The organism is Nocardia colli (genome assembly GCF_008704205.1).
Taxonomy (GTDB): domain Bacteria; phylum Actinomycetota; class Actinomycetes; order Mycobacteriales; family Mycobacteriaceae; genus Nocardia; species Nocardia colli.
Map to the genome: position 1 here is coordinate 1 of NZ_VXLC01000023.1, position 57,396 is coordinate 57,396.

The 57,396-nt window shown below is 67.6% G+C and carries 52 protein-coding genes (1 of these 52 only partly in view); 18 read left to right on the forward strand and 34 right to left on the reverse strand.

What is annotated here, in order from left to right:
• The first annotated feature begins 138 nt into the window (after window positions 1-138).
• From F3087_RS35365 to F3087_RS35375, 3 genes are all read left to right on the forward strand, one after another.
• Window positions 139-426: a hypothetical protein gene (locus tag F3087_RS35365; RefSeq protein WP_191094308.1), complete on the forward strand. Its 288-nt coding sequence runs from the start codon at window positions 139-141 to the stop codon at window positions 424-426.
• Complete coding sequence (locus F3087_RS35370; protein ID WP_223885587.1) at window positions 408-848, forward strand: DNA-binding protein; 441 nt, start codon at window positions 408-410, stop codon at window positions 846-848. The genes F3087_RS35365 and F3087_RS35370 overlap by 19 nt, the downstream gene beginning before the upstream one ends.
• Window positions 849-1,081: 233 nt before the next feature.
• On the forward strand, window positions 1,082-1,924 hold the full coding sequence (locus F3087_RS35375; RefSeq protein ID WP_223885588.1) for a tyrosine-protein phosphatase: 843 nt from the start codon (window positions 1,082-1,084) through the stop codon (window positions 1,922-1,924).
• Window positions 1,925-1,985: 61 nt separating this feature from the next.
• Here F3087_RS35375 and F3087_RS35380 read toward each other — a convergent pair whose 3' ends face one another.
• Both F3087_RS35380 and F3087_RS35385 read right to left on the reverse strand, forming a co-directional pair.
• Window positions 1,986-4,178: an elongation factor G-like protein EF-G2 gene (locus F3087_RS35380; RefSeq protein ID WP_150406484.1), complete on the reverse strand. Its 2,193-nt coding sequence runs from the start codon at window positions 4,176-4,178 to the stop codon at window positions 1,986-1,988.
• A gap of 152 nt (window positions 4,179-4,330) precedes the next feature.
• The gene (locus tag F3087_RS35385; protein ID WP_150406485.1) at window positions 4,331-4,741 is read right to left on the reverse strand and encodes a RidA family protein; all 411 of its coding nucleotides are present in this window, start codon (window positions 4,739-4,741) and stop codon (window positions 4,331-4,333) included.
• Window positions 4,742-4,925: 184 nt separating this feature from the next.
• Between F3087_RS35385 and F3087_RS35390 the strand changes: the two genes are divergently transcribed.
• On the forward strand, window positions 4,926-6,266 hold the full coding sequence (locus F3087_RS35390) for an MFS transporter (protein ID WP_150406486.1): 1,341 nt from the start codon (window positions 4,926-4,928) through the stop codon (window positions 6,264-6,266).
• A 102-nt stretch (window positions 6,267-6,368) separates the two neighbouring features.
• Here the strand turns inward: F3087_RS35390 and lipA are convergent, their stop codons facing one another.
• From lipA to sucB, 5 genes are all read right to left on the reverse strand, one after another.
• Window positions 6,369-7,385 (reverse strand): lipoyl synthase, encoded by a 1,017-nt coding sequence (lipA, locus tag F3087_RS35395; protein ID WP_150406487.1) that lies wholly within the window; start codon window positions 7,383-7,385, stop codon window positions 6,369-6,371.
• A 24-nt stretch (window positions 7,386-7,409) separates the two neighbouring features.
• Window positions 7,410-8,141, reverse strand: coding sequence for a lipoyl(octanoyl) transferase LipB (gene lipB / locus F3087_RS35400; protein WP_150406488.1), 732 nt, complete (start codon window positions 8,139-8,141; stop codon window positions 7,410-7,412).
• A 234-nt stretch (window positions 8,142-8,375) separates the two neighbouring features.
• Complete coding sequence (locus F3087_RS35405) at window positions 8,376-8,912, reverse strand: GNAT family N-acetyltransferase (RefSeq protein ID WP_150406489.1); 537 nt, start codon at window positions 8,910-8,912, stop codon at window positions 8,376-8,378.
• Window positions 8,909-9,817 (reverse strand): TIGR01777 family oxidoreductase, encoded by a 909-nt coding sequence (locus tag F3087_RS35410; RefSeq protein WP_150406490.1) that lies wholly within the window; start codon window positions 9,815-9,817, stop codon window positions 8,909-8,911. The genes F3087_RS35405 and F3087_RS35410 overlap by 4 nt, the downstream gene beginning before the upstream one ends.
• Before the next feature lie 13 nt (window positions 9,818-9,830).
• On the reverse strand, window positions 9,831-11,597 hold the full coding sequence (sucB, locus tag F3087_RS35415) for a 2-oxoglutarate dehydrogenase, E2 component, dihydrolipoamide succinyltransferase (RefSeq protein ID WP_150406491.1): 1,767 nt from the start codon (window positions 11,595-11,597) through the stop codon (window positions 9,831-9,833).
• 261 nt (window positions 11,598-11,858) lie between these two features.
• Here sucB and F3087_RS35420 point away from each other — a divergent pair, with 261 nt between their 5' ends.
• The gene (locus F3087_RS35420; protein ID WP_150406492.1) at window positions 11,859-12,221 is read left to right on the forward strand and encodes an oxidoreductase; all 363 of its coding nucleotides are present in this window, start codon (window positions 11,859-11,861) and stop codon (window positions 12,219-12,221) included.
• Window positions 12,222-12,374: 153 nt separating this feature from the next.
• Here F3087_RS35420 and F3087_RS35425 read toward each other — a convergent pair whose 3' ends face one another.
• Window positions 12,375-13,886 (reverse strand): leucyl aminopeptidase, encoded by a 1,512-nt coding sequence (locus tag F3087_RS35425; protein ID WP_150406493.1) that lies wholly within the window; start codon window positions 13,884-13,886, stop codon window positions 12,375-12,377.
• Window positions 13,883-14,680 (reverse strand): TetR family transcriptional regulator, encoded by a 798-nt coding sequence (locus F3087_RS35430; protein ID WP_150406494.1) that lies wholly within the window; start codon window positions 14,678-14,680, stop codon window positions 13,883-13,885. The genes F3087_RS35425 and F3087_RS35430 overlap by 4 nt, the downstream gene beginning before the upstream one ends.
• Window positions 14,681-14,790: 110 nt before the next feature.
• On the opposite strand from F3087_RS35430, the gene F3087_RS35435 reads away from it, so the two are divergent.
• From F3087_RS35435 to F3087_RS35445, 3 genes are all read left to right on the forward strand, one after another.
• Entirely contained in the window at window positions 14,791-15,396 is a 606-nt protein-coding gene (locus F3087_RS35435) for a GNAT family N-acetyltransferase (protein ID WP_150406495.1), read from the forward strand.
• Between the two features lie 1,132 nt (window positions 15,397-16,528).
• Entirely contained in the window at window positions 16,529-17,629 is a 1,101-nt protein-coding gene (gene gcvT, locus F3087_RS35440) for a glycine cleavage system aminomethyltransferase GcvT (RefSeq protein WP_150406496.1), read from the forward strand.
• A 234-nt stretch (window positions 17,630-17,863) separates the two neighbouring features.
• Window positions 17,864-18,961, forward strand: a complete 1,098-nt coding sequence (locus tag F3087_RS35445; RefSeq protein WP_150406497.1) for a branched-chain amino acid aminotransferase — start codon at window positions 17,864-17,866, stop codon at window positions 18,959-18,961.
• 236 nt (window positions 18,962-19,197) lie between these two features.
• Here F3087_RS35445 and F3087_RS35450 read toward each other — a convergent pair whose 3' ends face one another.
• The 6 genes from F3087_RS35450 to F3087_RS35475 form a co-directional block, all read right to left on the reverse strand.
• Window positions 19,198-19,911 (reverse strand): MBL fold metallo-hydrolase, encoded by a 714-nt coding sequence (locus F3087_RS35450; RefSeq protein WP_040733343.1) that lies wholly within the window; start codon window positions 19,909-19,911, stop codon window positions 19,198-19,200.
• A gap of 828 nt (window positions 19,912-20,739) precedes the next feature.
• Window positions 20,740-21,486 (reverse strand): adenosylcobinamide-GDP ribazoletransferase, encoded by a 747-nt coding sequence (locus F3087_RS35455; protein ID WP_150406498.1) that lies wholly within the window; start codon window positions 21,484-21,486, stop codon window positions 20,740-20,742.
• The gene (locus tag F3087_RS35460) at window positions 21,483-22,160 is read right to left on the reverse strand and encodes a hypothetical protein (RefSeq protein ID WP_150406499.1); all 678 of its coding nucleotides are present in this window, start codon (window positions 22,158-22,160) and stop codon (window positions 21,483-21,485) included. The genes F3087_RS35455 and F3087_RS35460 overlap by 4 nt, the downstream gene beginning before the upstream one ends.
• The gene (gene cobT, locus F3087_RS35465; protein ID WP_150406500.1) at window positions 22,157-23,260 is read right to left on the reverse strand and encodes a nicotinate-nucleotide--dimethylbenzimidazole phosphoribosyltransferase; all 1,104 of its coding nucleotides are present in this window, start codon (window positions 23,258-23,260) and stop codon (window positions 22,157-22,159) included. The genes F3087_RS35460 and cobT overlap by 4 nt, the downstream gene beginning before the upstream one ends.
• A 115-nt stretch (window positions 23,261-23,375) precedes the next feature.
• On the reverse strand, window positions 23,376-23,921 hold the full coding sequence (locus F3087_RS35470) for a bifunctional adenosylcobinamide kinase/adenosylcobinamide-phosphate guanylyltransferase (protein ID WP_150406501.1): 546 nt from the start codon (window positions 23,919-23,921) through the stop codon (window positions 23,376-23,378).
• Between the two features lie 231 nt (window positions 23,922-24,152).
• Window positions 24,153-25,130: a helix-turn-helix domain-containing protein gene (locus F3087_RS35475; protein ID WP_150406502.1), complete on the reverse strand. Its 978-nt coding sequence runs from the start codon at window positions 25,128-25,130 to the stop codon at window positions 24,153-24,155.
• Between the two features lie 85 nt (window positions 25,131-25,215).
• Here F3087_RS35475 and F3087_RS46210 point away from each other — a divergent pair, with 85 nt between their 5' ends.
• Window positions 25,216-25,374 carry a hypothetical protein gene (locus F3087_RS46210; RefSeq protein ID WP_191094309.1) on the forward strand — a complete coding sequence of 53 codons (159 nt, stop codon included), beginning with the start codon at window positions 25,216-25,218 and terminating at the stop codon, window positions 25,372-25,374.
• Between the two features lie 139 nt (window positions 25,375-25,513).
• Here F3087_RS46210 and F3087_RS35480 read toward each other — a convergent pair whose 3' ends face one another.
• Window positions 25,514-26,122 carry a DUF3043 domain-containing protein gene (locus tag F3087_RS35480; protein ID WP_223885608.1) on the reverse strand — a complete coding sequence of 203 codons (609 nt, stop codon included), beginning with the start codon at window positions 26,120-26,122 and terminating at the stop codon, window positions 25,514-25,516.
• A 258-nt stretch (window positions 26,123-26,380) separates the two neighbouring features.
• Here F3087_RS35480 and F3087_RS35485 point away from each other — a divergent pair, with 258 nt between their 5' ends.
• Together F3087_RS35485 and F3087_RS35490 are read left to right on the forward strand one after the other, a co-directional pair.
• The gene (locus F3087_RS35485) at window positions 26,381-26,737 is read left to right on the forward strand and encodes a HesB/IscA family protein (protein WP_069165132.1); all 357 of its coding nucleotides are present in this window, start codon (window positions 26,381-26,383) and stop codon (window positions 26,735-26,737) included.
• A gap of 343 nt (window positions 26,738-27,080) precedes the next feature.
• Window positions 27,081-28,049 (forward strand): carbohydrate kinase family protein, encoded by a 969-nt coding sequence (locus F3087_RS35490; RefSeq protein ID WP_150406504.1) that lies wholly within the window; start codon window positions 27,081-27,083, stop codon window positions 28,047-28,049.
• 373 nt (window positions 28,050-28,422) lie between these two features.
• On the opposite strand, the gene asnB is transcribed toward F3087_RS35490, so the two are convergent.
• Entirely contained in the window at window positions 28,423-30,366 is a 1,944-nt protein-coding gene (asnB, locus tag F3087_RS35495; RefSeq protein WP_150406505.1) for an asparagine synthase (glutamine-hydrolyzing), read from the reverse strand.
• A 409-nt stretch (window positions 30,367-30,775) separates the two neighbouring features.
• Between asnB and ctaC the strand changes: the two genes are divergently transcribed.
• Window positions 30,776-31,879: an aa3-type cytochrome oxidase subunit II gene (ctaC, locus tag F3087_RS35500; protein WP_375917751.1), complete on the forward strand. Its 1,104-nt coding sequence runs from the start codon at window positions 30,776-30,778 to the stop codon at window positions 31,877-31,879.
• A 14-nt stretch (window positions 31,880-31,893) separates the two neighbouring features.
• Window positions 31,894-32,310, forward strand: a complete 417-nt coding sequence (locus tag F3087_RS35505) for a cytochrome c oxidase subunit 4 (protein WP_150406507.1) — start codon at window positions 31,894-31,896, stop codon at window positions 32,308-32,310.
• A 450-nt stretch (window positions 32,311-32,760) separates the two neighbouring features.
• On the opposite strand, the gene F3087_RS35510 is transcribed toward F3087_RS35505, so the two are convergent.
• Entirely contained in the window at window positions 32,761-33,561 is an 801-nt protein-coding gene (locus tag F3087_RS35510) for an SDR family NAD(P)-dependent oxidoreductase (RefSeq protein ID WP_191094310.1), read from the reverse strand.
• Between the two features lie 912 nt (window positions 33,562-34,473).
• Window positions 34,474-35,001 (reverse strand): CAP domain-containing protein, encoded by a 528-nt coding sequence (locus tag F3087_RS35515; RefSeq protein WP_150406509.1) that lies wholly within the window; start codon window positions 34,999-35,001, stop codon window positions 34,474-34,476.
• 399 nt (window positions 35,002-35,400) lie between these two features.
• On the opposite strand from F3087_RS35515, the gene F3087_RS35520 reads away from it, so the two are divergent.
• Window positions 35,401-36,240 (forward strand): hypothetical protein, encoded by an 840-nt coding sequence (locus F3087_RS35520; RefSeq protein ID WP_150406510.1) that lies wholly within the window; start codon window positions 35,401-35,403, stop codon window positions 36,238-36,240.
• A gap of 320 nt (window positions 36,241-36,560) precedes the next feature.
• Window positions 36,561-36,725 (forward strand): hypothetical protein, encoded by a 165-nt coding sequence (locus tag F3087_RS46215; RefSeq protein WP_191094311.1) that lies wholly within the window; start codon window positions 36,561-36,563, stop codon window positions 36,723-36,725.
• 1,050 nt (window positions 36,726-37,775) lie between these two features.
• Here F3087_RS46215 and F3087_RS35530 read toward each other — a convergent pair.
• Together F3087_RS35530 and F3087_RS35535 are read right to left on the reverse strand one after the other, a co-directional pair.
• Window positions 37,776-39,053 (reverse strand): FAD-binding oxidoreductase, encoded by a 1,278-nt coding sequence (locus tag F3087_RS35530; RefSeq protein ID WP_150406511.1) that lies wholly within the window; start codon window positions 39,051-39,053, stop codon window positions 37,776-37,778.
• Between the two features lie 51 nt (window positions 39,054-39,104).
• Complete coding sequence (locus F3087_RS35535) at window positions 39,105-40,661, reverse strand: alkaline phosphatase D family protein (RefSeq protein ID WP_150406512.1); 1,557 nt, start codon at window positions 40,659-40,661, stop codon at window positions 39,105-39,107.
• A gap of 317 nt (window positions 40,662-40,978) precedes the next feature.
• On the opposite strand from F3087_RS35535, the gene F3087_RS35540 reads away from it, so the two are divergent.
• Window positions 40,979-41,929 carry an Lrp/AsnC family transcriptional regulator gene (locus tag F3087_RS35540; protein ID WP_150406513.1) on the forward strand — a complete coding sequence of 317 codons (951 nt, stop codon included), beginning with the start codon at window positions 40,979-40,981 and terminating at the stop codon, window positions 41,927-41,929.
• Window positions 41,930-42,693: 764 nt separating this feature from the next.
• Here the strand turns inward: F3087_RS35540 and F3087_RS35545 are convergent.
• From F3087_RS35545 to F3087_RS35590, 10 genes are all read right to left on the reverse strand, one after another.
• The gene (locus F3087_RS35545; RefSeq protein ID WP_150406514.1) at window positions 42,694-43,419 is read right to left on the reverse strand and encodes a lysophospholipid acyltransferase family protein; all 726 of its coding nucleotides are present in this window, start codon (window positions 43,417-43,419) and stop codon (window positions 42,694-42,696) included.
• A 574-nt stretch (window positions 43,420-43,993) separates the two neighbouring features.
• Window positions 43,994-45,001 carry an ROK family glucokinase gene (locus tag F3087_RS35550; protein WP_150406515.1) on the reverse strand — a complete coding sequence of 336 codons (1,008 nt, stop codon included), beginning with the start codon at window positions 44,999-45,001 and terminating at the stop codon, window positions 43,994-43,996.
• The gene (locus F3087_RS46220) at window positions 44,998-45,825 is read right to left on the reverse strand and encodes a hypothetical protein (RefSeq protein ID WP_191094312.1); all 828 of its coding nucleotides are present in this window, start codon (window positions 45,823-45,825) and stop codon (window positions 44,998-45,000) included. The genes F3087_RS35550 and F3087_RS46220 overlap by 4 nt, the downstream gene beginning before the upstream one ends.
• Window positions 45,815-47,104 carry an ArsA family ATPase gene (locus tag F3087_RS35560; RefSeq protein ID WP_317983951.1) on the reverse strand — a complete coding sequence of 430 codons (1,290 nt, stop codon included), beginning with the start codon at window positions 47,102-47,104 and terminating at the stop codon, window positions 45,815-45,817. The genes F3087_RS46220 and F3087_RS35560 overlap by 11 nt, the downstream gene beginning before the upstream one ends.
• Window positions 47,101-47,538, reverse strand: a complete 438-nt coding sequence (locus F3087_RS35565; protein WP_150406517.1) for an SRPBCC family protein — start codon at window positions 47,536-47,538, stop codon at window positions 47,101-47,103. The genes F3087_RS35560 and F3087_RS35565 overlap by 4 nt, the downstream gene beginning before the upstream one ends.
• 42 nt (window positions 47,539-47,580) lie before the next feature.
• The gene (locus F3087_RS35570; protein ID WP_150406518.1) at window positions 47,581-47,964 is read right to left on the reverse strand and encodes an SRPBCC family protein; all 384 of its coding nucleotides are present in this window, start codon (window positions 47,962-47,964) and stop codon (window positions 47,581-47,583) included.
• A gap of 43 nt (window positions 47,965-48,007) precedes the next feature.
• Window positions 48,008-49,135: a glycosyltransferase family 4 protein gene (locus F3087_RS35575; protein WP_150406519.1), complete on the reverse strand. Its 1,128-nt coding sequence runs from the start codon at window positions 49,133-49,135 to the stop codon at window positions 48,008-48,010.
• Window positions 49,136-49,467: 332 nt separating this feature from the next.
• Entirely contained in the window at window positions 49,468-50,463 is a 996-nt protein-coding gene (locus tag F3087_RS35580) for a hypothetical protein (RefSeq protein ID WP_150406520.1), read from the reverse strand.
• Between the two features lie 53 nt (window positions 50,464-50,516).
• Entirely contained in the window at window positions 50,517-51,533 is a 1,017-nt protein-coding gene (locus F3087_RS35585; protein ID WP_396897601.1) for an NlpC/P60 family protein, read from the reverse strand.
• Between the two features lie 275 nt (window positions 51,534-51,808).
• Window positions 51,809-52,381: a C40 family peptidase gene (locus F3087_RS35590; protein ID WP_150406522.1), complete on the reverse strand. Its 573-nt coding sequence runs from the start codon at window positions 52,379-52,381 to the stop codon at window positions 51,809-51,811.
• Window positions 52,382-53,000: 619 nt separating this feature from the next.
• On the opposite strand from F3087_RS35590, the gene F3087_RS35595 reads away from it, so the two are divergent.
• Both F3087_RS35595 and F3087_RS35600 read left to right on the forward strand, forming a co-directional pair.
• On the forward strand, window positions 53,001-55,151 hold the full coding sequence (locus tag F3087_RS35595) for a DEDD exonuclease domain-containing protein (protein WP_150406523.1): 2,151 nt from the start codon (window positions 53,001-53,003) through the stop codon (window positions 55,149-55,151).
• Window positions 55,152-55,155: 4 nt separating this feature from the next.
• On the forward strand, window positions 55,156-55,431 hold the full coding sequence (locus tag F3087_RS35600) for an Lrp/AsnC family transcriptional regulator (RefSeq protein ID WP_150406524.1): 276 nt from the start codon (window positions 55,156-55,158) through the stop codon (window positions 55,429-55,431).
• A gap of 4 nt (window positions 55,432-55,435) precedes the next feature.
• On the opposite strand, the gene F3087_RS35605 is transcribed toward F3087_RS35600, so the two are convergent.
• From F3087_RS35605 to trpD, 3 genes are all read right to left on the reverse strand, one after another.
• A complete protein-coding gene (locus tag F3087_RS35605; RefSeq protein WP_150406525.1) occupies window positions 55,436-55,720 on the reverse strand; it encodes a hypothetical protein in 285 nt (94 codons plus the stop codon).
• Between the two features lie 51 nt (window positions 55,721-55,771).
• Entirely contained in the window at window positions 55,772-56,059 is a 288-nt protein-coding gene (locus tag F3087_RS35610; protein WP_150406526.1) for a hypothetical protein, read from the reverse strand.
• Window positions 56,060-56,759: 700 nt separating this feature from the next.
• Window positions 56,760-57,396: the 3' portion of an anthranilate phosphoribosyltransferase gene (trpD, locus tag F3087_RS35615; protein WP_150406527.1), read on the reverse strand. It continues 425 nt past the right edge of the window; the window shows 637 of its 1,062 coding nt (coding positions 426-1,062); its start codon lies beyond the right edge, outside the window; the stop codon is at window positions 56,760-56,762.

Genomic DNA, 57,396 nt, shown 5'->3' on the forward strand with positions numbered 1-57,396 from the left:
AGTTCGAGCTGTACTACGACGTGTAAGTCGTTCGTACACCGAGTCGTTCGGCAACGGCCCATCCGCGTCCGCGGGTGGGCCGTTGCCCGTTTCCGGCGTAGCGTTGATGTTTCCTACTTCGATTGATAATCTCGTGACGTGAGCGACGAACCCGAGCATCGGATCGGCGAAGGCCCCGCGACGCGGGTGAGTCTGTCGTTGCCGGAAGGCACCGCCGAGGCGATTCGCCGACGGGTGGGTAAGCGTGAGTTCTCGTCGTTCGTCACGTCGGCGGTCGAGCGGGAATTGCGGGGAATGCTGCTCGACGAGTACATCGCCGATCATGAGCGGCGCAATGGGCCGCTGCCCGAGGCGGAACGGCAGCGGGCCAGGGACATGTTCGATCATGCTCTCGGTGAGTCGGGCCAGTGGCACGAGGCAAGCTGAAATCTGGGCGCGACAATCCGACGTCTGGGCAGCACGGAACGTTGGTACTGGACTGCGATGGATTGTCCCGCCTAATAGACGATTCCGTGGCAGTCGTCGCGATCGTCGCCGAAGCCCGTTCTCGCGGCATGGAAGTCGTGATCAGCGCGCTCACCATCGTCGAGGCAACCCATCGCAAGACCGACAAGGCCAGACTCGCCTGGTTGTTGTCCGCGTTGCGTGTCGAGCAGGTCGACGATGCGGCCGCAAAGGCTGCCTCGGCACTGCTGCTCGACGCCGGATTACACGGCCACAAATACGCGATCGATGCTGTTATCGCGGAAATGGCGCTGCGGCAGCAGGTTCCGGTGGTCATGCTCACCAGTGATCTCGATGACATGCGCAAGTTGTGCGGCGCGTCCGTGCGTTTGATCGCGACATAGTTCGATCACGTAATCCGGCGGAATTCGCGCCGGTATTTCCGCTGCGACGGGCAGGTTACGGGGATTGGATCCGGTGTCCAGGGGGAATCTCGTTGACTGCTGGGTATGTTCCGGTGAGTGGGGTGGATGGGGCGAACGCCGATACCTGACTGGAACAGGTTCTACTGTCCGGCGTCATGAAGATTTCGTTAATTTCATTGATAACTGCGGCTTTGGCGATATTCGCCGTGACGATGACTACCGCTCCACCCCTTGCGACCGCGCAGCCGGAGGCCGAGTTGGCGGCGGCGAGCGGGAAGATCGATTTGCAGGGGGCGGTGAATACCCGGGATATCGGGGGGTATCGGACCTATGACGGGGAGAAGACGAAGTCGGGCAAGGCGATTCGGTCGGATTCGCTGGAGAAGTTGACCGACGCGGATGTGCAGAAGCTGGCGGGGCTGAAGGTGAAGACGGTGATCGATCTGCGCACGCCGGGGGAGGTGCAGTTCGCCGGTGCGGACAAGCCGATCCCGGGAGCGCAGGCGGTGGCGCGGCCGATCGACGACACGGGACTGTTCCAGCAGATGCTGGCGGTGATCCAGACGCGCGATCCGCAGAAGCAGGAGGCGGCGCTCGGCGGCGGTAAGGCCGAGCAGATCATGCTGAACATGTACACGACGTTCATCAGCCGCCCGGAGTCGCGCACCGCGTTCGGGCAGACGCTGAAGGATCTCGCGAACACCGACAAGGCGACGCTGTACCACTGCACCGCGGGCAAGGATCGCACCGGCTGGCTGACCTACGTGCTGCTGCGCGCGGTCGGCGTGCCGGAAGGCACTGCGCGGCAGGACTATCTGCTGTCCAACCAGTACCGCGCCGCCGCGGACGCCGCCCTGCGCCAGCAGGTGCAGCAGGCGGGGCTGATGCAGAACCCGGATCTGCTGATCCCGTTGCAGGAGGTCCGGACCGAATACCTGGACGCCGCGGTGAACAAGATGGAGCAGGATTACGGCGATCTCGGCAAGTTCCTGACCAAGGGACTCGGCCTGGACGCGGGCACCATCTTGAAGCTGCGCAAGAACCTGGTCACCTAGGAACGAAAGATATTCGGGCCCATCCACTTACCCGTGGGTGGGCCCGATGTCGTTGTCAGGACTACTTTTTCGCCCGCAATGTGGCGGCGAGCTGACCGGGCATCGATTCGTGCCGGGTGTAGGAGCGAGTGAAATCGCCGGTCCCGTGCGAGAGCGAACGCAGATCGATGGCGTACCGGCTGAGTTCGAGTTCCGGCACCTCGGCGTGGATTCGGGTACGCCCGACCCCGTGCGGCTCGGTGCCGAGAACGCGCCCGCGCCGACTGGACAGGTCGCTCAGCACCGGTCCGACATAGTCGTCGGAAACCACCACCCACACTTCGGCGATCGGTTCCAACAGCGAAACACCGGCGTTGGCCGCGGCTTCCCGCAACGCGAGCGCCCCGGCAGTCTGGAACGCGGCATCGGAGGAGTCGACCGAATGCGCCTTCCCGTCGAACAGCGTCACCCGCACATCCACGAGCGGATATCCGGCGGCGACCCCGCGCGTCGCCTGCGCGCGCACCCCCTTCTCTACCGACGGAATGAACTGGCGCGGAACAACTCCGCCGACCACCCGGTCCACGAACTCGATCCCCGACCCACCGGGCAACGGCTCGACCTCGATCTCACACACCGCGTACTGCCCGTGCCCGCCGGACTGCTTCACATGCCGGCCGCGACCATTCGCCTTGCCCGCGAACGTCTCTCGCAACGCGACCTGATGCTCGACCACATCCACCTGCACCCCGAACCGGGTCCGCAACCGCTCCAGCGCGACATCACGATGCGCCTCACCGAGACACCACAGCACCAGCTGATGAGTGTGCGCGTTGTGTTCGAGCCGCACGGCCGGATCCTCGGTCGCCAGCCGGGCCAGGCTCTGCGAGAGCTTGTCCTCGTCGGCCTTGCTGTGCGCGGTGATCGCGATGGGCAGCAACGGATCCGGCATCTGCCACGGCTCGATCAGCAGCGGTTTGTCGGTGCCGGAGAGGGTGTCGCCGGTTTCCGCACGACTGAGCTTGGTGACGTAAGCGATGTCGCCGGCGATGGCCTGGCCGAGCGGGCGCTGCCCCTTGCCGAACGGCGAGGAGACCGCGCCGACCCGCTCGTCGACATCGTGACTCTCGTGGCCGCGTTCCTCCAGCCCGTGCCCGCAGACGTGCACCGTGTCGTCGGGGCGCAGCGTGCCGGAGAACACCCGCACCAGCGACACCCGGCCGACGTACGGATCCGACGCGGTGCGAATAACTTCCGCGGCGAGCGCGCCGTCCGGATCGCAGTCGAGATTGCGCCGGGTGTTGCCGCCCGCGGCGGTGACGGCGGAAACCACGTGCTCCGACGGCGTCGGGAAGCCGCCGGTGATCAGGTCGAGCAGCTCGACGGTGCCCAAGCCCTGCTTGGCGCCCTCCGGCGCGGGCGCACCGAACAGGACCGGATGGAAGCTACCCCTGGCCACGGCCCGTTCGAGATCGGTGACGAGGGTGGCGAGGTCGATCTCTTCACCGCCGAGATAGCGGTCCATCAGGGTTTCGTCTTCGGATTCGGCGATGATGCCCTCGATGAGCCGGTTGCGCGCCTCCTCCAGCAGCGGCTGCTGTTCGGCGGTCGGCGCGGTCTCCACCCGCTCCCCGGAGGAGTAGTCGACCACGCAGTTCGGCAGCAGCTCGATCAGCCCGGTGACCGGGCGATGACCGTCCGCGCTTTTCGGGCCGTACACTGGAAGATGCAGCGGCAGAACGTTTTCCGACACTCCGCCGCCGAGCACGGTGCGGCAGGTCTCGGTCATCTCCTCGAAGTCGGCCCGCGCGGTGTCCAGGTGCGAGAGCACGATCGCCCGCGGCATGCCGACCGCCGCGCATTCCTCCCACAGCGCCCGGGTCGCGCCGCTGACGCCTTCCGCGCCCTCGGCCGCCGAGATGACGAACAGCGCCGCGTCCGCCGCGCGCAAGCCGGCCCGCAATTCGCCGACGAAGTCCGCGTACCCGGGAGTGTCCAGCAGATTGATCTTCATCCCCGACCAGGCCAGGGGCACCACGGACAACTGCACAGATCTGTGCTGTCGATGTTCGATCTCGTCGTAGTCCGAGAGTGAGGTTCCGTCCTCGACCCGCCCCGCCCGATTCACCGTCCCCGTGGTCAGCGCCATCGCCTCGACCAGTGTCGTCTTCCCCGACCCGCTGTGCCCGACCAGCACCACATTTCGTATCTGTTCCGGCCGCTCGGCCGCAAACACTCTGCCGTTGCCCCCTACGGTTCCACTCGTCTTGTCCACTGTGCGTCTCGCTTCCTCGCGCCCCGACACCTGCGGTCCTTCGAGCTTCCCACCGGCGGTCGCCGCGCGTGCCCGGATCGGGAGATCCGATATGACGGACTGCCCGGTCCGTACCTGGTCGGACGCGCGGTGTCGTGAGAGGAGCGCGGGGCTCAGCCGATCGCGACCACAGCCTCTACCTCGACCAGGAACTCGGGGCGGAACAATCCGGCCACCTGGATGAGCGAGCTGGCGGGGTTGGGCAGGTCGCCGAGGGCGGGGCGGAGGAACTCGTCGCGGACGTCGCGGAGTTCTTGCAGGTTGCTGGTGTCGGTCACGAACCAGGTGAACTTGACCAGGCCGGTCCAGTCGGTGCCGAGGGCGTGCAGGATGTTCTGCAGGTTGGTCAGCGCCTGCCTGGTCTGTGCGGCCAGGTCGTTCGCGCCGACCAGGTTGCCGTCGGCGTCCACCGCGATCTGGCCGGACACGTGGGCGAGCCCGTTGGAGGTGGTGACCGCCTGGGCGTATCCGAAGCCGGGAGCGACGCCGGGGATGTCGGTGAGCCGTTCGTTGATCTTCGCCATGCGCACAGCGTAGACGGCCCGATCCGGAGGCGGTGTGAGTCTGAATCTTGCAGTCCTGCTATGACTTACGTGCATCCGGAGCGCGCGCGAACTCGGCTTCGCGGCGGCGAACCGGTCGATTCGAGACATGGGGACCCCCGGTTGGGGGCTTGACCGGCGGGTGCTCGCGGGGTGAGAGTGCGGCATGGTTGTCACACAGGACGTGCCGCGCGCGACGCTGCGCAAAGTCACGCTTCGCCTGGTGCCGTTTCTCGGGCTGCTCTATTTCGTCAATTACCTCGACCGGGTCAATATCGGGTTCGCCGGGCCCAGCGGGATGAAGGCCGACCTAGGGCTCACCGAGACGGCGTTCGGGTTCGCCTCGGGGATTTTCTTCCTCGGCTATCTGGTGCTGGAGGTGCCGAGCAATCTGGCGTTGCACAAGTTCGGTGCGCGCCGCTGGATCGCCCGGATCCTGGCCAGCTGGGGCGTGATCGCGACCGGCATGGCGTTCGTGCCCAACGAAACCGTCCTGTACATCCTGCGATTCGCGCTGGGTGTGGCGGAGGCGGGGTTCTTCCCCGGCATCCTGCTGTACCTCACGTACTGGTTCCCGCAGAAGCAGCGGGCGAAGTTCGTCGCGCTGTTCATGGTCGCCGTGCCGATCTCCACCGCGCTCGGTTCGACCATGTCCAGCTTGATCATTCAGTACGGGCACGGTGTATTCGGGCTCAGCGGCTGGCGATTCATGTTCCTCGTCGAGGGTGTGCCGGCGCTGCTGCTCGCCGTGGTGACCTGGTTCTATCTCACCGACAGTCCCGCCCAGGCGAAGTGGCTGACTAGCACCGAACGGCAGTGGCTCAGTACCGAACTCGCCGCCGAGCAGGCGGCCGTGGAGAAGGGCGAGCACTGGACGTTGCGCAAGGCGCTCACCGATACCCGGATCATCGGGCTGGCCCTCGTCTACGGCGGAATCGTCTACGGGCTCTACGCGCTCGGCTTCTTCCTGCCGACGATCATCAACGGCTTCCAGCAGCAGTACGGGACGCACTATTCGGTGGTGCAGCGCGGTCTGATCAACGCGGTGCCGTATGTCATCGGCGCCGTCGTGATGGTGTGGTGGAGCAGGCACGGTGACCGGACCGGTGAACGTCCCTGGCACGTAGCGCTTCCCGCGCTGCTCGGCGGATTGGCCATCCCGGTGGCGCTCTACCTCGGGAATCCGATCGCGGCCATGACCGCCGTAACCGTCTGCGCCGTCGGTGTTCTCGCCGCGCTGCCCACCTTCTGGGCGCTGCCCAGCGCCTTCCTCACCGGTGCCGCCGCCGCGGGCGGCATCGCCCTGATCAACTCGATCGGCAACATCAGTGGTTTCGCCGCGCCGTACATCACTGGTGGGCTGAAGGATTGGACCGGAACGCAGCGTGCAGGACTGTGGGTGGTCGGATTCGCCATGATCGGCTCCGCCATCGGCGCGCTGGTGCTGTGGAAGCGGACCAGCGTTGGTGCGCAGGAGGATTCGGTCTCGCTGAACAAGCGGGAGTAGGCCTGGAGCCGAGGCGCTCGACTGAAGGAACCCGGTCGAGCGAGATCGGTGAAGTGTCGCACACGGAACCACCCGAGGGTAGGTCCGTGTGCGACACCGCGATCAGTTGCCGAAGCGAGCCAGGACGGACGACGCTTCCTGGGACGCCGCGCCGCCTTCGGCGAGATGCGCCATGGCGGGTGCGATTTCGCGGCCGTGGTGGGCCATCGCCTGGCTGTAGAGGCGACCGGCGCGGTAGGACGAGCGGACCAGCGGCCCGGCCATCACACCGGCGAAACCGATCTCTTCGGCCATCTTCGAGTGGTTGACGAACTCCTGCGGCTTGACCCAGCGGTCCACCGGGTGGTGGCGCGGGGAGGGGCGCAGGTACTGGGTGATGGTGAGGATGTCGCAGCCTGCCTCGTGCAGGTCGCGCATCGCCTGGGTGACCTCTTCGGGGGTCTCGCCCATGCCGAGGATCAGGTTGGACTTGGTGACCAGGCCGGCCTCGCGCGCCGCGGTGAGCACCGAGAGGGAGCGCTCGTAGCGGAAGGCGGGGCGGATGCGCTTGAAGATGCGCGGCACCGTTTCCAGGTTGTGTGCCAACACCTCCGGGCGCGCGGAGAACACCTCGGCCAGTTGCTCGGGGACGGCGTTGAAGTCGGGTATGAGCAGCTCGACGCCGGTGCCCGGGTTGAGTTGCTTGATGGCGCGCACGGTTTCGGCGTAGAGCCAGGCGCCGCCGTCTTCCAGATCGTCGCGGGCGACGCCGGTGATGGTCGAGTAGCGCAGGCCCATCGCCTGCACGCTCTCGGCGACTCGGCGCGGCTCGTCCCGATCGAGTGCGGCGGGTTTGCCGGTGTCGATCTGGCAGAAGTCGCAGCGGCGGGTGCACTGCTCGCCGCCGATCAGGAAGGTGGCCTCCCGGTCTTCCCAGCATTCGAAGATGTTGGGACAGCCCGCTTCCTCGCACACCGTGTGCAGGCCCTCGCGTTTGACCAGGCCCTTGAGCTCGGAATACTCCGGGCCCATCTTGGCCTTGGTACGAATCCATTGAGGTTTGCGCTCGATCGGGGTCTCCGCGTTGCGCGCCTCGATGCGTAGCAGTTTGCGTCCTGCCGGTGCTGAAGCTGAGGTCACTTGATCGACATTACGCCTACCGGATCAGGCGCTCGCGTCCCCTCCTGCCGGTGTGACGCGCGCAATATCGTGCGCGGTTACCGGCAGTTCGCCATTGAGCGCCCTGGCGATGGCATCGGCGACGAGCGGCTTGACCTCATCGACCGTCACCTCGCGGCCCAACTCGCGCGACAGCGTGGTGACGCCGGCGTCGCGGATGCCGCACGGGATGATCGCCTGGAAGCCGTCCATGGCCGAATTGCAGTTGAGCGAGATGCCGTGCAGGGCAACGCCGCGCTGCACCCGCACGCCGATCGCGGCGATCTTGCGTTCGGCGAACACGTCGGTCGCGGGCAGCCAGACCCCGGAGCGGCCCTCGATCCGGCCGCAGGTCAGGCCGAGGTCGGTGCAGACGGTGATCAGGGCTTCCTCGAGCCGGCGCACGTAGTGCACGACGTCGACCGGCTCGGCGAGCCGCACGATCGGGTACCCGACCAGCTGGCCGGGGCCGTGCCAGGTGATCTTGCCGCCGCGGTCCACCTCGACCACCGGGCTGCCGTCGATGGGCAGATCCTCGGTCTCGGTCCGGCGGCCCGCGGTGTAGACCGAGGGGTGTTCGAGCAACAGCAGGCGATCGGATCCGATGCCCTCGGCCCGCTCCGCGGCGATGGTCCGCTGCAGTTCCCAGGCGCTGTGGTAGTCGATGAGTCCGAGATCCTCGACCACGATCGGGGTCGTATCGAATCGGGCGGACCACGTGGTGCGCGTGTCGTTCACGAGCTCGACGGTACGCCGGACGGCCACATCTATTCCAGCCGTGCTCTGTGGAGCGTGCCACAGGTTAACGGGCGGACTACGCCCACGATTCGATACCCAGCGACCCATGATGGCGGCAAATCGCGCGGTAAGTGCCGACAGCCGCACCACTTCTGATTTCCCGCACCGAAAATCGCATGCAAATTTCGGTGCGGGAAATCAGAAGTGGTGCGGCGGGGGTGGTGCGGTCGGTGTTTAGTGGGCGTGGACCGGGAGGGTGAGCTGCATGAGGGTCAGGTCCATCCAGCGGCCGAACTTGTGGCCTACCTCGGGGAACTCGCCGATGACGCGGAAGCCGAAGCGTTCGTGCAGCAGGATCGAGCCGGTGTTGCCGGATTCGATGCCGGCGATGACGGCGTGCACGTGACCGGACTGGCGTGCGCGGTCGAGCAGCTCGGTGAGCAGGGCGGTCGCGATGCCGCGGCGTTGGAACCGGTCGTCGACGTACACCGAATTCTCCACGGTGAAGCGGTAACCCGCCTTCGGCCGCCACGGGCCGTAGCTGGCGTAACCCGCGACCTCGCCGTCGACCTCGGCGACCACGATCGGCAGGCCCGCCGAGGTGCGCGCCTCGAACCAGGCGACCCGCTCGTCGAGTTCGACCTGCTCCAGATCCCAGATCGCGGTCGAGGTGGCGATGTTGGCGTTGTGGATCACCAGGATCGCGGGCAGGTCGTCGCGGTGCGCGTCCCGGATGAGGGTGGCGGGGCGGGTGTCGAGCTGGTCGGTCATCGATCGTCTCCGGGTCGGCCCGCCGTCGCGGCCAGTGCGGCGCCGATGGTCGGGTGCTGGAACTCGTAGCCCGCCTCCTCGAGGGCCGTGGGTATTGCTCTGGGTCCGCGCAGGATCGCCTCCTGCGCGAACTCGCCGAGGAGGGCCCGCAGCGCGAACGCGGGGACCACCAGCGGGGTCGGCCGGTGCACGGCGCGGCCGAGGGCCCGGCTGAATTCGGCGTTGGTGACCGGTGCCGGGCCGACGACGTTGAGCGGCCCGGTAAGTGTGTCGGTGCCGAGGGCGAAGACGATCGCGCCGATCTCGTCGGCCATCGAGATCCACGGCGTGTATTGTCGCCCGCTGCCGAGTCGTCCGCCGAGGCCGAGCGAGTACAGCGGGTGCAGCATGTTGAGCAGGCCACCCTGGCCGGACAGGACGACGGCGCTGCGCAACAGCACCGTGCGCACGCCCGCGTCGGCGGCCGGGCGGGTCGCGGCTTCCCAGTCGCGGCAGAGCGTGGCGAGGAAACCTGAACCGGCGGGGGAGGTTTCGTCGACCACCCGGTCGCCGGTGTCGCCGCCGTAGAAGTGCACGCCGCTCGCGTTCAGCAGCGTCGGCACGCTTGCCTTGACGACCGCCGCGGCCAGCACGTCGGTCGGGGTGATCCGGCTGTCGCGCAATTCCTGTTTGAAACTGCCGTTCCAGCGGCGGCGCCCGATGCTCGCACCGCACAGGTTGACCACGGCATCCGCGCCGCGCAACGCCCGCTCGTCCAGTTCGGCCCGGACCGGATCCCAGGTGAACTCGTCCGGTCCGGCCGCCCGCCGGCGAACCAGGCGGGCGACCTCGTGCCCGTCGCGGCGCAGAGCCGCGACGAGCGCTGTCCCGATCAGCCCGGACGAGCCGGCGATCACGACCTTCATGTGCACACGACGGTTAGAGCCCGAGGTCGGCCTCGAACGCCGCCTCCTCGAGCCGGTGCCGGATCGTGGTGAGGAAGCGACCCGCGTCCGCGCCGTCGATCAGGCGGTGGTCGTAGGTCAGCGGCAGGTAGCACATCGAACGGACGCCGATGGACTCGCTGCCGGTGTCGTCCTTGACCACCACCGGGCGCTTGACGATCGCACCCGTGCCGAGCATGCCCGCCTGCGGCGGAAGCAGGATCGGGGTGTCGAACAGGGCGCCCTGGCTGCCGATGTTGGTGATGGTGAACGTGCCACCGGCCAGCTCGTCGGGCTTGAGGCCACCGTTGCGCGCGCGGTTGGCGATGTCGGCGATGGCGCGAGCCAGGCCGGCCAGCGACAGGTCGCTCGCGTTGTGGATCACCGGGGAGAGCAGGCCCTGCTCGGTGTCGACGGCGATGCCGAGGTGCACTGCCGCGTGGTAGGTGACTTCCTTGGTCGAATCGTCGTAGCTGGCGTTGACGTTCGGGTGCACGCCGAGCGCCTCGACGACGGCCTTGGCGAAGAACGGCAGGAACGTCAGGTTGACGCCCTCGCGCTCCTTGAACGCCGCCTTGGCCTGGGCACGCAGCGCCGCGATCTTGCTCACGTCGGCCTCGTGCACCTGGGTCAGCTGAGCGGTGGTACGCAGCGATTCCAGGGTCTTGGTCGCGGTGATCTGGCGGATGCGGTTCGCCTTCTGCACGGTGCCGCGCAGATGGGCCAGCTTCGCGCTGGCGGCCGCGGGGGCGGCCGGTGCCTTCGCTGCGGGAGCCGCGGCCGGTGCGGCGGCGGCCGGCGCCGGCGCCTTCTTGGCCTCCGCGGCGGCGAGCACGTCCTGCTTGCGGATGCGTCCGCCGACACCGGAACCGGTGAGCGCGGACAGATCGACGCCGTTCTCGTCGGCCAGCTTACGAACCAGCGGGGTGACGTACGGCGTCGCGCCGTTGCCGCCGCTGGAGTCCGACTCGGCCGGGGCCTTGGCCGCGGCGGGCGCCGGAGCCTTGGGGGCCGGGGCAGCGGGCTTGGGTTCCGGTGCGGGAGCCGGCTTCGGCGCGGGCGCCGCTTCCTGCTTGGGCTCGGGCTTGGGTTCCGGCTTCGGCGCGGGGGCCGGCGCCGCCTTGGCGGGGGAACCGCTGCCGATCACGCCGAGCTGTCCACCCACAGCGACGACATCGTCTTCCTGCGCGGTGATCTCGAGCAGCTTGCCCGCGACCGGCGAGGGGATTTCGGTGTCGACCTTGTCGGTGGAGACCTCGAGCAACGGCTCGTCCACGGCTACGTCGTCGCCGACGGCCTTGAGCCACCGGGTCACGGTGCCCTCGGTGACCGACTCGCCCAGCTCGGGCATCTTGACCGGGGTGCCGTCACCGGACGACGCGGGCGCGGCCTCGGCGGCGGGCGCCGGGGCTTCCGCAGCGGCAGGCTCGGGTTCGGCGGCGGGGGCTTCCTCGGCGGGAGCCTCCTGTGCGGGCGCGGCAGCGGCTTCGGGGGCGGGAGCCGAACTCGGCTCCGGCGCCTCGCCGGCATCGCTGATCACGCCGAGCTCACCACCGACCTCGACCACATCATCTTCTTGGGCGACGATCTTCGACAACACGCCCGCCTGCGGGGACGGGATCTCCGTGTCGACCTTGTCGGTGGAGACCTCGAGCAGCGGCTCGTCGACCTCGACCGTGTCTCCTTCCTGCTTCAGCCACCGGGTGACCGTTCCCTCGGTGACGCTCTCACCAAGAGCTGGCATCTGGACGGAGAAGGCCATGTCCTCTGACTCCTCTGACTGCTCGACGGGTTTCTACAACAGTTGATCTCTCTGCGGACCCCCGTCGCGGGTTGCGGCGCGAGTCCGAAAGCCACCGATCATTGTGCGTGGCACCGGAGATCTGTGTGGTTCTTGTACCGCGATCCATCCTTGCACTCGTCCGCTCGGCGCGTAGCACAAGGGCGGCGAACTCCACAGAGCTGGCAAGATAGAGGTACCGATGCGTTCGAGGTATCGGGGTGCGAAAGGAGGTGCGCGTCGTTGGGTTTGCTGGATCGTTTCCGGGGCGGCGCGACCCGGGGTGGCAGCGCGTTACGTGCGGGTTCCGGGGGTAGCGAGGATGCCCGTTATCTGGCCGAGTGGGTGCGTGCCCACGTCGGCGTCGAAGGCTATTTGGAGCCGAAAACGACCGTGACGGATGTCACCGTCGTATTGATCGCAGCCGACGGTGAATGGACCCGGCGGATCGTCGGGGAGCGCGGCGCGCAGCGGCTTGCCAAGGATTTGCGGATTCCGGTTTACGAGGTCGCGAAGATCGGATATCCGCAGCGGATGCGCGACTACGATGCGCGCAAACGGATCGAGCGGCAGCGCGCGTTCGAGGAAGATCTGCGCGACCTATAGCCGCTGGCTACCGTCGGGCGACCCGATTTCGTGTCGGAGATGTCCAGATTTTTCGGGCCGGAAATCGTCCCTGAATCGGGTGCGGAATCCAGGGCCGCAGCTTCCGGGTAGCGAGGGTGTGCCGCCCGAATCACTCCGGGCGGCGCATCCGCGTCACTCGCCGGCGATGTCCTCGATGACCGCGATCAGCGTGCGGACCGGGACGCCGGTGCCGCCCTTGCCGATGTAGCCGAACGGGCCGCCGGTGTTGTAGGCCGGGCCCGCGACGTCCAAGTGCGCCCACTGCACGCCCTCCGGGACGAACTCCTTGAGGAACAGCCCGGCCGAGAGCATGCCGCCCCAGCGGTGCGGTGCGACGTTGGCCAGGTCGGCGATCTTCGAGTTCAGGTCCGCGCGCAGCTCGGCAGGCAGCGGCATAGCCCAGCCGTTCTCGCCGTTCGCCCGGGAGATCTCGGCGACCCGGTCGCGGAACTCCTCGGTGCCCATGATGCCGGGGGTGCGGGTGCCCAGCGCCACCATCTGCGCGCCGGTCAGGGTGGCCACGTCGATCAGGTAGTCGGGCTCGTCCTCGCTCGCCCGCACGATCGCGTCGGCCAGGATGAGCCTGCCCTCGGCGTCGGTGTTGATCACCTCGACGGTGGTGCCGCCGTACTGGGTGAGCACGTCGCCCGGGCGCTGCGCGGTGGACGAGGGCATGTTCTCCGCCATCGGCACGGTCGCGGTGACCGTGACCGGCAGGCTCAGCCGCGCGGCGAGCAGCGCGGTGGCCACGACCGCGGCGGCGCCGGCCATGTCCGAGGTCATGTTCTCCATGTTCTGCGCCGGCTTGATCGAGATGCCGCCGGTGTCGAAGGTGATGCCCTTGCCGACCAGCGCGACCTTCTTCGGGCCGCCCGCGTAGGTGATCCGGACCAGCCGCGGCGGGCGCGAGGAACCCTTGCCGACGCCGAGCACGCCGCCGTAACCGCCTGCGTCCAGGGCGGTTTCGTCGAGCACCTCGACCTCCAGGCCGGCCGCCTCCGCCAATTCCTGCGCGCGGGCGGCGAATTCGGCGGGGTAGAGGTGGCTGGGCGGGGTGTTGACGAAATCCCTTGCGGTGGCGATGGCTTCGGCGATCAGTTCGGCGCGGAACAGTTCTTCCTCGCCGAATTCCGCTTCGGGGACCAGGAATTCGACCCTGGCCACCGGGCGCTCGTCCGGCTTCGGTGCGGACTTGTCCGACTTGAACGGGGTGAACGTGTAGGCGCCGAGGTAGAAACCCTCTGCGGCAGCGCCGATGTCGAGGCCGGACAGCGTGGTCGCCACCAGTTCGGTGCCGGACAACGTGCGCGCGGCGACACCGGCCGAACGGCGGATCTGCTCGGCATCGATCTTGTCCGCGGCGCCGAGGCCGACGGCGAGCACGCTCGTCACCCCGTCCAGCCCGGCCGGGGCGGGCACCCGGGTCAGCTCTTCGGCCTTGCCCTTCGCGCCGACCGCGCCGAGCTGATCCAGCAGTTCCGCGCGGAGGTCGGCGGGGAGCACGTCGCCGAACAGGTCCTCGGGCACGATGGCCGGGCCGTTCTCGGACGAGGTGAGGCCGACGACGAGGACATCGGTATCCGCGGCGATGGTCTGCGTACGGGCGAGCTCCGGTCCGAGGGAGCGATCTGCAACAGCGGTCATGGGCTCAGGCTACTGGGCAGTCGGATTGCTATTCCGTCGAGGAGTAAGGCGAGCCCGGTGTCGAGGATTCGGTCCAAGTCCAGGTCGGGGCCCGGCTCGCCGGTCGAGAACAGGCGGTGCATGACCGGGCGGACGTCCGGGTCGAGCAGCTCGGGGAGGTCGGCGGGCCGCTCCGGGTGCTTGCCGCGCTGCCGGTCGGCGCGTTCGGAACCGGTCAGCAGCGCGAGGCCTTGAACCAAGCCGGAGAAGGACAGGTAGATGGCGAGCATCTGTTCGCGGGTCAGGTCCTGGTGGTCGAGGGCGGCGAAGGAACGTTCGAGGATGTCGAGCAGTGCGGGACCGATCGGCGGGCGGGTGCGGGCGAGGATCGGCAGCATCCACGGGTGGCGCTGGTACAGCTGCCACTCTTCCTGCGCTTCGTAGCTGAGCTTGGCCCGCCAGTCGGTGAGATCGGTTGCAGGCGGGCCGATTTCGGCGAGTACCAGTTCGGCCATGCCGTCGAGCAGGGCCTCGCGATCGGGGAAGTAGCGGTATAGGCCGGCGGTGGCCGCGCCGAGTTCGCTGGCCAGGCGGCGCATGGAGAGGGCGTCGATGCCGTCGCGATCGGCCAGGTCGACGGCGGTGCGCAGGATGGCGATCGTGGTCAGTTTGGCCGGTCGCGCGGTGCGGGGTGCAGGGGTCACGTCGTCGCGGCGGGCGCGGTAGGCGCGGGCCTGGCAGGCGCGCGAGCAGTACCGGCGTTTGCGGCCGCGTGCCGGTTGCGCGAGGGCGTTCCCACAGATCCCACAGGCCATTCCGGCCTCCATTTCGACACACGAACAGTTGTGACGAAATACTAGCTGTATCGATTTGACCTGCCTACCTTGGCGAGAGCACACAGCGTTCACGACGAAAGGGTCAGCGGATGGAGATCACGGTTCGACAGGCGAGCAAGCAGGATCGCGATGCGGTGATCAAGGCCTTCTCGATCGCCAGCCCCGATGAGGTGGTGACGGCTTGGATCCTCGACGGACACCCGATCGAGCAGTTCACCGAGCAGTACGTCCCCGCGCTCATCGACCGCGCGCTGAGCGACGACGAGATCTGGATCGCCGGCACCGAATCGGAAATCTGGGCGATATCGATCTGGCAGCACGTGACGTCCGCGGACCGCGTCGAGCGCGAGGCGGCCGAAGCCCGCGCACTGGCCGAATCCGTCCCCGGCGTCCGCGCCCTCCAGCGAGCCGCCACAGTGAGCGACCTACTCGGCCGCACCCACCCCCGCGAATTCCCCCACCGGTATCTGCAGGTGATCGTCACGGTCCCCGAACATCGAGGCAAAGGCGCAGGCGCCGCCATCCTCGCGGCTCAAACCAAAGCCGCCTCCTCGGCAGCAGTCCCCGCCTACCTCGAATCCAGCACCGACCGCTCCGCCCGCCTCTACACCCGCATGGGCTTCGCCCAAACCGCCACCACCCACGACCTCCCCGACGGAGGACCAACCCTGCGCCCCATGTGGTTCCGCGGATAGCAACCGTCGAACGGGACACGGCGGAGACAAAGCGCGAGTGCCACCTCCACCACGTCCCGTTCACCGGATAGTGAGTCGTCGATCGGGACATGGTGGCGGCAAAGTGCGAGTGGTGGTGCTGTGATGTCCCGTTCGGCGAGGTGCGGTTCGCTGAGTGGGACGTGGTGGCGAATGCGAGTGTCGCCGCCGTGAGATCCCGTTCGCCGGATCGTGAATTGCCTAGCGGAACATGACAGCGGTGAGGTGCGAGTGTCGCCGCCGTGAGATCCCGTTCGCCGGGTAGTGAGTCGTGGATCGGGACATGGTGGCGGCGAAGTGCGAGTGTCGTCGCCCTGATGTCCCGTTCGCCGGACCGTGAATTGCCGAGTGGGACATAGCCGTAGTGAAATGCCAGTGACAGCGCCGTCAGGTCCCGTTCGATGGGGAAGATCGTCTGAGCCTAGCCAGCGGCTGCCAGGAAGCGGGCCTGGAGTTCAAGCGCAGCGGACAGGCCCACCGGATAGCCGCGTGATCGTTGGCCGCCGAACGGGACATGACAGCGGCAAAGTGCGAGTGCTGCCGCCGTGATGTCCCGGCCGCCGAATCGCGAGCCGTCGAGTGGGACACGACTGCACCGAATGGGACACGGTGGCGGCGAGGAGCGTGTGGCGACGTCGTGACGCCCGTTCGCCGGATCCGGATAGTGAGTCGCTTATCGGGGCATGGCTGCGGCAAAGTGCGAGTGATGGCGCCGTGATGTCCCGTTTCGGCGAAGTGCGGTTCGCTGAGTGGACATGGCTGCGGCGGAGTGCGAGTGGAACCGCCGTGATGTCCCTATCGCCAGGTTGAGGCTGTCGATAGGGACGTGGTCGAGGCAAAGTGCGAGTAGAGGCGCTGTGATGTCCCGTTCGGCGACGTGCGATTCGCTGAGTGGGACATGGTGGCGGTGAAGTGGGAGTGGAGGTGTCGTCGGGGCCCATTCGGTCGGCTCGGCAGTGTCTGGCTGGGCCGGATGTGATGGGTTGGTGGGTGGTTTTTGATGGTGGTTGGTGATGGGGTCCGATGACGTGGGGGAGGGGTGTCGTCTGGGGGATCAGACGGTGGGGGTGAGGGAGCGGGTCCGGAGTGGGGGTGTGGCGGATAAGCTCGCCGGGTGACCGACTCGAACCTGCTGCAAGGCCCTATCCATGGTGTACACGTCGAGCTGGGGGCGACTTTCGCACCGTTCGGCGGGTGGGAAATGCCCGTCTCTTACGAGGGGACGGTGGCCGAACATCAGTCGGTCCGCACCACGGTCGGGCTGTTCGATGTGAGCCATCTGGGTAAGGCGACGGTGCGCGGTGCGGGCGCGGCGGCATTCGTGAACTCGGCGCTCACCAATGACCTCGGCCGGATCCGCCCGGGCAAGGCGCAGTACACGCTGTGCTGCGCGCCCGACGGTGGCGTGATCGACGACCTGATCGCCTACTACGTGAGCGACGACGAGATCTTCCTGGTCCCCAATGCCGCCAACACCGCGTCGGTGGTCGCCGAGTTGCAGAAGGTGGCGCCCGAGGGCATCACGGTGACCGACGAGCATCGCGAGTACGGCGTCTTCGCCGTGCAGGGCCCGCGCTCGACCGAGGTGCTCGCCGCGCTCGGCCTGCCGACCGAGATGGAATACATGGCCTACGCCGACGCCGAATGGGACGGCCGTCCGGTGCGCGTCTGCCGCACCGGCTACACCGGCGAGCACGGCTACGAGCTGCTGCCCCGCTGGGCCGACGCCGAGCCGCTGTTCCGCGCCCTCGTCGCGCAGGTGAAGGCCGCCGACGGTCAGGCCGCCGGGCTCGGCGCCCGCGACACGCTGCGCACCGAGATGGGCTACCCGCTGCACGGCCACGAACTGTCCCTGGAGATCTCCCCGGTGCAGGCCCGCACCGGCTGGGCGGTCGGCTGGAAGAAGCCCGAGTTCTGGGGCAAAGCCGCACTGGAGCAGGAGAAGTCGGCCGGCCCACGCCGCACCCTGCTCGGCCTCAAAGCCCTCGACCGCGGCGTGCTGCGCCAAGGCCAGAGCGTCCTGCGCGACGGCGAACCGGTCGGCGAAACCACCTCTGGCACCTTCTCGCCCAGCCTCAAGATCGGCATCGCGCTCGCCCTGCTCGACACCGAAGCGGGCATCGAACCCGGCACCGAGGTCGAGGTGGACGTCCGCGGCCGCCGCCTCCGCTGCGAGGTCATCCGCCCGCCGTTCGTGGAGACGAACACGAAGTAAGCATCAGCGCGAGCAGTTGGCGGCGGAATGCAGCGACACGGCGTGTCGTACGGCAAGTCGCGGCGTGGCGCGGTCCCCAGTGCGCAAGGTGCGTACTGCACGGTGTGATTTCCTGGGGCGAATTGGGACACGGGGTGCAGATTGGTGCGCGAGTGGCTGGGGTGGCGGGAAGTTCTGCGGTCCGAGGGGCAATCGGCCGCAAAGCTTGAAAGCGGCTTGGTTAGGATCAGGGCCATGACCGTTGCTGCACAGTTTGCCCGTGTCCCGCATCCCGCGCCCGCCCCGGCGCAGCGGGTACAAGAGGTACTGGCGGCGCCCGGGTTCGGGCGGTTCTTCACCGATCACATGGTCTCGATCGACTACACCGACGGCGAGTGGACCAACGCGCGCGTCGAGCCGTACGGACCGCTGGCGCTCGACCCCGCGACCATGGTCTTCCACTACGGCCAGGCCATCTTCGAGGGACTCAAGGCGTACCGGCACAGCGACGGCAGCGTCGCCTGCTTCCGCATCGACGCGAACGCCGCGCGGTTCCGCAGGTCCGCGCGCCGGATGGCGATGGCCGAGCTGCCCGAGGAACTGTTCATCGAATCCGTGCGTCAGCTGCTCGAGGTGGATCGCGACTGGGTGCCCGCCGCGGGCGGCGAGGACTCGCTGTACCTGCGCCCCTTCATGTTCGCCACCGAGGCCGGGCTCGGCGTGAAGCCCGCTTCCGGCTACAAGTACCTGCTCATGGCGTCCCCGGCCGGCGCTTACTTCCCGCGTGGCGTGAAGCCGGTGCGGGTGTGGCTGTCGACCGAGTACGTGCGCGCCGCGCCCGGCGGCACCGGCGAGGCGAAGGTCGCGGGCAACTACGCCGCGTCGCTGCTCGCCCAGGCCGAGGCGACCGAAAAGGGCTGCGACCAGGTGGTCTGGCTGGACGCGTGCGAGCGCCGCTACGTCGAGGAGATGGGCACCAACAACCTGTTCTTCGTCTTCGGCTCCGGCTCGGACGCGCGGTTGGTCACCCCGGAACTGTCCGGGTCGCTGCTCCCCGGCATCACCCGCGACTCGCTGCTCACCCTCGCCGCCGACTCCGGATTCAAGGTCGAAGAGCGCAAGGTGTCGGTCGAGGAATGGCGCAAGGGTGCCGAATCCGGTGAGATCACCGAGGTTTTCGCGTGCGGTACCGCCGCGGTGATCACCCCCGTCGGCTGGGTCCGCTCCGACGACGGAGAGTTCACCATCGGTGGCGGCGAGCCCGGCGAGGTCACCATGGCGTTGCGTGACACGCTCACCGGGATTCAGCGCGGTACGTTCGCCGACATCCACGGGTGGATGCGCGGAATGTAGTTCGTGAGTGGTGCACCGTGGCGGGGCTCGCGATTTGCCGCCACGGTGTGTCATTCGGCTCGGCCGCTCGTGCTGAGGTTTCGCCTCGACGTGTTGCGGCCCATCCGTCTCGACGCGTTGCGCGCTCGCCTCAGGTGAGTGCCCGAGCCGTTAACTCGGCGTGTGACGATGGCCGACCCGTCGTCCGTGCTCGAGCGGGTCGGCACCGTGTCGGCGATGCCTACGTGCGCGCCAACTCAGCTGGGCATGAACATGTGCCACTCGTCGAGGGTCTTGGGGCGCAGCACATAGTTCTTGTCCCGGACAGTGGACAGCGGGGCGTAGGGCTCCTGCGAATACCAGTGCCCGGGGTAGACGACCGGGTCGCCGGATAATTCGGCCAAATAGCGCAGGCTGCGGAACATTTCGTCGGAATCGCCGCCCGGGAAGTCGGTGCGGCCGCAGCCGTCGACGAACAGGGTGTCGCCCGCGATGAGCCGGTCGTCGAACAGGAAGCATTGGCTGCCCGGCGTGTGCCCGGGCGTGTGCAGCAGCTCGATGTCGAAGGCACCGACGCTCACCTTGTCGCCGTGCTCGTGGCCGGTGAGTTCGCTCGGCGCGATGCCGGTGACGTTGGCCACCCAGGAAAGCTCCTGCGCGTTGATATGCACTGGGACACTTGTCTTTTCGAGCAGTTCACGCACCCCGCCCAGGGTGAACCCGAGCATCGTCCCACCCACATGGTCCGGATGGTGATGGGTGGCCAGCACCCCCGTCAGCCGTAGCCCGTCCCCCTCGGCGATATCGACCAGATCACCGGCCGCATACGCCGGATCGACCACCAGGCACTCGCCCGTCTCCTGATCCCCGATCAGATACGCGAAATTCCGCATCTGCGTCGCAATCGGATCGCCGACGGCGTAGTCCCTCCCCGACAACAGCTGGCGAAAATACAGGCGCTCAGAAGACATACCGCACACCTTATTGCCCGACCCAGACGATCCGCGCGCCGCAGCCGCAAATAGTTTGCTGCGCCCAACTCCCCGCCCCCCGAAATCCTGGACATCCGCCCACCAATCCCCGAACCAAGATCAACGGACCACAGTGTCCGACCTCACCCGCCCGATGCCGCCACCATGTCCCGTTGATCATGAAATCCCGTCGGCACGGCAGAGATTCGAGCGCCGATCTGCTCGAGTACCCAACAATGCCTACTGCCCAGCGAGCCGGCCCATGATCAACGGGACACAGCTGCGGCGAAGTGCGACAAGGTGCGCCGTCATGTCCCGTTGGCGGGGTCGGATCATGATCAACGGGACTTGGCAGCGGCGAAGTGCGAGTAGATCCGCCGTGATGTCCCGTTGGTCGGGTTGGACGATGATCCGCGGGACATGATGGTGGTGACGTGCGAGCAGGTGCGCCGTCATGTCCCGGTGGTCGGGCCAGGTCATGATCGATGGGACTTGGTTGCGGCGATGCGTGGGTGGCGGCTCCGTCATGACCCGTTGCAAATGAGGCAGCGCGGTGAGCAGGGATTACTGCGCTGATCCTCATGCCGCAGGCAAGCGAACGCCGTCAAACTTGACCCTGGGTAGTGCTCGGACTTTCAAGCCCGGGCGATGGCCCAGCTCCCGGGCAGTTGCCGAGCTGAACCGTGCTCAACGGGACATGGTTGCGGCGAAGTGCGAGAAGGTGCGCTGACATGTCCCGTTCGTCGAGCCGGGTCATGATCGATGGGACTTGGTTGCGGAATGTGTGGGTGGCGGCCTTGTCGTGTCCCGTTGGGCATGAGCCTGGCGTCAGAGGGTGAGGGAGACGGTGGCGGCGGTTAGGGAGACGGTTAGTTCGATGGTTGCGCCGAGGGCGTCGCCGGAGAGGCCGGCGAAGCGGCGGACGGTGTGGCGGACGAGGATGGTTGAGGCGGCCAGGGCGAGGAGGGTGGCAAGGGGGCCTTGCCAGTGGTTGGGGGTGGTTAGGGCGGCGGCGGCGAGGGCGGCGATGGACCAGGCGGCGGCGGTGAGTGGGGGTTGGGTGCCGGCTACGAGGGCGCCGAAGTTGGCGTCGGGGGCGGCGTCGATTCCTTTGCGGCAGGCGAGGACTACTGCGACGCGGCCGACGGTGACGGCGAGGGCTACGGCGAACCAGCGGTCCGCCTCGGCGAGGGCGGCGAACGAAAACGCTTGGATGCCAATGGAGAACACGAGGGCGGCTACCCCGAACGGGCCCGCGCCGCCGCTCTTCATGATCTGCCTGGCCCGCTCGGGCGGACCGTAACTGCCGAGCCCGTCCATAGTGTCGGCGAGCCCATCCAGATGCATGCCCCGTGTGATCAACGCCAACGCCGCGACCACCAGCAGTCCGGCAAGCACGGAACTAGCCCCTGCCCACACAAACACCCACAGCAGCCCGGCCGCCCCCGCCCCGAGCAGCCCACCGACCAACGGCGCCAACGCAATTGCCCGCCCCGCCGCAACCCGGTCAACATTGTCCGGCCCACGCACCGGCAAAACCGTGAGCCAGGAAACCGCGAGCCGCAACCCGTTCATCCGGGCAGTCCCAAGCTGACACGAGGCGGCGAGGCACCGTCGATGTCCGCGCAAACACGCTGTACCGCAAGCGAATCGACGCGGTTGCCGACAGATTCGCGGGCATCACGGGCGGAGGTTTCAGCCGGCGACGGCCGGTTACTCCGACGCACCGTCGGCATAGGCACGCCGACCGGCTCGAGTGAGTTGTCGCGTTCATCGGACGCCGACCATCTCAGTCGGGAGTTGATCGCCCGATCGATGGCAAGGGTCGAGCGCGCCGCCGCCGGCTCGGTGAGCCAGGTGAGCGTGCTGCCGAGGCAGTCATGAGACGAGTGACGGTCACCGTATGGGCCGCAATAACGTTGTTCCGCAAGGAGATTGCCGTGGCTGCCGATGGGTTCGTGGGCATCTCCAATGGAGGTCTCGACCAGCGATGGCCGGTTGCTCGCTGCGGACGGCTCGCGCGTGCCCAGCGACAAGGATCTGCGCCCCGCGCCGATGGAGCCGTCGAGCAGCGTCGGCAGGTCGCTCGCCGACGTGGACGGGATCTCATCGACGGATGCGTCGCGTGCATTCGAAGATGGCAATCCCGTACTCGGGAGACATTGTGCGGCAAGGGAATAGCCGCGGCCGTCGATGGGCTCGCCACGCCCGGTCGTGCTGGCTTCGAGCCCCGACGGCCGCTCGCTCATTTCCGCAAATCCGGCGCGGCCGGGGGAGTCTCTGCGGGCGTAGCGATTTCGGAGTCGGTGTCGGCGGTGCTCACGCCTGCTTCCGCGAACGTGGACATCTCCGTCAGGGCGGCGACGGCGGCGCGGACGAGGGGGAGGGCGGTGAGGGCGCCGGATCCTTCGCCGAGGCGCATGTTCAGGTCGAGGAGCGGGTCGAGGCGGAGGCGTTGCAGCGCCAGGTTGTGGGCGGGTTCGGTGGAGCGGTGGCCGGCCAGCCACCAGGCCGACGAGCCTGCGGACAGATCCTCGGCGACCAGCGCGGCGGCCGTGACGACCACACCGTCCAGGATGACGGGCGTGCGCCGGGCAGCGGCCTGCGCGAGGAACGCGGCCATGGCGGCGAAGTCGGCGCCCGCGGCGACGCGCAGCAGTTCGACCGGGTCCTTGACGACCGGACGCGCCCGGCGCATCGCGTCCCGGATCGCGGCGACCTTGCGCGCCCAGCCCGCATCGTCGACGCCGGTGCCGCGCCCAACGGCGGCAACGGGTTCGGTGTCGGTCAGCGTCGCGATGAGGGCGGTGGCCGGGGTGGTGTTGCCGATGCCCATGTCGCCCGCGATGAGCACGTCGGCGCCCGCGTCGATCTCCTCGTCGGCGATCGCCTTGCCCGCGGCGAGGGCGGCCTCGACCTCCTCGACGGTCAACGCGTCCTCGCGGTCGATGGACCCGCTGGAACGCCGCACCTTGTGCTTGGCGACGAGCGAATCGGTCTCACCGTCGACCGAAATATCCGCCACCCGAACGGTCGCACCAGCGACCACGGCAAGCGCATTCACCGCCGCCCCACCGCCGAGGAAGTTCGCCACCATCTGCGCGGTGACCTCGCTCGGGTACGCCGAAACCCCGTGCCGCGCAACGCCGTGATCCCCGGCGAACACCACAACCCTGGCCCGCTCGAACTGCTTCGGCGGGCACACACCCTGACAGGCCGCGACCCAGTTGCCGATCTCCTCCAGCCGCCCGAGTGACCCGCCGGGTTTGGTCAACTGCGCCTGCCGTTGCTCGGCCGCCACCCGAACCTGTGCGTCAGGAGGCGTCACCGGTCCAAATCCGTGTGTCACTATCGAGCCTTTCCGGTCAGGGCGGTCCAAACACTCATACGCCGCTCAATCTTGCCCGCCGCGGGCCACGCAGCACACAGCACCCGTCCCCAACCCGCCGACAGACCAGGGCGATTCACTTGAGCCGCAGGGGGAGTCCGGCCACGACGAGGAACGCTTCGTCGCAGGCTTGGGCAAGGCGCTGGTTCAGGGTGCCGATCTCGTCGCGGAACAGGCGACCGGAGCGGGTGGCCGGGATGATGCCCATCCCCACCTCGGGGCTCACGATGACCAGGCGTCGCGAGTAGGCGGTCACCGCGGCGACGAGGGCGTCGGCGTCGGGGGTGACCGTGCCGCGCGGAGATTCCCAAGCGTCGCGCGCGTCGATCCGCGCGGTGAGCCAGGTGCCGATGTCATCGATCAGCGTGGTGCCGTCCACCGGTTCGCCGAGAACAGCCGCCGGGTCGGCACTTTCGATCACCGCCCAGTCGGCGGGCCTGCGCTCGCGGTGCGTCGCGATGCGGGCCGCGAAGTCGTGGTCGGCAGGGTCGGGAATCGAGGTCGCGAGATAACGCACCGGCCCGGCCGCCTTGGCCAGGTCTTCGGCATAGGTGGATTTGCCCGACCTCGCGCCGCCGAGGACGAGGGTCCGGCGCGGCTCGGACGAGACACTGTGCGACACGTCAGCACGGTATCAATCCTCATCGACCCATCCACTTCGGCAACGGGCAAAGCGCGCGTCCTCCGGCGAATTGCGCGTCACCCTCGTCTCGGCGCTCGCGGAGATCCTGTTGCCGTGGCGGTATTCGGTGGGCGCGATGCCGACTGGCTTTGGAGGGGGTGCCGCAGCAGCGTGCCGGAATTGAACACCGCCTCGGCGCGACCTGTTCCGAGGCCGAGTGCTGCGTGAGTATCAGGCGGGTGTCTCGACGGCATCCAGGTTCGCGCCGAAGCGACGGCGGTATTCCGTGGGTGCGATGCCGACCAACCGCTGGAAGTGGTGTCGCAGCAACGCGCCCGAACCGAACCCTGCGCGGGTGGCGATTTGTTCGAGTCCGAGGTCGGTTTCCTCGAGTAGCTGTTTGGTCAGTAGGACGCGCTGGTTGGTCAGCCACTTGACCGGGGTGGTTCCGGTTTCGGCGGCGAAGCGGCGGGCGAAGGTGCGAGTGGACATGGTTGCGCGGGCGGCCAGGTCTTCGATGGTGTGGGGGAGGTCGAGGTTCTCGTTCATCCATTCGAGGGTCGACATCAGGCTGTCGGAGGTGCAGGTGGCGACGGGGCGTTCGATGAATTGACGCTGCCCACCGTCGCGTTGCGGCGGCACGACCATCCGGCGGGCGATCGCGTTGGCCACGGCGCTGCCGAGTTCGCGGCGGACCAGGTGCAGGCAGGCGTCGATGCCCGCGGCGGTGCCCGCGCTGGTGATCAGGTTGCCCGCGTCGACGAACAGCACGTCGGGATCGACGGTCGCCTCCGGATACAGCGCGGCCAGCGCGTCGACGTGCGTCCAGTGCGTGGTGCATTTGCGTCCGTCGAGCAGCCCGGCCGCGCCGGCGAGGAACGCGCCCGAGCAGACGGTCAACACGATCGCGCCCGCGGCCGCGGCGTCCCGGACGGCGTCCACGAGTCGCGGGTCGATCCCGCTCCTGGACGAGAAGGCCGGAATGGCGACCAGATCGGCCGTCGCCAGTTCCTCGAGCCCGTACTCCGGCGTCAGCGTGATGCCGGGCGTGCTGGAGTGCAGCGGCTTCCCCGGCTCCGCGCCGCAGACCTTGAAGTCGAACGCGGGCAACCCGTCGGCGCTCCGGTCGAGGCCGAAAACCTCGCAGACCACCCCGAATTCGAACATGGCCATGCGCTCGGACAGCACGACCGCAACCTTCGACAGCATGGCTCCAGTGTAATGGCTGAATATTTACGAACTATGTCAGTTCAGCCACTTTCGGCGGGAACTCATCGAGCGCAAAATTACTGCCATGATTACTTTTCTGATCACCTTGGCAGTCATCATCACCTTCGCCGCAGCGGTCGCGCACTACTCGGCGCCGGCGGGTTCGTCCAACGTCACCGATCGCGATATGCAGCGCATGCAGGCCGATCTGTCGGCCATGCACGGCCGAACCACCAACATCTGATCCGCATGTGTCCGCAACCGACCGCGGCCCGGCTCGAGTACACGAGCCGGGCCGCAATCATGTTCGGGGTGTTTCGGGCCGTCAAGGACGGTTAACGCGGGCGTCCAGCGGTCCGGCCGAACACACCGCAGCGCACAACCTAGATGGCATCTCCAGGACTGACCCGAGGCTTCGGCGCCCGCATCTTCCGGATCTGCGAGGCGCGCACGAACGCGTACCAGCCGAGCTTGTACCCGGTGTCCTCCGAATCCGGGAAACGCTCCCTGACCCGCCCGTTCACGATCCGCCCGAGCAGGAATCCCTCGGCGATCATGAAGAACATCATCACCAGCATGGCCAGCGTGACGATCGTCTGCAGCGCGGGCGCCACGAACATCGACAGGATCAGCACGAGCGCCATCGGCATGAACAGCCCGACCAGATTGCGCCGGCCGTCGACGATGTCGCGCACGAACGCCCGCACCGGCCCCTGATCGCGCGGCAGCAGGTACTTGTCCTCGCCTGCGAGCATGCGCGTGCGCCGATCCTGGACCGCCGCCTTGCGCTCGGCCGAGGCTTGTTTGCGCTCCTCCTTGCTGCCGCGAGTGGCCTTGCGCCGGGCGCGGGCCTCCTTCGCGGTGAGCGGTGCTGGAGCGATCGGGCCGCGTCGCTTGCCTTGCGCGTCACGGCGTTTCGGAGTGGGACGGCCCTTGCCCGCGGTGGCGGTGACCGCCGTGCGAGTGGTGCCCGCGGTCGAGCCGCCGTCCACGACCGCCGTCTGATCGGCGGCCGCGTCGGTGGTGCTGGACTCGCCGCGACGGAACAATTTCACATCGACCAGGCTATTCGATGGAATACGCGGCGGGAAATGCGGTCCGATTCGCGCAGGTGTGCCGGGTCACGTAGGTTGCGTGTTCCTGCGCGCGCGGTGGTGGCAAGATGGGGAATAGCAGCCCGCCGAGTGGTGTTGACCGACACGACCCGTGCGCTGTTCACGGGTCGACGACAGGTTCCTCGAGGAGAGTTCATGACTGTGCAGAACGAGACCGCCACCGAAACCCACGGTGCCGTGCTGACCGATGCTGCCGCCAGCAAGGCGAAGGCGCTGCTGGACCAGGAGGGTCGCGACGACCTGGCGCTGCGCATCGCCGTGCAGCCCGGCGGCTGTGCCGGCCTGCGGTACCAGCTCTTCTTCGACGATCGCTCGCTCGACGGCGACATCGTTGTCGAATTCAGCGGCGTCAAGCTGGCCGTCGACCGGATGAGCGCCCCGTACATCCAGGGTGCCTCCATCGACTTCGTCGACACCATCGAGAAGCAGGGCTTCACCATCGACAACCCGAACGCCACCGGCTCCTGCGCCTGCGGCGATTCGTTCAACTGACCGAACCCGTCCGACTCGTCGTAAGCGGGTTCACCGCGTAACAGCCCGGCCCCACGTGTGAAGTCTGCACGTGGGGTTTGCGCGTTTCCGGGCGCGTCGTGATCGAACGGCGAACGGCCGCCGCGGACCGCGGTGTGAAGGCGTCGGATTTCGTCAGGATTCGGGCGGTCCGGCGACCCGCGGAGAGCGGCTTCGCGGCCCAACGATCGCGCGCCGCCGAGCATCTCGCCGACCGGTTCCCCCCTATCGAGGGGTCCGAGCCGCCGTCCAACATTGGTACGGTGATGCTGGGACTCGTTCCCGGTCTGCACCGCCTGCCGCCTACCGTTGAAGGGCCAGCCTCGTGTCCATCGCCGTTTCCGCGTCCATTGCCACCGACCACCTCATGCGTTTTCCCGGACGGTTCCGTGACGCACTGCTGGCTGATCAGCTCGACCACGTGTCGCTCAGCTTCCTCGTCGACGATCTGCAGATCCGCCGTGGCGGCGTCGCAGGCAACATCGCCTACGCCATGGGGCTTTTGAACCGCACGCCCCTGCTCGTCGGTGCCGTGGGCGCCGACTTCGCCGAATACCGCCAGTGGCTCGAATCGCACGGCGTCGACTGCTCCGGCGTACTGATCTCCGAGCGCGCGCACACCGCCCGCTTCGTCTGCACCACCGACGACGACATGGCGCAGATCGCGTCGTTCTACCCGGGCGCGATGAGCGAGGCCCGCGACATCTCCATCGGCGAGCTCGCCAAGGCGCACACGCTGGACCTGGTGCTGGTCGGCGCCAACGACCCCGACGCGATGCTGGTGCACACCGCGCAGTGCCGCGAACTCGGCATCCCGTTCGCGGCCGACCCGTCCCAGCAGCTGGCCCGCCTCGACGGCGAGCAGGCCGTGCAGCTGATCGACGGCGCCGCATACCTTTTCACGAACAAGTACGAGTGGGCGCTGCTGCTGCAGAAGACCGGACTCAGCGAGGCGGAGATCGCGCAGCGCGTCGGCATCCGGGTGACCACGCTCGGCGCGGACGGCGTGCAGATCGTCGATAAGGACGGCACCGAGCTGACCGTCGGCGTGGTCCCGGAGACCACGAAGGTCGAGCCCACCGGTGTCGGTGACGCGTTCCGCGCCGGCTTCCTCACCGGACACACCGCAGGGCTGAGCCTGGAGCGCTCCGCTCAGCTGGGTTCGCTCATCGCGGTGCTGGTCCTGGAGACCATGGGCACGCAGGAGTGGACGCTCAACAAGGAGACCGCGCTCGAGCGCCTGGCCGGCGCCTACGGCGCCGAGGCCGCCGCCGAGATCAAGCCGCTGCTCTGATCCGCTTCACCTGAACGCTGCCGCACCTGCTGTGCGGCAGCGCATGTGATGCTGTTGTGGGCGAGATGTGCGCGCGAGTTCGCCGTAGTCGTGCGCGGGGTGAGAACCCATGCACGCGATCGGAATTCGTTGCTGGCCGATCCGGGAACTCGTCGCGGCGTCCAACGGCCGCTTCGATTCGCAAACGTGAAGTGCCCCTCCGCTTTTCGCCGAGGGGCACTTTCGTGTTCTGTCTACAGGCCCGGGTTCGCCGGTCAAGGTGAGTTCTGGTGTGCCTGTTCGAGCGGTGCAGCGTCAACGAGTCCGCGCAGCTGCTCTGTCATCAGACGCGAAGTGCCCCTCAACCTTTCGGCGAGGGGCACTTCGTGTCGACCTACAGCGAGACCGGGTAAACCGGCTCCTGGATCTCCGGCTTGATCCGGTCCTCGACGAAGATCCCGTGCCACACCATGAACACCAGCAGCGTCCACAACCGGCGGCTGTGGTCCGAGGTGCCGGCGCGGTGGGCGACGAGCATGTCGCTGATCGCGGTCTTGTTCAGCAGGTGATCGGTCTGCGATTCGAGGATCTGCTGGTGGGCCCAGTCGTAGAGTTCGGTGCCGCGCAACCAATGCCGCAGCGGAACCGGGAAACCGAGCTTGGCGCGGTGCAGCACGTGCGGCGGCACGATGCCCTCGAGCGCCTGGCGCAGTGCGTATTTCGTGGTTTCCTTGGTGATCTTCTGCTCGAACGGCAGCCCCTCGGCGACCTTCAGCACCTCGGAATCCAGGAACGGCACCCGCAATTCGAGCGAGTTGGCCATGGTCATCTTGTCGGCCTTGACCAGGATGTCGCCGCGCAACCAGGTGAACAGGTCCAGGTGCTGCATGCGCGCCACCGGGTCCCAGCCGCGTGACTGCGCGTAGATCGGCGCGGTCACGTCCTGATGGGTCCACTCGGGGCGGAATTCGCGGAGCACGGAACGCAATTGGGCGTCGCTGAAGCTGCGCGCGTTGCCGTAGTAGCGCTCCTCCAGGCCGAGCGAGCCGCGATGCAGCAGGCTCTTGCCCCTGGTGCCGTCCGGAATGCGCTCGGAGAGCTTGCCCGCCAGCCTGCGCAACCCGCCGGGCAGGTACTCGAAGGGCTTGAGCGACAACGGCTCCCGGTAGATCGTGTAGCCGCCGAACAGCTCGTCGGCGCCCTCACCGGACAGCACCACCTTGACGTGCTTACGCGCTTCCTTCGCGACGAAGTACAGCGGCACCAGCGCCGGGTCGGCCACGGGATCGTCGAGGTACCAGACGATTTCGGGAATCGCGGCGGCGAACTCGGCGGGGGAGACGGTCTTGATCACGTGCTTGGCGCCGATCGCCGCGGCGGTCTCGGCGGCGACGTCGGCCTCCGAGTAGCCCTCGCGTTCGAAGCAGCTGGTGAAGGTGATCAGCTTCGGGTTGTGCCGCATGGCCAGCGCCGCGACCGCGGTGGAGTCGATGCCGCCGGACAGGAACGAGCCGACGGTGACGTCCGCGCGCATGTGCTTGGCGACGGAATCCTCCATCGCCTCGGCGATCTCGCGGTAGCGGGCAGCTTCCGAACCCGGGGCGAATGGGCGAATCTTGAACTGCGGGTTGAAGTATCGCGTGACCTTCGGCGCCTGTCCGAGGCCGACCGTCGCGTAGCTGCCGGATTCCAGCCGCCGGATGTCCTTGTGCAGCGTCTCCGCCTCCGGCACGTACTGCAACACCGTGTAGTGCTCCAGCGCGCGCGGATCCAGCGCATCGGTCAGGTCGAGTGCGGGCAGAAGTTCCAGCAGGCTCTTCTTCTCACTGCCGAACGCGGTCCCGCGAGCACCAGTGGCCAGGAACAGCGGCTTGATCCCGAACGGATCTCGCGCCAGGAACAGTTCCTTGGTCTCGGTGTCCCAGATCGCGAACGCGAACATGCCGCGCAGCTTGCGCACGGCCTCCGGACCCCAGTAGTGGAACGCCGCGACGACGGCCTCGCCGTCACCCTCGGTCAGGAAGATCGCATCCTCGCCGAACTCCGCGGCGTGCGCCTCGGCCAGCTCTTTGCGCAGCTCGATGTAGTTGTAGATCTCGCCGTTGAAGGTCAGCGCATAGCGCTCCCGGTTCTCCGGCGGACCCCAGCGCAGCGGCTGGTGCGAGTGTTCGATGTCGATGATCGACAGGCGGTTGAAGCCGAAGATCATGTGATCGTCGTGCCAGGTGCCGCGTTCGTCGGGGCCGCGGTGGCGCACGCAGTGCAATGCGTCGTACACCTGCTCCACCACGCCAGGCGCTGCCTCGTCAGATGTCAGAAACCCGAGCAGTCCACACACGGCGTCGGCAACCTCGTTTCTCCGGTCGGGACGCGGCCGGAAACCGGCGCGTCCGAATGTCTTGCGGGGGCGGTGCGCGGTGTCTGCCGCGAGTGGTCGTTCCGGGACGTGCCGGAGCCTGCCCTCGCGGTGAGCACAGCGGCCGAAATGTTGTGTCCGAGTATGCCGCACACGCCCCCTTCGCGCGTCGCGCGCACCCTGTCCAGGGGTTTTGATCACGGAGGCGCTGGTGACCGCGATCGGCGGAGTGTCGAATGCGACCCGACGACAATGACGGCCTCCGTTTGGTCTACGCTGCGTAGTACTCAGGCCATTCTCAGGCGGCGCACGCGCTCGACCCGGGACGGGCCTGACATGTGCTTAGAACGTATCGCCGGGCGGTCGCAGCCCAGGCGGTGCAAATGTCGGAATGTGTGGCGACCAGGAAGGCGTGAGCGTGGCGCACAAGGCGAGCGAAGAGATCGGGGCACGTCCGGCCCGGGGACGGATCCTTCGGCGGGCCGGGCTGGCGGTGTCCCTCGGGATCACCGCGGTGCTCGTCTCGGGCTGCTCGATCGACAATGTTTGGCTGCGGTTCGGCTGGCCCTCGGGCATCACGCCGCAGGCCACCCGGATGCGGGAGCTGTGGACCTGGTCGGTCGTCGCCGCCCTGCTGATGGGCGTGCTGGTGTGGGGTCTGACCTTCTGGACCGTCGCCTTCCACCGCAAGAAGGCCGACTCCCCGGAATTCCCCCGGCAGACCGGCTACAACGTGCCGCTGGAGCTGACCTACACGGCGGTGCCGTTCGTCATCATCGCGGTGTTGTTTTACTTCACCGTCGTCGTGCAGAACTACGTGCACGAAAAGGTGGACAACCCCGACGTCACGGTCGACGTGACCGCCTTCCAGTGGAACTGGAAGTTCGGTTACCGCAACGTGGACTTCAAGGACGGCTACTCGTTCAAGGGCATCGACACCACGCGTGAGGCGTCGAACCAGGAGCAGCTCGAGGAGTACAAGGAACGGACCAAGGACGGTCACCCGCAGCCGGGCCCGGTGCACGGCAAGCCGGAGAACGACATCCTGTCCTACCTGCACTACGACACCGTCGAGACCTACGGTTCCAGCACCGAGGTGCCGGTCCTGGTGCTCCCGACCAACAAGGTGATCGAGTTCCAGCTCGCCGCCGCCGACGTGGTGCACGCCTTCTGGGTGCCGGAGTTCCTGTTCAAGCGCGACGTGATGCCGAACCCGAAGGAAAACCACTCGGACAACATCTTCCAGATCACCAAGATCGAGAAGGAAGGTGCGTTCGTCGGCCGTTGCGCGGAAATGTGCGGCACCTTCCACTCGATGATGAACTTCGAGGTGCGCGCGGTCTCGCCGGACAAGTTCACCAAGTACCTGGACGCGCGCAAGGCGGGCAAGACCAACGCCGAAGCGCTCGACTCCATCGGTGAATCGCCGGTCGCCACGTCGACCCGGCCGTTCAACACCGAGCGCACGACCAAGACCGCGGCCGAGGCAAAGTAAGGGACTGATCTGATATGAAGATCGAAGCGCGGATTTTCGAACTGCTGACGGTGTTCTTCATCATCGTCGCGATTGTCTACGGCTACTTCACCGGCGTGTCCCGCACCGGCGTGGAATGGGCGGGTACCACCGCGACCGTCCTCACCGCCGGCCTGTCGCTGATCATCGGCACCTACTTCCGCTTCGTCGCACGTCGCCTCGACCTGCGTCCGGAAGACTACGAGGACGCCGAGATCGTCGACGGCGCAGGCGATCTGGGCTTCTTCTCGCCCGGCAGCTTCTGGCCCATCACCCTGGCCGGAGCCGGCGCCATCACCGCCCTCGGGCTGGCGTTCTTCCAGTTCTGGTTGATCGGGCTCGGCGTCATCTGCATCCTGATCGCGGCTGCGGGTTTGGTTTTCGAGTACTACCTGGGTCCGGAAAAGCACTGAGTTAGTTGTCGAATGCCCCCTCCGCTGTGTGCGGAGGGGGCATTCGACATTTCTGGGTGATTGTGTGGTCCTGACGCAGGTTGCTGCGTGCGTCAATTGGGTGCTGGGCGGGTCAAGTGGGGCACGGGCCCTCCAAAGTGAGCCGAGGCGAACGCGACACCGACGGACTCGCTACCGTCTCGCATCGACTCGATCGAAACCCGTCCCAGGATCGCCGCTTTGAGCGATGACCTGATGCCCGATCCCAGCTCGGACCGCCGACGCGAAGGTTACGTCCGAAAGTGCGTAGAGGTGTGGCAGCGTGGGGGCTCGCATGGCACAGATGGCAGCAGCGGTCAGGCGGGTTCGTCGTACGAGGCCTGACTTGACGCAGGTTGTGTGCTCTTGAGGCGGGTTGCAGCGTGCGTCAGGTGGTTGCAGCGTGCGTCGAGTGGGGCGGGCTGGATCGGGCTAGATGCCGAAGGCGTGCATGAGGCGGGCGGTGGAGCGGGGGGCTACGCCGGCTAGGGCGTAGAGGGTGCGGGTGAAGCGGGGTTCGAGGCGGGGGGCTCGGGTGTGGATGGCGGATTCGATGCGGTGGGCGGTTTGGTCGGCTTCGAGGGTGGACTCTTCGCTGTAGTGGGCGGAGTCGGTGTCGGTGCGGAAGGCGGGGTAGTGGACGGCGGTGACCTGGATGCCGTGCGGGGCGAGTTCGGCGTCGGCGCATTGGCCGAAGGTGGTCCAGGCGGCCTGGGCGCTGGCGTAGGAGGCGAAATTCGGTGCGGCGCCGGTGTTCGCGTTCCAGGGGCCGACGTTGATCACGTGGCCCGAGCCGGAGCGCAGCATCGCGGGTAGTAGGCCGAGGGTGAGGCGGAGCGGGCCGAAGTAGTTGGTGGCCATCATGCGCTGGTAGTCGCGGAATCGGTGCAGCGACTGGGTTACCGGTCTGCGCACGGGGCGTCCGGCGGTGTTGATCAGCACGTCGACCGTGCCGAACTCGCCGAGCACCCAGGTGACCAGCTGATCGACGTCGCCGAGTGCCGAGATGTCGCAGCGATTCCAGTCCGCCACACCGCCGTCCGAGCGGATCTCCGCGCAGGCGGCGATGAGCTCGTCGCTGCCGCGCGCGACCAGCAGCAGTTGAGCGCCTTGGGCGGCAAGCACATTCGCGGTGGCCCGGCCGATGTCGGAACACGCGTCGGTGATCAGCACGCGCTGCCCGATCAGCGATCCCTCCGGTGGGCGATGACGTTTACGATCAGCGGATCTCACCGGGGCAGCACGAAATTCGGGCATCGGCACAGCAACCTTCACACGTGAACGGCTGAACACACGCACGGCACCCACCTGCTGCGCCGAGCCGCTCGTCGCCGCTACCACCTGGCGACCATCTGCGGCCGGTCACAGTATAAAGTTTGCCGCCGATTTGATGGGAGTGTTCGCCAAATGCTGTCTGGGGGCTCCCATCCCGCCATCCGAGCTCTGCGCCGGCGGGCGAGGTGGCCTGCGCACGCCGCACTGCATATCCAGCAGCACCGGCCGTGTCTTGTCACCGAGCGGGACATCAGCGCTCCTGGTGCCGCGATTTGCCGCTGTCGTGTCCCGTTCGGCGTGCGGGTGCTTGCCGGGTGGGACGTGGGTGTGAGCTGTCTCGCGGTTCGGTGCGATCATGTCCCGCTTGTCGCGGCAGTGGTTGCCGAGCGGGACGGCACGGGAGTCGTAACTCCCCGTTCTGTGTCCATCTGGAGTCGGAATTCCCGATTGCCACGGCCCTAGTCGTATCTGTTGCTCAACTCGCGATGTATGCGCCGGCGAACTCGTATGAGCGAGGAGTGATGTCCCGCAGTCGATCCGGGATGGCGTGGTTGGCTGAAACCTCTACTTCGGCTGACCACCGTCATAGTCCCGCGTGGTGAATTCCATACGCACCCAGTCGGTTACGTCAGTTCCGCAGCAGATAGCGCACGACGCCGCCGGTGCCGACAGACGGGCGGCATGGCCCGGCGTGCGGCATGACGGATAGCGATAGGTTGGCAACTGGTCGGCCTATCGCTACCAGTGGTCACGGTTCCGCGCGCAGAACCTGGGTTGTCAGTTACCGATAAACGCAATTGCTGCTCCGGAAATTCGGCTTCCCCGCCCTAATTTCCGTTGAATTCAACTGCGACTAGTCGGAGCCTTTACCTATGCGCGCCCGGGGGATTGATTCGAGTTCTGTCCACTGGACGTACCAAAGTCTTGTGTCCAATAATGGGTGCCATTTCTACCTTTGGCAAATCCGACACCTATATCACGAAGGCTGCAATTGAGAATATTGGCGCGGTGGCCTGCGCTGTGCATCCATCCGTCGACCACGGCGGATGCGCTCGATTGACCCGAGGCGATATTTTCGGCCCAGGCGCTCGCGCGGTAGCCGGCCGCCTTGATGCGGTCGCCCGGACTGCCTTCGGGCGAGTTGTGGTCCAGGACGCCGCGGGCGGCCATGCCTTCCGTGTGTGCCTGGGCAGCCTGGGTTAGGCGACTTTCGGCCTTCAGGGCGGGGCATCCGGTCTTCGCGCGTTCGGCGTTGGTGCGGCTGACCACCTCCGCGGCGACCGACTGGGCTTGCGGCGCAGCCAGGGCTGCCGGGCTCAGCGCGACTAGGCAGGCGGCGGAAGTTGGTATGACAAGACAAGTAAGTAAGGAACGGATCAGAGCGGGAGAAAGACGCATAATTCAGACTCCACGGTTCGTATTACGTTTGAATAACATTAACATCTCGGCGCGAGAGTAGGCAAGATCTAACTGCTGTCCAGCGGCCTGGTGGCAATCGGGCTGTGAAAGCGCGGGATTCGGCTGCGGAACCTAGCGCGGGAGACGATCGGTCCGATACGATGCGTGGCATCCGAAATGGCCGCATCTCAGGACACCGGACGTTTTCGATCTTCACCCCAATCCATGCTCGACCATGGGCGAACGTGCGCGAGTAGCCGCGCCCGATTCGTCGCATCCGGTGACACCGACGTGCGGGCACAACTGAATCGATCGATTCGTTACTAAGGACGACAACTGATGGGCAAACACAACGCAAGACGGAACCCTCTCGGTTCGATGCGGTTGGCCATGCTCTCGATGACCGCACTGATCGCTACCGGTATCGCCACCGAACACGGGCCGTCACCCGAGAATCAAGCGGCGATCCTGACCGCCACCATGACCGACCTGCCGCCCCTGGCGCCGGTCACCGAACCGGCCGCGGACACGCAGCAGCCGGTCACGGTCGGCAGGCACGCGTGGCCGGTACGGCCGACGATCGACGCGGATGCACTACCTGATCTGCCATCCAGCGACAAGGTGGGCCCGACCGGACTCGGACTGCCGCTCACGCCGGCCGAGCCGACGGCGCTGCCCGGCCGGACGAACACGCCCCGCCCTCACCATCAGGCCGACACTGCTGCTAGGCCGAATGCTCAAATCGCGCTTCCGCCACTCGATCTCACCGCACTTTTGACCAACATCAGCGCCGCGCTCAACGCGGGAGCGGTGTTCGCAGAAAGCCTGCAGTCCGGCAGCGCGGCCCTCACCCCCACGGCAAGCAAACCGGCCGCTCCGAGCAGCACCGAATCCGACTCCGTCGACTCAGCTGACACCGCGAAGTCCGCACCCGCCGAAAGCGTCCAAATGGCAGCTCCAGCAACAGATCTCACGTCCCTGCTGGCCACCGTCACCGCCGCGCTGAAAGTAGGAGCAGCACTGGCCCAGGGCCTGGAATCCGGCAGTTCCATCCTCGGCCCGGGCAGCGCCGCGCTCACCTCCGGCAGCGCAGCCCTCGACGGCGGCAGCTCGATCGCCGGAGCCGGCAGCTCGATCCTCGACGGCGGCAGCTCCATCGCGGGAACCGGCAGCTCGATCCTCGGCCCCCTCGCCGCAGTACTCACCCCCCTCAGCGCCGCAGCAGCAGCCTCCGCCTAACGCTCACCCACCGTGGACGCCCATCGAACGCCTCTTGGTCCGATGGGCGTCACACCACCGCTCACACCACTACTCAGGTATGTCTCTACAATCCGGTACCGCGGCGCCGCTGATGTCCCGCTCGGACCGATAGTCGCCGAGCGGTACACCAACGCGCTCTGGCTCGCGATTCGGCCGAGCCATGTCCCCGTTCGGTATACGGGCTACAAGCACCCCCAATAGCCGCACACCGCTCGATTTCCCGCACAAGAATCGCATGCCATTCGCTGTGCGAGAAATCAGAAGGTCTGCGCCCGGCATTCATCGAGCTGGACCTCGTTATGCCCGCTCGGCGTCGCCATGTCCAGTTCGGGGCGGGCGTCGTTGTCGAGCGGGACTCCACCTTCGCCGACCCCGCGATTCGTTGCGGTGATGTCCCGTTCGGCGTCAGCCTCGGTATCGAGCGGGCCTTGACCGTGCGCAGCCCTGCGATTCGGCGCGGCTGAGTCCCGTTCGATGAGAGTCGTTGTCGGGCGGGACTTCAGGATGCGCTGGTATGCGATTCGGCGCGATCATGGCCCGTTCGGCGTTCGGTTGCGCGGTGATGTCCCGTTCGGCGTGAATCTTGGCATCGGGCGGGACGTCAGCGTGGATTGTCTCGTGATTCGGCGCAGCTGTGTCCCGTTCGCCGTGAGTCTCGTTATGCGGTGGGACTTCACGGTGACCCGCCCCGCAATTCGATGCAGTCATATCCCGTTTGGTGGGAGAGCTGTTGTTGGGCGGGACTTCACCGGCGACCTACCGATTTGGCGCAGCACCGTTACCATCCGACTCTCGGCAGTCCGAGTCTCCTTGCAGGGCAGGACATCACAGCGTCATGTCCTGCATCTAAGTGCGCTGATGCCCCGCTCACCGTGAGTGTCGTTGTCGAGCGGGACTCCACGGTGGCCGATCTCGCACTTTAACGCAGTGATGCCCCGGTCGGCGTGAGTCTCGGCATCGAGTGGGACTTCACCGTGGCTGATCTCGCGCTTTTGCTCGGTGATGTCCCGTTCGACGTGAGTCTTGGCATCGGGCGGGACGTCAGCGTGGGCTGTCTCGGGATTCGACGCAGCTGTGTCCCGTTCGCCGGGAGGGTGTTATAGGGCGGGATGTCAGCGCGGCCGATCTTGTGACTTAGCGCGTGATGTCCCGTTTGCCGTGAGGGGCGTTGGCGGGCGGGACGTCAGCGTGGCGGCCGAGCGATCTGGTGCAGTGGTGTCCGTTCGGCGGGAGGTTGAGCGGGGCGTTGTCGAGTGGGGCATCGGTGGCTGCTGAGCTATTGGTCCGTGCGGTGCGGTGCGGTGCGGTGCGGTGCGGTGCGGTGCGGTGCGGTGCGGTGCGGTGCGGTGCGGTGCGGTGCGGTGCGGTGCGGTGTCGTGTCGCACGGTGTCGTTCCGTTCCGTTCGGCGTGGGACGGTACGGATTCGGCGATATCGAGGGACGGTGGCGATATCGAGGGGACGGTTCTGACGCGCTGGCCGGAGTGGGCAGCGCGTCAGGACGGTGGAAACCGCCTACTCCTCCGACTCGTAGCGCAGTGCGTTTTCCGAGCGGCAGATTTCGTCGATGCCGGAGACTATGTCGCGCAACAGGTCTGAGGGGAGGGCGGCGGGGCGGAGGCGGCTGGTGAAGGTGATGAGGCCGTGGTCTTCGGGGGAGAGGCCGCGGGCGGCGGACTCGGAGCGCAGGTAGCGGGAGCGGACGCCGTAGGTCATGGCGGAGATGACGGTGAAGCAGCCGGTGCGCTCGCGGTGGCCGGCGAACAGGTCGTGCAGGCGGTAGAAGACCGACGTGTAGCTGGACAGGGGCGCGAAGATGCCGACGCGGTAGGCGGGGCCGCGCTCGGACGAGCTGAGGGCGGTGTCGGCGAGGTATTCGGCGTCGCGCAGGGTCTGCACCTTCGGCGCGAACAGCACCGCGCCGGCCGCGGCGTTGCGCAGCGGCATGCCTGCGGGTCCGCTGGCGGCGGAGGCGATGACGCCCAGCGATTTCCGCGCGCGGGAGCCGACCTCGCGCCGGGCCCGCACCGAACGGGTCGGTGCGGTGGGGTGCAGGGTCGACCACTGGCCGAAACGCACGGTGCCCAACTGCACATGCCCGACGCCGCCCGGGCGCGCCACCTTCAACGGTGCGGTGTCGACCCAGCGACCCACCTGCAACGCCGCGTTGCCGGGCCGCATGATCTCCGCGTAGGCGTGTTCGACGAACGAGTCGAAGTCGAGGAACCGGTCGGCATTGGTGGTCAGCCAGGTGCGGTCCTTGTCGATGTCGATCACGTCGAGGGTGAGCGCGGTAATGATGCCCGCGCGCCCGCCCGCGCCGAGAATGCGGTGGAACCGCTCGGCATGGTGGGTGCGCCCGCAGGTGCCGATACGTCCGTCGTTGTCGACGTACTCGAGGTCGACGACCTGATCGATGAACATGCCGTACTTGTGCGACGCCGCGCTCACCCCGCCCACAGACGCGAATCCGCCCGCGGTGATGTCGCGATGGTCGCCGACGATCGGCAGGCCGAGCCCGTGCGCGCCGAGCCGCCGATCGATGTCGGACAGCTTGGCGCCCGCCTGCACGCGCACCGTCCGCCGCCCCAGATTGATGTCGAGCACCTGATTCATCCGGCGCAGCGACACCACCGTCGGCTGGGCGGGCAGCGTCAGTCCATCGTCGAGTTGCTCGCCGCCGCGCACGGTGAGCGGTTCCGCGCGGCCGCGTGAATCCCGAACCGTGCGAACGACATCCGCCGTATCGCGGGGTAGGTATTCCTCGGCGGAGACAAACTGCGGCGTGCTCATGGCACGAAAGCTACTACAGCGCGGCCCGCGCCGCCTCCCCGATCTCGAGAGCTACCGGACGGTCGGTTCGAGTCGCTGGCTGAACAGCACCGATCCGCTCGCATCGCACAGATTGACTGTCAGTTCCCTTGACTTGCCGTCGATCAGCACCTCGCCGAAATGCTGGAAGGCATCCAGCGGCGAACTGTTCTGCACCGTGGGCGCGTGCACGAAAACCGCCTCCGGGCCGAAGGTCGCGTCCAGCGGGTTGGGGCCGAACGCGCCGGCGTTGAGCGGTCCGGAGACGAACTCCCAGAAGCCGTCGAAGTCGGTGAACGCCGCGCGCTCGGGGGCGTAGTGGTGCGCGGCCGTGTAGTGCACGTCGGCGGTCAGCCACACCACGTCGGTCACCTTGTTCGCCTTGATCGACGAAAGCACCTGGGCGATCTCGGTTTCGCGGCCGGACGGCGCGCCGGGATCGGCGTTGGCCGGACCCTCGAACGCGGTGGTGTTCGGCTGCTCGCCGTCCTTGACGACCACGCCGAGCGGCAAATCGTTGGCGACGATCTTCCAGGTGGCCTTCGAGTCGCGCAGACCCTCGATCAGCCACTTCGTCTGTGCCGGACCGAAAATGCGACCCTCGGGGCCGTTGTTCGCGTCGTTGGTGTCCTTGTAGGTCCGCATGTCCAGCACGAAGATGTCGAGCAGCGGGCCGTAGGAGATCTTGCGGTAGAGGCGTCCGTCGACGGCTTCCTTGGGCTCCACCGGCATCCACTCGTGGAACGCCTGCCAGGCGCGGGTGGCCAGGACGTCCATGTTGCGCTCGGTGTAGCCCTTGGACTCCGCGACCAGGCCGCCGGGGTACCAGTTGTTGACCGTCTCGTGGTCGTCCCACTGCACGACCTGTGCGACCGAGGAATTGAAGCGCAGATAGTTCTGGTCGGTCAGGTTGTAGGCGTAGGCGCCGCGGTACTGCTGGAGGGTTTGCGCCGGAGCGCTTTTCGCCTCCGAGACGATGTTGCGCCAGATTCGCCCGTCGGGGAGTGTCACTGATTCCTTCACCGGGTTGTCCGCGTAGATGGAATCGCCCGAATGCAGGAACAGGTGCGGGTCGCGGGCGGCCATGGTGGAGAAGATCTTCATACCGCCGAGGTCCGGGTTGATGCCGTAACCCTGGCCGACCACGTCACCGGACCACTGCAACCGGATGTCGGACGCGCCGGTGGGGACCGTGCGGAACACGCCGGTGATCGGTTCGGACTTGCCGCCGTCGTCGCCCTCCAGAGTTACCCGGTAGTGCACCTGCTCGCCCGCGGGCAAACCGTTGATCCGCACCCGGCCGGTACCGTCGGAATCCGGGGTGAGCAACGGTCCGGTGAATCGCTTGGCGTTGGTGAACGATTCGGTGGACGCCGTCTCCACGATCAGCTTCGCCGGGCGGTCCGCGCGCGCCCAGATCAGCGCGCCGTCGGTCCGCGGGTCGCCCACCGCGACACCGTGTGTCAGCACCGGCCGCGGCCGGACCAGGCCCGGCCCGTCGTTCGACGAGCACGCGGCCAGCGCGGGGGCAGCCACCAGGCCGAGAGCGGAGGTGCGCAGCAGGGTGCGGCGGGAGATCGAACCAGTCATGGGATCACCCTGGACCAGCTATCTCAACGCAATGTGAACGGGTTTGGTCCGGTTGGGTAACGGGGTCGGCCTGGGTGGACAGTTTCGCGCCGGTCAGGGGGAATTTCCGGGGTGAGGTGGGGAAAGCGTCCGCGTGGGACGGGTCTCATCGGCTTTGGTGCACATAGCGGGTTGCACTCCCTGCGGCTGTCGCGCGATGTGCCATCGCCCGTCGGTTGCCGCGCGATCGGGGTGTGGCCCGTGATCGGGGACGCTGGTGATCGAGGCGCGGCCGATCACCGCAACGTCGAATACTGTCACCGATCTACCCTGATCCAATGGATTCCGTCGACCGTGGGCTGATTCATGCGCTGCATATCGATGGGCGGGCTGCGTTCCGCGACATTGCTTCGGTGCTCGGCGTTTCGGAGAACACGGTTGCTCGCCGTTACCGCAAGCTGCGTGGGGACGGCACCTTGCGGGTGGTCGGGATGGTGAACGGGCGGCGGCTCGGGTATGTGTCGTGGACGGTGCGGGTGCGTTGTACGCCCGATGCCGCGGCTTCGGTGGCCAAAGCGCTGGCCGATCGGGCGGACACCTCGTTCGTGTATCTGCTGTCCGGCGGCACCGAGGTGTCGTGCACCGTGCAGGCCGCGAGCAGCCAGGAGCAGGACGCGTTGCTGCTGCACAAACTGCCGCGCACCAGTCGGGTGGTCTCGGTTTCGGCGCATCTCGTGTTGCGTGGATTCGCGTTGCCGTCGGGATGGCAAGGCGTGGTGGCACTTTCGCCGGAACAGGCGGTGCTCCTCGAACCGTCACCTGTCGAAACTTCCGCTGCGCCTGTCGAATTGGACGACGGCGATCGATCGCTACTGCACGCACTCAATCGGGACGGCCGCGCCTCCTACGCGGAGTTGACGGCGGTGACCGGATGGTCGGAGTCCACCGTGAAGCGCCGCCTAGCCGCCTTGCGCCGAACGGGCGTCCTACAACTTCACCTCGACCTACCGCCCGCCGCACTCGGCTTCCACACCGAGGCCCGCCTATGGATCAACACCCAACCCGCCCACGTAGTCGACGTAGCCGAAGCCCTCTCCCACCACCCCGAAGTCGCCTTCGCCGCCCTGACCACCGGCTCAACCAACCTCCTCGCCGCAATCAACTGCCGCGACACCACCGACCTGAGCACCTACCTCACCGACCGAATCGCCCCACTACAAGGCATCAATTCGATCGAAACCGCCCCCATCATCAAAACCGTCAAACGCGCCGGAGCCCTCCTCCTCTGACCCCGGAAACCATTACCCGACAACGCCTCTGCCATTCCCCAACCGGCACCCCAAAGCCCTACCCAGGATGGCTAGCGGGACCTGACTGCGCCGAATCGCGAGTAGACGCTCCGTGGTGTCCCGCACGGTGGAGATGGCGGGTGCCGATGGGACATGGCTGTGCCGAATCGCGAGAGGACGCTCGATGGTGTCCCGCTCGGCGGCAACGGCGAGCGCGGATGGGACATGGCCGCGCTGAATCGCGAGTGGACGCTCGATGGTCTCCCGCTCGGTCGAACGGCGCGCCGTTAGGCGTCGGATCGGCCTGCGGCGGCGCAGAATCGAGTGCGATCGCCTGCCAGCTCGGTACCCCTTGAGACGGCAATGGCAGCGGCAAATGCCGAGACGGCGCGCTGTGTTGTCCCGTTCGGTGGACGTGGTGCGCGCCGATGGGACATGGTTGTGCTGAATCGCGAGTGGGTGCTCCGTGGTGTCCCACTCGGTGGCGATGACGCGCGCAGATGGGACATGGCTGCGGCGATTTGCGGGGCTGGCTCAGCAGGGCCCCATCCGGCAAGGGCTGGGTGCCTGGGCGGGACATGGCTGCGGTGGATGTCGGGACGGCGCGCTGTGGTGTCCCGGTCGGCGGTTGTCGGAATGTCGGGTGGGACATCGGTGTGGCGGAGGGCGAGACGGTGCTCGGTGGTGTCCCCTTGGAATGACGAAGGCCGCTCGCTGGCCGGGGTGTTCGGCCGGCCTGCGAGCGGCCTGGTAGTCGGGGTCGCTCAGCTGGCGGCGGTGTGGGGGATGCGGGTGGCTTCGCGGGGCTCGCCGGTGGGGACGTTCTTTTTGAGGCTGGCGGCGTAGACGTCTACGTATTCTTGGCCGCCGAGTTGCATGAGTTCGTACATGACCTCGTCGGTGACGGCGCGTTCGACGAAGCGGTTGCCGCCCATGCCTTCGTAGCGGGAGAAGTCGATGGGGGTGCCGAACTTGACGGTGACCTTGCGGCGGCGCCAGCGGAAGGGGCCGGGCGGGCTCACGTCGTCGGTGCCGATGACGGCGACCGGGATGACGGGGACGCCGGTTTCCAGGGCGAGGCGAGCGAGGCCGGTCTTGCCCTTGTACAGGCGGCCGTCGGGGGAGCGGGTGCCCTCGGGGTACAGGCCGACGAGGCGGCCCTGATCGAGCAGCTTGCGCGCGGCGTTGAGGGCGTCCTCGGCCGCGTCGGCGCCGGTGCGGTCGATCGGGAACTGGCCGGAGGTGGTGAAGAACCACTTCTGGAACGCGCCCTTGATGCCCGGGGTGTTGAAGTATTCGGCCTTGGCCAGATAGTTGATCCGCCGCGGACTCAGCAGCGGCGCGAACAACCAGTCCGCGAAGGAGAGGTGGTTACCCGCCATGATCGCCGGACCGTCCGCCGGAATGTTCTCCACACCCTCGACCGTCGGCCGATTGTAGAGATGCATGAACGGTCCCAGCAGCACATACTTCAGCAGCCAGTAGAACATGACGTCCTTCCCCCGGGACCGGGATAGAGGCGGGCACCTGCGTCAGTTGCCGACTTTACCGCTGGATCCAGATCACATCCAACCGCAGCGGCGAATCTCACCACACTCTGCCATGAGCAAGCGGACACGCCGTAATCGGCGACCGGAAGCAGATTCCTCGGCGACCGGAATGGGGGTCATCGGCGACCGAAGCAAGCGTTCGCGAATTGAATACCACTGCCGCAGCAAATGAAACGTCAACCGCCGCGAAGACGCTCATCCAGATGTCCGCGGCGAGCGGCGATTCGACGCACTCGGCGCCGCCTGGACTGCCATCAACCAAGGAGACTCGCTCCGGGCAAGCAGCACTGTCGTCGAAGCGGCGTAACCATAGCCTTCAGCGCCAACTCTGATGGCAACGTGCGATCGACGACGCCGGGCTCGAATCGGGCCGGCTCCTCCGGCAGGCTCGTGCGTTCATGATCACCGGGAACTGGTGCCGGCATCTGCCCGAGAGGGCACCGACACCAGTTCCCCTTGATCTTGATCCACCGCCGAAGCATCGGCAGAGTGGGGCGACCGCGAGGCCCGCAGCTCAGTGGCTGCGGGCTACTCGGGAGGACTTGCGTTCGCTCTCGATCAGGGCGGCGCGGGCGAGGTCGGCGGCGCCGATCATGCCTGCGGCTTCACCGAGTTGGGTGGTGCGGATGCGGGCGAGCGGGCGGTGGCCAGCGCCGGTGACGGAGCGGGCGTATTCCTCGCGGGCCTCGTCGAGGAACAGGGGAGCGGAGCTGCTGACGCCGCCGGCGATGACGACCAGGTCGGGGTCGAAGATGTCGCTGACGAAGGCCAGGCCGAGGCCGAGCCAGCGGGCGAAGTCCTCCATCACGCGCACCGCCAGGGGGTCGCCGTCCTGTGCGGCGTTGGCGACGCGGCGGCCGGTCAGTGAACCCGGATCGCGGTAGACATCCTTGGCGAGCACGGACCGGACCGGGTCGGTGGCCAGCATTTCGATCGCGGTGTCGGCGAGTGCCGTTCCGCTGCAATACCTTTCCCAGCAGCCGTGCTTGCCGCACGGGCAGGCGCGGCCCTGCGGAACGACCTGCAGGTGTCCGAGTTCCGGTGCGACGCCGTGGGTTCCGCGATACAGCTTGCCGTCGATGAGCAGCGCCGCGCCGATGCCGGTGCCGATCGCGACGAGTACCACGTTGTGCCCGCCCGCGGCCGCGCCGAACCGATACTCGGCCCACATGGCGGCATTCGCGTCGTGCTCGAGGATGACGGGAAGCTCGAGCCGTTCGGTGAGCCGTTGCGCGACCGGGGTGTTCTGCCAGGGCAGATGCGGCGCGAAGCGGACGGTGGAGCGGTCGCCGTTGATGAATCCGGCGACGGCCAGGCCGACCGCGCCGATCGGATGCCGTTCGCACAGCTCACGCACGGAGCGGGCGAGCGCGTCCTCGAGCGCCTTGGCCGAATGCGGGGTCGGCGCCTGGACGGTGTCGAGGACCTCGCCGCTGGTATCGATCACCGATGCGCGAATGTTGGTGCCGCCGACGTCGATTCCGACGGTCAGCGGTCGCGCACCTGCTATACGGTGCGTCATGCCTTGATCGTCACAGGGATGCCGACATAGCGGGAGCGCTTGCCCGCCCGCGATGTGTGTTGTCCGGCAGTGGATTCCGCACCTTTCGCGGCGCCGGCTGAATGATCCTGGGGCACACCGTGATTGTGCTGGTGCGCGTCGGGCTCGGGCATGACCGGGTCGACCGGTACGCCGGCCAAGGCTTCGCGGAGCACGGTCACGAGGGCGGTGCCGTGATCGGCTACGGCCTGCAACACCTCGTGGTGCTGACCGCGCATCAACGCGGCGGCCGCGCACACCGGGCACCAGCTACAACTCGACCATTCCACCTGTCCGTCGGCGGCCTGACGCAGTACCGGCTCCACCCGCTCCAGCACAGCTTCGGCGAGCAACTTCAACTCGGCAGCGAACTCGGCGAGGCCGTCGTCCGGATCGCCTTCGCCCGCAGCGTCTTTCGTTCGGCCGGTAGCTTCATGCGCACCGGGCGCGGTCCGATCACCCGCGTGTGCGCCTGAGGTTTCCGGATCATCGCTCGGGCTCTCGTCCGCGGCATCCGGTGTGCTTCGCGCGCCGCGACTTGCAGCCTGCCAACGGAAACCGCGCGGGTCGCCGGCGTCGGTCCGATCCTCCTGCGCTGCCTGGCTCTCGGGGTGCCGCCCGGAATCACCCTGGCTCCGCTCGCCGCTGGTGCCCGACTCGACATCGCCGGTATATAGATCACCATGCGTGTCCTGGCCGGCATCCCGTTGACCCCCGCGCCCGAAGAACCCGCCCGCGCGATCCCCGCTCACGTCCCGGCCTTCGGCTCCACGCCGGAAGAACCCGCCCGTCCGATCACCGCTCATCGCCGCTGCCTTCGGGCCATAACTCGGGATCGGGGCGAAAACGCACCACGAGCTGTCCCGCGTCGAGTTCGGCACCGTCGACCGTGCACCGCCGCAATACCGGCGCAAGACGAACTCGCCGCCGGACACCGTCCGCTCCCACGATCAAATCGTCCTCCACTCGGCCAAGTCGCAGCGTTGCCGCATCGACAACGGGCAGGGGCATCCGCAGTGTGTATATCGCGCGCAGGCCGGTGCCTGATTCACATCGAACCACCGGTTCGCCGGAACTCGCGTCAACCTCCGCCGGACTGTCGCTCAGCATAGGTCCTGTGCCGCCGGTGTTCCTGCCCGAGTCCACCGCGTAGGACAGCGCCGCGAGCGAGGTGAGTCCGATCGGCTCCGGACCGGTGTGCTGGGCGATCAGCAGCGGGATACCCGGCATCGAGCGTTCCAGTTCGGCGATGGCGGCGAGCTGTTCGCCGCGCCGGTTCAGATACCAGTGCACGGCGGGGTGTTCGGTGTCGACCGGGGAGGTCGGCGGCAGCACCTTGTTGACCACCACCGCGTCCAGCCGCAGCCCGAGCAGCGCGGCGGCGGAGCGGACCCGCTCGGATTCGGCGAGGGTCACCCGCTCGGCGACGGTGATCAGGCGCGCGCCGGTGCGCCGATGGTCGGCGAGCAGATCGCGGACCTCGGTGACCGCCTTGACGATCCGTTCGACGGTCGCGGCGAGGATGGCCTGGCGCAGATCGGTGCCGACGGTGCTCATCGCCCGCGCGTGCGGCGGCCAGATCCGTTCGACATAGCCGAGCAGGGTGTCGGGCGCGGTGATGATGCGCAGCATGTCGGCCGACGGCGGGCAGTCGACGACGAGCACATCCCAGTCGTTCTCGTTGGCGAACTGGGTGATCTCGACCAGCATCAGCAGTTCCTGCACGCCGGGCAGGCCGGTCAGCTCGGCCGGGTCCAGCGCGGCCAGGTCGATGCCGTGTTCGTGCCCGGTGCCGGGGGACAGCACGCGCACCACGTCGCGGAACCGATCCTCCAGCAGCGCAAGCGAATCCACCTCGATCACGTCGAGGCCGGGCAGGACGTTCGCGATCCCCGTTACCGTGCCGGGATCGTGCGGAAAACGGAAGCCGAGCGCGTCGCCGAGCGAATGCGCCTGATCCAGCGACGCCACCAGCACGCGCTCACCCGCCCTGGCGTAGGACATGGCGGTGGCGCACGCCAGCGTCGTCTTGCCTACCCCGCCTTTGCCGATGAACAGTTCGACCCGGGTCGTGTGCGTCGTCAGCCTTCGACCCGTTTCTTCAGTTCTTTCAGCGCGGTATCGGTGATCACCTTCTCGGCCTTGCGTTTGAACATGCCGATCATCGGGATGTTCAGGTCGACGGTCAGCGTGTAGACGACCTCGGTGTTGCCGTCGGGCTGGTCGATGAGTTCGTAGGTGCCGTTCTGCGCCTTCTGCAGCTCACCGCTGACCAGCGTCCAGCTGACCGTCTTGTTGTCCGGGCTCCAGGTATAGGAGAGGACGTAGCTGTCCTTCACCACGCCCGCGTCCAGCACGAATCGCGCGGTGCGCACGCGGCCGTCCGGTCCCTTTTCCTGTACTTCGACCGATTTCGCCGCCGAGACCCACTCGGGGTAGGACTCCAGGTCGGCGATGACGGACATCACCTGCTGCGACGGGGCCTCGATGATGATCGACCTCTGGGTCCTGTCGGCCATGGCGGACAGCGGTTCCTTTCAGCTTCGGCGCTGGAATGAATGTCAGGAGGCGTGAGCGGGTGTGACACCGGCCGGGCGACCTGCCTCCAGCCGGGATTTGAGTTCGAAGGACACGTTGCGGCCCGCGACGCGGCGCGCGCGGTTGGCGGCGGCCATCCGGTTCGGCGGCAGCGCCGGCTGCGGTTCGGCGTGCAGGAAGTAGTGCACGATCACCCCGTCCAGCATGGGTTGCAGCCACACTTCCATGGTTCCGTCCAGCGCGCCGGACACCGTCCAGCGGATTCCCTTGTCACCGCGGTCTTCCCGGACGACGAGGGTGAGGTCTGGCCACCAGCGGCGCCAGTTGTTCGGTGCCGATAGGACATCGGCGACGGCGATCCCTGGCGCGGCCACGAAGGTTTGGTCGGCGACCTGGATTGTGCTCACCTCGAGAGCGTATCGGATCGAGGCCCCGACGCCGCAGTGGTGATCACCGCAGGAGCTGCCGGAGCCGGACGCCGTGGGTGTCCCAGCGCCAGCGGTCCTCGACGAACGCACGGCCCGCGGCACCCATCCGGGCGGCCGCGTCGGGGTCGGAGAGGATGTCTACCAGGGCATCGGTGATCTGCTGGACCGAGCGGCCGTCGACGACGCGCCCGGTTTCGCCCTCGATGACCGTTTCCGGGGCGCCGCCGGAACGGCCCGCGACGACCGGCACGCCCGAGGCCGAAGCTTCGAGGTAGACGATGCCGAGCCCTTCGACGTCGAGGCCCGCGCCGCGGGTGCGGCACGGCATGGCGAAGACGTCGGCGAGGGTGTGGTGCGCGGCGAGTTCGCCGGAGGGGACGCGGCCGGTGAAGATGACGTCATCGGAGACGCCCGCGGCGATCGCGAGTTGACGCAGTTTCTCCTCGTAAGGTCCGCCGCCCGCGATGACCAGGACCGCGCCGGGAACCCGGTCGCGGATCTCGCGCATGGCGACGATCAGCGCGTCCTGGCCCTTGCGCGGGACGAGCCGGGACAGGCACAGGATGGTCGGGCGGTCATCCAGTCCGTACCGGTCGCGCAGTTCGGCGCGGGCGGCCGGATCCGGGCGGAACGCGTCGGTGTCCACGCCCGGCGGCAGATACTCCAGCGCGGCGTTGCGGCCGAACGCCGACGCGAAACGTCCGCGCGTGTACTTGCTGACGTAGGTGACCACGTCGGTGTGCTCGCCGATCTGCCGCAATGCCTGCCTGGCGCCGGGCAGCATGGACCAGCCGACCTCGTGCCCGTGCGTGCTGGCCAGAATGCGCTCGGCCCCCGCACGGCGCAGCACCGGCGACATGAGCGCGAGCGGGGCGGCGGCGCCGAACCACACGGTGTCGCACTTCTCGCTGCGCAGCAGCCGCGCGGCCCGGCGCATGACCAGCGGGGTCGGCAGCATCAGCGTGGTGGGGTGGCGGACCACCTGAAACTTCTGTTTGGCATCGAATTTCAGGTGACTGTCGCCGCGCCAGCGCGGGGCGTACACGACGAGATCGTCCGGCGGGAGCTGACCGGCCAAGGCATGCAGATAGGACTGAATACCACCCGGCCGCGGCGGGAAATCATTGGTCACCAGCAGAGTTCGGGCCATGGTGACAACCTACTGTGTTCGCCGTTTCGCTACCTCGCGCGGCGTGTTCTCGCCCCTTGGATCGCGCACTCGAGGTGGTGACGACAGCCGCACACCTTCTGACTTTCCGCACAGCGAATGGCATGCGATTTCTTGTGCGAGAAATCAAGTGGTGTGCGGCGACGATGGTGGCTCGGCCACCCCTTTTGCTGCTTCGCGCGGCGGGTCTCCGGTCCCGGGGCGCGCATCCGAGCGGGCTGCGAGTCGTGGTGACGACAGCCGCACACCCTCTGATTTCCCGCACATCGACTTGCCGCGCTGACACGCGTGCGGATGTCAAAGGGTGTGCGGGTTCAGGCTGTTTGGGTTGATAGCCAATCGCGCCAGTTGGCGATGAAGTCGGTGCGGGTGGTGCCGAGGACGTTTTGGAGGATCTGGTCTTCGGTGGCGGGGCTTTGGCGGGCGGCGGCGATTTGGCGGTAGAGCTCGACCAGGCGGGGTTGGTCGTATTTGTCGGCGATGAAAGCGCAGACGGACCAGGCTTGTTCGTAGGTGGCGGCGGCGTTGCGGCCGCTGAATTGGTCGTCGGCGGGTAGGTCGCCGGGGAGGTTGCGGAGGGTGACCTGGGCGGTGAGGGTGGGGGCGATGTCGGCGAAGCGGTGGCCTTGGCCGCGGTGCGCGGTGTAGTCGGCGAAACCCTCGAGCATCCAGAGCGGGGCGCCGTCGCGGGTTTCGGCGCGGGTGGCGATGTGGGTGAGTTCGTGGCGGAGCAGGGTGCGCAGGCCCTCGGGGTCGAGGCGGCGGCCGGCGTCGGGGCTGAACACGATGCGCTGGCCGGTCGGTTGGGTGCCCGGCGCGAACGGGTCGGCGACGGAGGCGGCGGCGACCTCGGTGGACATGTTGCCCGCGTGCACGAGTCCGGCGAATTCGGAGGGGGAGGAGGCGACTACGACCGTGGTCGCCTGCGCCCAGTCTTTGCCCCACACCTCGCTGACCGCGGTGGTGGCTGCGCCGAGTTCACGTTCCAGGATGTCGATTTCGACGCGCTGGGCCGGATGCCCGACGACCAGGGATTGTTGTCCGTCGCCGGTCGGCACCTGGTGCGCGACGATCGGGCCGAACGGTTCGACGCTGCGCCGCACCTCGGCCAGCCGCGGATCGCTGGCCGGAGCCTGACCCGCGACCTCGGCGGTCGCCTGCGCCGCATGCGGTTTCGGCAGCGCGGAGTTCGGCAGCATGACCAGGGCTCCGCAGAAACCGGTCAGCGCAACTACCATCGCGACGGTCACGCAGAACTCGAACCGCCGCCGAGCCGCCCACCACGCCCGCAACCGGCGCACGCCACTCATCGCCGGGCTTTCGCCGGGCAAGGGTTGGACAGGTCATGTCCATTCATAGTTGGTCAGTATCGCCGAGCGGAGTTGTACGGCGTCGAGCCCATGGGTGCGACGGCTACCGGGACGCCGAAGGTGGAGGCGTGCAGCATGAGTCCGTTGCCGGCGTAGATGCCCACGTGGGAGATGTCGGAGTAGAAGAACACGACGTCACCGGGTTGCAGGTCGTCCTTGGCGACCGGGGTGCCGTAGGTGGCCTGCGCGGAACTGGTGCGCGGCACGTTCTTGCCGACCTGTTTGAACGCCCACTGCACGAGCCCGGAGCAGTCGAACTGGTTCGGGCCGGTCGCGCCCCAGACGTAGGGGTCGCCGATCCGGGTTAGGCCGGCGGCCAACGCGCTGGTGCCGCTGCCGGGGACGAGGCCTTGCAGCAGGGTGTCGCGGTCGAAGCCGGGCGGGAAAGGCGAACCGGCGAGCGCGGACTTGTCCTTGGTGGACAGCGAACCCCACGCCTGCACCACCTGGGCGATGGCGCCGCCGAGGTCGCTGCGTTTGCGTTCCAGGTCGGCGCGCACGGTGTCGGCCTTGTCGGAGGCCGTGCGGGCCTCGTCCGCGGCTCTGCGCGCGACGGTCTCGGCCTTGTCGGCGGAGTCGGTCGCGACCTTGTACTGATCCAGCTGCGCGGAGGTCTGCGCGGCGAGCACGTCCAGCGTGGACATCTGGTCGAGCAGCTGCTGCGGGGAATCGCTGACCAGTACCGCGAACAACCGGTTGGTGCGCGCGCCCTGATAGGCGGCGATCGCGGTCCGGTCGATGATCGGCTGGTACTTGCGCACTTCGTCGCGGGCGCGGTTGACCATGTCGGTGCTGGCGGCCAGCTTGGCGTCGGCGTCGTGCTGGATGACGAGCTTGGCGTCCAGATCGGACTGCGCGTCCAGGGCCTGCTGGTTGAGCTGCTCGGACTGTCGCGACAGGTCGATCATCCGCTGCACGGCCTCGGTGGCCGTGGTCGGTAGCGCGACCGGATCGGCTCCGGCCGGGTTGCCACCGTAGAGGGCGGTGGTGGCCAGGACTCCGGCCGCCAATGCACCGCCGACCAGACGTCGCGTGCCATGTCTCCGGTGAGCTGCCACAGCCTGCCTTGCCCCGCTCTCTCGTGAAACGATCTCTGAGGAACCGACGATCTGAACCGATGAGCACCCTCATCGAAAACGAGGTTTGCGCTGCGCGAGCCTCGGGTAATTCGAGAAGGTCTCGATTAGGTTACGGAACGGCCTGCGTCTGTGTCCAGTAGAGAACGAAATGATCACAGCGCCCGTCCGGAGGTCGGGCCGCAACGTACGGCCCGACCAGCGGTTTCTCAGAAGCGGCGGGCTCCGGCGACCGGCATCGAGGAGATCGGGGCCACCTGCACGGGCGTGCCGGCGGTGGACGCGTGCACGACATTGCCGTCGCCGGCGTACAGGCCGGAGTGGCCGCCGCCGTAGAACGACACCAGGTCGCCCGGCTGCAGGTCGTCCATCGAGACCGGGCTGCCCGCGGACAGCTGGGCGCCGCTGGTGCGCGGCAGCTCCAGGCCTGCCTGCTCGTAGGACCACTTGACCAGGCCGGAGCAGTCGAACGCGTTCGGGCCGGCGGCGCCGTACACGTACGGCGAGCCGAGCTTGCTCATGGCGGCGTCGAGGGCTTCCTCGCCGATGGTCCGCTTCGGGGCGACGAACGGCAGCGGGGCCTGGCCCGGCAGTTCGATGCCCGGGATGCCCTGCGGGATCTGGATCTCGTTCGGCACCTCGAAGGTGCCGACGCCGGGGACGTTCACCGGCTGAGCCGATGCGGGGGCGGCCGGAAGCAGGAAAGCGCCGATGGTGGCAGCGCCGACGGCCCCGGCTGCGACGGCACGCTGCGCCGAACGCTTGACGGATTTGGTCGTCATGATGCGGTACTCCCAATCTGCCCCACGACGCCGCACCCTGACTGGTGCCGCGGACTTCGTGTCGTTCGCACCGGGTTGGTGCGTCGGACTCCGTGAGGTCTCGAAAAGGTTACGAACACATCACGGGGGTTTGTAAAGTCCGCCGCCGGCCAAATGCGTGCGCGGGTCTGAATTCACGCTTAATCAGTGTGAGATATGTCCCAACAATCACAAAAAGATAACGACGGGCGATCGCCGGCGAGCTTCGCGGCCGCTATCCCGGTCAGCGATGCCATGGCTGACCGAGCTCCGGAAGTGAACCGATTGGACATTTCCCCAGGTCGCTACGTTCATCTCGGGGACACGTGCGGGTCGAACACTGGTCGGTCGGCCAATTGACTGTGATCCGTCACAGCGAGCCCGAAGCGGCCCGTCCGCGTCGGCCGACACGCCCGACCGATTGATACGTTTTATGCGACAGTGTGACCTGCATCACTTTTTGGCGTTCTAGATCATTTCGTGGGTACCGAAACATAAATACGCACGGTGTCATTCAGACATTTCCTGGGGTTTTCGCGTACGCCGAACCCTGCCCGCGGGCGCTCCGTTCTTGTCGGACCCACCGCCTACGCTCCAGCCCGTGTCCGACCCCGCACCGCGCAAGGCCGTCGCTCGGCAACTGGTCTTCGACGACCTCGACACGCCCCTGTTCGACACCACCTTCGTGGTCGTCGACCTGGAGACCACCGGGACCAGTCCGGGCGGCGACGCGATCACCGAGATCGGCGCGGTCAAGGTGCGCGGCGGCGAGGTGCTCGGTGAGTTCGCCACCCTGGTCAACCCGGGGCGGGCGGTGCCGCCGGCGATCGTGCAGGTCACCGGGATCACCACGGCGATGGTCTATGCGGCGCCGGACATCGCGTCGGTGCTGCCCGGGTTCCTCGAGTTCGCGTCGGGCGCGGTGCTCGTCGCGCACAACGCGCGGTTCGACATGGCGTTCCTGCGGGCCGCCGCCGCGGCGCACGACATGGCGTGGCCCGTGGCGACCGTGCTGTGCACCGTGAAGCTGGCTCGGCGGGTGCTCGGGCGGGACGAGGCGCCCTCGGTCCGGTTGAGCGCGCTCGCCCAGTTGCTCGGCGCGAGCACGCAACCGACGCACCGGGCGCTGGACGACGCGCGCGCGACCGTGGACGTGCTGCACGCGCTGATCGCCAGGGTCGGCAATCAAGGCGTGCACAGCCTCACCGAGCTCGTCGACTACCTGCCCGACGTCACCCCGCGCCAGCGTGCCAAGCGGGTGCTCGCCAATGACCTGCCCGCGAGTCCCGGGGTGTACCTGTTCCGCGGGCCCGCCGACGAGGTCCTCTATATCGGCACCGCGGTGAATCTGCGCCGCCGCGTACGCAATTACTTCACCGGCTCGGAGACCCGCGGGCGGATGAAGGAGATGGTCTCCCTCGCCACCCAGGTCGACCATGTGGTCTGCGCACACGCGCTCGAGGCAGGTGTCCGCGAACTGCGCCTGCTCGTCGCGCACACCCCGCCCTACAACCGCCGCTCCAAGTTCCCCAAGCGCGCCTGGTGGATCACGCTCACCGACGAACCCTTCCCGCGCTTCTCCGTCGTCCGCACTCCGAACCGAGATGCCCTGGGCCCGTTCAACTCTCGCGCCGACGCCACCGAACTCGCGGTGATCATCGCCGAATACACCGGCCTGCGCACATGCGGTACCCGCCTGCCCCGCCGCGCCCTGCACGACTGCCCGCCCGCGGTCGTCGGCGGCTGCCCCGCATCCGCCCTCGGCACTCCTATTAATACAGAGGAATATGCCCCCGCCCCCGCGCTCGTCCGCGCCCTCTTCGCCGGCTACTCCGACACCCCACTGCGCACCATGCTCGACCGCATCGAAACCCACTCCCGCGCACAACATTTCGAAGCAGCCGCCCGCCTCCGCGACCGAACCGCCGCTGTAATCCGCGCCCTGCACCGCACCCAACGCCTCGCCGCCGTCGCCCGCATCGCCGAACTGATCGCCGCCCACCCCGACGGCGCAGGCGGCTGGGAGTTCGCCGTCATCCGCTACGGACGATTGGCCGCCGCGGGCAACGCCGTCCGCGGAGTCCCGCCGATGGCGGTGGTCGAACAACTCGCCGCCGCCGCCGAAACCGTGATCCCCGAAGGCGGCGTCCCCGCCCAGGCCCAGACCGCAACGGACATCCCGATTCCTAGCCCCGGACCGCCCCTCGCGCCGGGTCCTGCCCGCTTCGCCGAGACGCCTCTGGCAATCCCGCCGGATCACAGTGGGAATCTCGAAGATTCGCTGCCGGACCGCAACGCGGCCGGCGACGGCATGACTAACCATGACGTCGCGCACGATGGCACCGCAGCAGGTGTCGGCAGCGGCCGTGACATGGCGGGTAGCTCTGTCAGAAGGGTCGGCGAGCTGGACGTCGCTGTGTCGGTTGGCATCGCAGAGGACGGCGATGGGGTGGCTGATCGCGCGGCAGGTGGTGAGACGGCTGGTGTGGCGGCTGAGGCGCTGCCGGGGTTCGACGCCGCCGGGCGGGATTGGGTGCCGGTGAATGTGCCGCCGTTGCGGGGGGCCTCGCCGGAGGAGGCGGCGTTGGTTGCGCGGTGGTTGGCTCGGGCGGGGGTGCGGATAGTGCGGACGACGGAGGGGTATCGGGAGCCGATGTATGGGGCGGGGCGGTGGGTGGGGTGGGCGGAGGTGGCGGATGCGGCGGCGCACGCCCAACCCGCTGAGGATGCGTACGTGGAGCGCTTAGGCTGAGCGCATGATTACCGCGATCGTGATGATTGACGCCGACAACGGCCGCATTCCGGAGACTGCGCAGGCCGTTGCGGATACCGACGGCGTGACCGAGGTGTACTCCTGCGCCGGTGACGTGGACCTGATCGCGATCGTGCGGGTGCGCGACCACGAGCAGATCGCCGAGGTGGTGACCAACCGGCTGGACAAGGTCCCCGGCGTCGCGCGGACCATCACGCACATCGCGTTCAAGTCCTACGCCAGCGCCGACACCGAGGCCGGGTTCTCGCTGGGGGAGTGAGGGTTCAGCTGCGCAACATCGAACTGCCGGTGTAGGTGCCGCTCGAGCGACCGCGCAGGATTCCCGACGCGGCGCCGACGCAGTGGGTGTTCATATATATGGTCACCAGCCGGTCGCTGTTGTTCTTGAACTTGCGTGGCGCGTTGGGGCCGAGGTCGATGCAGCCGGACGTTCCGCCGTAGTCGGTGCCGTCGACGATCAGTTCGCCCTCCGCCGCCGCGGCCGTCGGGATGACGCACACGGCCACCAGCGAAAGTGCCCCGAGTGCTACACGAATGCTGTGCTTCATGTGGTGCTCCTCGTTGGTAGGAGCCGGGGTTCTCGCCGGGAGTGCGCCGGATCAGCTGACGATCATCGACTTCCCGGTATAGGTGCCGTTGTCGTGCGGCGAGAGGACCCCGGTGGAGATACCGCCACAGGTGGCGTCGGCGTAGATCGTCACCACGCTGTCGGTATCGTTCTGGAAATCGCGCGGCGCATCCTCGCCGAGCAGGACGCACCCGTTTCGGTCGGTGTAATTCACCCCGCCGACGAACAGTCCACATCCGTCGGCCACAGCCAGCGGAGCGGCGGCGCACACGGCGACCACCGAAAGACTCCCGAGTACTGCACGAACGCTGCGTCCCATGCTGTGCTCCTCGCCGGTCGAAGCCGTTCAGCACACCCAGTGCCGAGTCGGCCGTGCCTTGACGATCCTGGTCAGCTAACTCCCTGAACATATCTTATGCATGTCAGCTATCGCCATGCCACGAGTTCAGGCAGAACCTGCCAACTGTGCTCGGCCGGACTGCCCCGCCCGCACCCGCATCCCAGCGATCGTCGTCGCCGCGCACGTTTCGTTGCGCTGCGCTCGGAATCGTGGGCGATTTTGTGCGCGCCTGGCGAATAGGTGCGCACGCCTGGTCGGCGACCCTTCTGGCATCGCGCGGCACTGCGCTCGCGGGCCCGCAGTGCGCGGCCGAGACAGCACAGCGGCTCTTGTCGCCGCGCACGTTTCGTTGCGCTGCGGCCGGAATCGCGGGCAATTGTGCGCGCGTCCGGCGAATGCGTGCGCGGCTGGCGAATGCGTGCGCGGCTGGCGAATGGGTGCGCGGCTGGCGAATGGGTGCGCGGCTGGCGAATGGGTGCGCGGCTGGCGAATGCGTGCGCTCGCCGGTCGGCGACGCTTCTGGCATCGCGCGCGTCGGCAGTGCGCGGCCGAGACAGCACAGCGGCTCTTGTCGCCGCGCACGTTTCGTTGCGCTGCGGCCGGAATCGCGGGCGATTGTGTGCGTGTCCGGCGATTGGGGGCGCGCCCGGCGAACGCATTCGCGGGAGCGGAATGGGGCTCAGCGGTCGCCGAGGGTGACCGTCAACTTCGTCCAACGTTCGAGCAGCGCCTCGGCCTTAGCCGAGTCGATCGCCTCGGCGGCCCGCTCGAGCGCGCCGGCCAGCGCATCGTGCACGTCGGCCGCGAAATCGACTGTCCCCTGGGACAAGTCGTAGGCCACGATGGCTGCCGCCGAGTTCACCAGCACCGCGTCCCGCACCGCGCCGCTCGTTCCGGCGAACACGCTTCGCGCCACGCCCGCGTTGACCTCGGCATCGCCGCCGCGCAGCGCCTCCAGGTCGACGCGTGCGATCCCGAGGCGGGTCGGATCGATCGTCGTCTCCCGCATCTGCCCACCGGAAACCACCCACGCCGTGGTCGTGTCGGACGTGGTGATCTCGTCGAGCCCGTCATTCCCCCGAACAACCAACGCACTCCCGCCCCGCCCGGCGAACACCCCCGCGATCACCGGCAGCAGATCCGCGAACGCGCACCCCACCAGCCCGGCCCGCGGCTGGGCCGGATTCGTCAGCGGCCCAAGCACATTGAACACGGTCGGAATCCCGATTTCCTTACGCGCGGCCCCCGCGAACCGCAGCGCGGGATGGAACACCGGCGCGAAACAGAACCCGATCCCCACCTCGCGCACGCACCGC

Coding starts and splice junctions, on each gene's coding strand:
- F3087_RS35580 (WP_150406520.1), bottom strand. CDS start 50,463: ATGAGTGGCGTGCGCCGGTTGCGGGCGTGGTGGGCGGCTCGGCGGCGG.
- F3087_RS35430 (WP_150406494.1), bottom strand. CDS start 14,680: ATGGCCTGTGGGATCTGTGGGAACGCCCTCGCGCAACCGGCACGCGGC.
- F3087_RS35550 (WP_150406515.1), bottom strand. CDS start 45,001: ATGACGCACCGTATAGCAGGTGCGCGACCGCTGACCGTCGGAATCGAC.
- F3087_RS46210 (WP_191094309.1), top strand. CDS start 25,216: ATGATTACTTTTCTGATCACCTTGGCAGTCATCATCACCTTCGCCGCA.
- F3087_RS35450 (WP_040733343.1), bottom strand. CDS start 19,911: ATGTCTTCTGAGCGCCTGTATTTTCGCCAGCTGTTGTCGGGGAGGGAC.
- F3087_RS35425 (WP_150406493.1), bottom strand. CDS start 13,886: ATGACCGCTGTTGCAGATCGCTCCCTCGGACCGGAGCTCGCCCGTACG.
- F3087_RS35445 (WP_150406497.1), top strand. CDS start 17,864: ATGACCGTTGCTGCACAGTTTGCCCGTGTCCCGCATCCCGCGCCCGCC.
- F3087_RS46220 (WP_191094312.1), bottom strand. CDS start 45,825: ATGAGCGGTGATCGGACGGGCGGGTTCTTCCGGCGTGGAGCCGAAGGC.
- F3087_RS35505 (WP_150406507.1), top strand. CDS start 31,894: ATGAAGATCGAAGCGCGGATTTTCGAACTGCTGACGGTGTTCTTCATC.
- F3087_RS35375 (WP_223885588.1), top strand. CDS start 1,082: ATGACTACCGCTCCACCCCTTGCGACCGCGCAGCCGGAGGCCGAGTTG.
- F3087_RS46215 (WP_191094311.1), top strand. CDS start 36,561: ATGCCCGCTCGGCGTCGCCATGTCCAGTTCGGGGCGGGCGTCGTTGTC.
- F3087_RS35410 (WP_150406490.1), bottom strand. CDS start 9,817: ATGAAGGTCGTGATCGCCGGCTCGTCCGGGCTGATCGGGACAGCGCTC.
- ctaC (WP_375917751.1), top strand. CDS start 30,776: ATGTGTGGCGACCAGGAAGGCGTGAGCGTGGCGCACAAGGCGAGCGAA.
- F3087_RS35540 (WP_150406513.1), top strand. CDS start 40,979: ATGGATTCCGTCGACCGTGGGCTGATTCATGCGCTGCATATCGATGGG.
- sucB (WP_150406491.1), bottom strand. CDS start 11,597: ATGGCCTTCTCCGTCCAGATGCCAGCTCTTGGTGAGAGCGTCACCGAG.
- F3087_RS35390 (WP_150406486.1), top strand. CDS start 4,926: ATGGTTGTCACACAGGACGTGCCGCGCGCGACGCTGCGCAAAGTCACG.
- F3087_RS35605 (WP_150406525.1), bottom strand. CDS start 55,720: ATGAAGCACAGCATTCGTGTAGCACTCGGGGCACTTTCGCTGGTGGCC.
- F3087_RS35385 (WP_150406485.1), bottom strand. CDS start 4,741: ATGGCGAAGATCAACGAACGGCTCACCGACATCCCCGGCGTCGCTCCC.
- F3087_RS35460 (WP_150406499.1), bottom strand. CDS start 22,160: ATGAGCGAGCGGCCGTCGGGGCTCGAAGCCAGCACGACCGGGCGTGGC.
- F3087_RS35600 (WP_150406524.1), top strand. CDS start 55,156: ATGATTACCGCGATCGTGATGATTGACGCCGACAACGGCCGCATTCCG.
- F3087_RS35530 (WP_150406511.1), bottom strand. CDS start 39,053: ATGAGCACGCCGCAGTTTGTCTCCGCCGAGGAATACCTACCCCGCGAT.
- F3087_RS35565 (WP_150406517.1), bottom strand. CDS start 47,538: ATGGCCGACAGGACCCAGAGGTCGATCATCATCGAGGCCCCGTCGCAG.
- F3087_RS35545 (WP_150406514.1), bottom strand. CDS start 43,419: ATGTTCTACTGGCTGCTGAAGTATGTGCTGCTGGGACCGTTCATGCAT.
- F3087_RS35590 (WP_150406522.1), bottom strand. CDS start 52,381: ATGACGACCAAATCCGTCAAGCGTTCGGCGCAGCGTGCCGTCGCAGCC.
- F3087_RS35520 (WP_150406510.1), top strand. CDS start 35,401: ATGACCGCACTGATCGCTACCGGTATCGCCACCGAACACGGGCCGTCA.
- F3087_RS35455 (WP_150406498.1), bottom strand. CDS start 21,486: ATGAACGGGTTGCGGCTCGCGGTTTCCTGGCTCACGGTTTTGCCGGTG.
- F3087_RS35435 (WP_150406495.1), top strand. CDS start 14,791: ATGGAGATCACGGTTCGACAGGCGAGCAAGCAGGATCGCGATGCGGTG.
- F3087_RS35405 (WP_150406489.1), bottom strand. CDS start 8,912: ATGACCGACCAGCTCGACACCCGCCCCGCCACCCTCATCCGGGACGCG.
- F3087_RS35475 (WP_150406502.1), bottom strand. CDS start 25,130: ATGCTGTCGAAGGTTGCGGTCGTGCTGTCCGAGCGCATGGCCATGTTC.
- F3087_RS35575 (WP_150406519.1), bottom strand. CDS start 49,135: ATGGCCCGAACTCTGCTGGTGACCAATGATTTCCCGCCGCGGCCGGGT.
- F3087_RS35535 (WP_150406512.1), bottom strand. CDS start 40,661: ATGACTGGTTCGATCTCCCGCCGCACCCTGCTGCGCACCTCCGCTCTC.
- F3087_RS35610 (WP_150406526.1), bottom strand. CDS start 56,059: ATGGGACGCAGCGTTCGTGCAGTACTCGGGAGTCTTTCGGTGGTCGCC.
- F3087_RS35485 (WP_069165132.1), top strand. CDS start 26,381: ATGACTGTGCAGAACGAGACCGCCACCGAAACCCACGGTGCCGTGCTG.
- F3087_RS35515 (WP_150406509.1), bottom strand. CDS start 35,001: ATGCGTCTTTCTCCCGCTCTGATCCGTTCCTTACTTACTTGTCTTGTC.